We start from the raw sequence: 57,671 nt of genomic DNA, 5'->3' as shown, positions 1-57,671 counted from the left end.
GACGAGGACACGCGCGGCATTGATTCCGACCCGTTGGCCAATCGCTTCGACCTGGGCAGTGATCCGGTCGAGTACGCCAAGGATCGCACGAAGCTGATCGGTGATCTGTGGCCGGGCCTGGTCGATCGCGTCACCGAGAATGGCGATGGCTACGAACGCGCTCGCCAGGCGTTCGGAGTGCTGTTGGGCAATTACGGCCGTGCGGTGTTCTTTGCGTCGCGCTATATCGGCGGCGTCGGAGTGAATCGTGATCACAAGGGGGACCCCAATTCCCGTCCGCCGTATGTGATCGTGCCGGTCGCGAAGCAACGCGAGGCGTTGGCCCTGCTAGAACAGCAGGTGTTCAGCGACAAACCGTTCAATTTTCCGCCCGAGTTGTATAACCATCTGGCTTCGACGCATTGGAATCATTGGGGAAGCGACGTCGCGCTGCGTAGCGACTATGCCGTACACGAAGTCATCAGCATGTGGCAGGACCGCGTTCTGTCGCAATTGACGGGTTCGCTGACGCTGCACCGCTTGCACGATGCCGAACTTAAGATTCCCGCCGATCAGGACGCCTTCACGGCGGCCGAGCTGCTGACCCGGCTGACATCGACGATCTTTTCCGAGGTCGATTCCTTGCCGCAGGGGGATTTCAGCAATCGCAAGCCGGCCATCACCAGCCTGCGCCGCAATTTGCAGCGTATCTACTTGAAGCGGTTGGGGAGCATGGCGCTCGGTCAGCGCGGCGCGCCTGAGGATTGCCAGACCGTGGCCTACGCCGAGCTATCGGGCTTGAACGCCAAGATCAAAAAGGCGCTCGAAAACAATCCGAAGCTCGATACCTACACCCGCGCCCATCTGACCGAATCGAGTGAACGCATTCAGAAGGTGCTCGAGGCTCGCCTGGTTTCGTCGACGCCGTAAAACGTTTGTGCCGCGTCGTCTACAATCCACACGATTATTGCCTTCTTCGCGCCTGCGGTTGGTGTGTGTGATGCTGCGCGGGGCTGTTCTTTCGCCCCCAGGCTCGTTATTTTGAAAGCAGAGGTTCCTGCCCCTTTCGCGGTCTTGGGGGCATTCGATCGCTGCGCTGCCCGGAGGTTCGACGGAACGCGTGAAGCTTATCATCGCTATCATCCAGCCGACGAAGCTCGATCCGCTGCGCGAGGCGCTCAATAAAATCGGCGTCACGCGGATGACTGTGTGTGATGCACAGGGCTACGGCCAGCAGCGAGGCCGGACCGCCATGTACCGCGGCCACGAATACAAAACGAACCTGCTGCGCAAGATCGAGCTCGAAATTCTGGTGAACGATGATTTCGTCGAGCGGACGCTCGATTGCATCGCCAGCGTCGCCCGGACCGGTCCAGAAGGAAGCATCGGCGACGGTAAAATCTGGGTTCTGCCGGCCGAGCAAGTTGTGCGCATCAGCGACGTGCTCGAAGGGCCCGAGGCGGTTTAGATCACGGACCGTAACGTGCTAATAGGGGCGTGCGTCCTGCCGCCATCGACGCATGCCTGAAACTTCCACACCGCTGGTACTACTCCTTACGGCCGACCTGGCGACGTCGTCGAAAGTCGCGGGAGCCGCGGCGCGGCAGAACGTGATTTTAGACGTGGCGTACGACGTCGCTTCACTCGCCGAGAAGGCTGCTGCTGGGCGGCCGGCGATTGTGATGGTCGATCTCAGCGTTCCGAGGCTCGATGTCGTGGCCCTGGTCACAAGCTTGAAGCAGAATGCCACGGCGTCACGGATGATTCTTGCCTTCGGACCGCACGTACACGAGGGGTTATTGCAAGCCGCGCGTGACGCCGGCTGCGATGCGGTCCTGTCACGCGGCCAATTTCATGCGCGCGTGGACGAGTTCATGGAATCGGCCAGAGGCAGCGTCTAGAGCTACTGGAATCGCGTCGAGAGAACGTCACTCCGGCTACGGCGCGACATCTGCCCCATTGTCGGCCATTTCGTCCTCGGGTGCGGCGTCAGCGATCGTGGCCACGCCCGCGGCATCGGTCGTAACCGGCGGCAGACCGAACTTTTCCGATTGCTCTTCGACGAAGACTTCGTCCGATTCGGTGCCATCGACGTCGTATCGCAGCAGAAAGTAAACGATTGTCGCGGCGCTAAAGAAGAACGTGTAGATGAAGCCCACCGTGATGACCTGCACCAAGCCCGTCCAGAAGGCCAGGATGTTTGCCGCCAGCGGCGCGTTCTCGGTCATGTCCTCCAGGACCGCGTTCCCGGCTCCCCAACTCACGGCCCAGGCCGTGAGATACAGCACGGCTGCGGCGAAGTATTGCACGACCAACGCACCGAGGACGCCCAGCACGCTTGCCACGATCGCGTACCAGAGGTAGTGCAAAGGTCGCTGATAGACATAGGAGTACGAACGCGACAGGGCATCGAAGCTGTCGGTTCCTTCGGAACTGATGGTGGGCCACATCAGCGGCCAGCCGAACAGCAGCCCGATCAAGAAAATCACGATCACTAATCCCGCTACCAAGAACACCGGCCATAGGGCGGTCACGATCGTCAGTCCGGGGCTGCCCGCGTGCCCGATAAGGCTCACCAGCGCCACGGGCAGCACAAACAGCAGCACGCCAAACAAAGGGAATAACGGAGCCGTGACATAGGCCAGATAGCGGGCCATCACGTATCGCACGGCACCCCGCAAGCTACCACGTTCGCTGCGCGTGACCTGCAACGCCACTAAGCGCGTGATCACGCCGCCGAAAAAGGCCCACACCAGGTCCACCCACAGCGCGCAAACCAGAGCAAAGGCTAGTCCCACAACGGTTAATTGTGGGGCAAAGAGCAGGCGGAATGGACCACTCAGATTTAGCCAGGCCGCCAACAGCGGGTTTTCGCCCGCTGCCAAATTCGCGGGACCCAGAATCACTTCGCGTGGCCCCAGCACTCCCGGCGGTGTGCGCTTCATTTCCGCGATCGTTGGTTCCGCAGCGCCGATCCACGGGCCCTGACTGTACTGCGCGATCGTCCCCTGCAGCGGCGCATCGGGATCGCCACCGCCGAACATCTTGCCCGCCACCCACCAGCCGGCGAACGTCAACAGTACGCCGACGACCGCCAACAAAAGCAGCCGCGCCTGGATCGCCAGGCGAAACGTGCGTAGTAGTTCCAGCCAGGGAAATAGCTCGGTCCAGGCTACCTGGCGGATAGTGCCACGATCATCGGGCATGCTTTCGACTCCACGGTCAGCGGCAAACTTTGCCGAAAGGGGTTTCTAGGGGGTGTAGGTTTCCTATGGTAACGGTAGCCCAGAAAATCGACCAGCCGGAACGGCCGGCGAAGTGAAAACCCTAGCGAACCGGGCCGCTCGCACCACGGTTGAGGGACGCGCCTGTCCGAGTCTAGCGGCGCAGGCACCACGACGAGCTAATAGCGCTCAATCGTTGCTCGAGTCGTCGTCCGGCGTATCTTTCTCGGACGGCTCGAACGGGAGTCCGTAATCTTCGTTCAGCCAGCGTCCCAGATCGACACGGCGGCAGCGCTCGCTGCAGAACGGCATGGCCGGCGATTGCTCGGAATCGAACTGCCGACGACAGGTAGGACAGCGGGTGAGAGCCATGGACAGGACGCTGCGCGTAAGTGCCAAGGGCCGAGGATTCAAATGTCGAAGGAGAGACGCTCGACTTCGGCGACAAATCGATTACGGCACGCTAATCGGACTTCGACTTCTTGTCGGACTTCGAGGAAGATCCCTTCGAGTCGGACGAGCTTTTGCTGTCCGAACTTTTCGATTCGCTGCTCGGCTTGTCGGCCGCGGCCCGCTTTTTATACGCATCACTGCGGTAATCGGTCTGGTAGAAACCCGACCCCTTAAAGACGATCGCAGCGCCGGTGCCGAACAGTCGGCGCAGCTTCGATTTGCCGCACTCGGGGCACTTCTTCTTCGGCGATTCCGTTATCGGCTGGAACAGCTCGAAGGCGTGATTGCAGTTGTCGCAAACGTAATCGTACGTGGGCACGTAACGTCCTTTCGCAAACTCGCTCGTGCGGTGGTCGCACGTAGTACTCACTCTACAAGTATTTTAGCACGCCGTCTTAATTGTTGGGCGCGGGGGCCGAAGCGACAATCACCTGCGCCGGACGAATCACCCGGTCGTGCAGCATGAAACCATCCCGCACCACGTGCATCACCGTGTTTGGCGCCACCTCGGTCGAAGGTTGCTGCATTATGGCCTCGTGCATGTGCGGGTCGAACGGGTGGTTCAAAGCTTCGATTCGCTGGCAGTGATGCTGGGCCAGCACGTTCTCCATCTGTTGCTTGACCAATTTGAACCCTTCGAGCAGTCCGCCGCCGTCGGCCGATTTCGTGGCGGCCTCGATCGCGCGTTGCATATTATCGAGCACGGGGAGCAAATCGCCGAGCAGCCGTAGATCCGCGTAGCGGCGCTCTTCCTCGATATCGCGACGGGCCCGCTTGCGAAAATTCTCCCACTCGGCCTGCAATCGCAATGCCCGTTCCTTGGCCTCGTCCAACTGGGTACGCAGTTCGGCGACTTCGTTCGAAATCGGCGCGTCTCCTTCAGCGGGGTCCTGCGCGCCGGCCGAGGACGAATACCGCGACGCTTCACTTTCGTTGCCACGATTATGGTCTGTCATAAGTCATACCTTTGCCGCTGGATGAATCGACGCTTTCGCGCCCTGCATGTCGCGGCGAATATCTATTCGCCCACCTGGGTGCTGTCTTCCGGTACGAAATAGTCTCGCAACTTCTCAAAGAAATTCTTGCGATGCGGTGTCACGTTGGCCCGTTCTTCCTCGGCCAGCTCGCGCAGCAATTCTTCTTGCTTCGGCGTCAACGTCTTCGGCACTTCCACGTGTACCTGCACGAGCAAGTCCCCCTTGCCGCGCGCGTGCGGGTCGGGCATGCCGCGACCCCGCAGGCGAAATACCTCGCCCGTGGCCGTGCCGGCCGGCACGTCTAAATCCTCTTTGCCTTCGATCGTCGGCACCTCGATCGAGGCCCCCAACGCCGCTTGCGTATACGTGATGGGGATCTGACACACCAGATCGCGCCCTTGCCGTCGAAACAGCGAGTGCTCGCTGACGTGCAAAAAGCAGTAGCAATCGCCCCGCGGTCCGCCATGCGGATCCGGATCGCCTTCACCCGACAGACGCAGACGCACGTCATTGTCAACGCCGGCCGGAATGCTCACTTCGCGCTTCACGCGCTTGCGTAAGTAACCTTCGCCCCGACAGCCATCGCACGGGTCGTTAATCATCGTGCCGGCGCCGTGGCAGGAGGGACATGTCGTCTGCATGCGGAAGATGCCCGCACTTTGCACGACCTGGCCACGTCCGCCGCAATACTTGCACTTCTCCGGCTTGGTGCCGGCACGCGCACCGCTTCCATGGCATTTGGTGCATTCCTCGTGCCGCTCGAAATGCACGACCTTCGTAACGCCACGGGCCGCTTCGAGCAGATCGAGCGTTACATCGCAGCGAACGTCGGATCCTTTGGTTGAGCGACGCCCCCCTCGGCCGCGCCCGCCGCCGAAGATGTCGCCGAACGCCCCCTCGCCGAAGATGTTGCCGAAGGCCTCGAAGATGTCGTTAACGTCGTTGAAATGGGGCGCGCCGCCACCGGGACCGTCGATACCGGCGTGGCCAAATCGATCGTAGCGCGAGCGCTTGTCGGTATCGCTCAAGACCTCGAACGCTTCGGCCGCTTCCTTAAAGTACTGCGCCGCACCGTCGTCCCCCGGATTCTTGTCCGGGTGAAACTTGACCGCGAGCTTGCGGAAAGCCGTGGAAATCTCGGTGCCCGAGCAAGTGCGCTCGACGCCGAGAACTTCGTAGTAATCGCGCTTCTTGGCCATAGTTACCATGGCACTTTCGCCGATGGGGAAAGCGTATCGCAAAACGGGCCGCCCCGGCAATCGAGGCGGCCCGTGATGGTTGATTCACATCGAACGCTGCCGGTACACGCCACGTGACGGGTTAAGCGAACCTTTCGGTCTGCCGCGCCCCCACGTCATTCTACGCACCGTCGCGATTCTTAACGCACGCTTCCCTCGACCCGCTTGCCCTTGTCATCCTTGTCGAGGTTAGTAACGAGCGCTTCGGTGGTCAACATCAGCGCCGCGATGCTGGCGGCGTTCTGCAGCGCACTGCGTACGACCTTCAACGGGTCGATGACGCCGGCCTTGAACATATCGACGTAGACGGCCTTGTTCGCATCGTAACCGACGCTGGCCGGCTTTTGACCGACTTCGTCAACCACGACCGAGCCGTCGATGCCGCAATTGTCCACGATCTGACGCATCGGTGCTTCGAGCGAATGCAGCACGATGTCGACGCCGATCTTCTCGTCGCCGCGAGCCGAACCGCGCACCTTTTCGACCGCGTCACGGCAACGCAGCAGGGCAACGCCGCCGCCCGGCAGGATGCCTTCTTCGACCGCGGCACGCGTGGCATGCAGCGCGTCTTCGACGCGGGCCTTGGTCTGCTTCATGTCGGCTTCGCTGCTGGCACCGACGGAAATGATCGCCACGCCGCCGGTCAGCTTCGCCAGACGCTCTTGGAACTTCTCGCGATCGTACTCGCTTTCCGTGGCTTCGATCTGATTGCGGATCTGCTGGATGCGAGTCTTGATCTCTTCGGGCTTGCCGCCGCCTTGCACGATCGTGGTATCGTTCTTGTTGACCTTGATCTGCTTGGCACGACCCAAATGCTCGAGGCCCAGATTTTCGAGCTTCAGGCCCAGGTCCTCGCTGACCAGCGTGCCGCCGGTCAGCACGGCAATATCGCCCAACATGGCCTTACGGCGATCGCCGAAGCCCGGCGCCTTCACGGCACAGATGTTCAGCACGCCACGCAGTTTGTTCACGACCAACGTCGCCAGGGCCTCGCCCTCGACGTCCTCGGCAATGATCAAAAGCGGCTTGCCCGACTGGCTGCTCTTCTCCAACAGCGGAATCAGTTCGCGGAGATTGCCGATCTTCTTTTCGAAAATCAGGATCAAGGCGTTTTCGAGCAGGCATTCCATCTCGGCCGGACGATTGATGAAATACGGCGAGATAAAGCCCTTGTCGAACTGCATGCCCTCGACCAACTCCAGCGTGGTCTCGGTTCCCTTGCCTTCTTCGACCGTGATCACGCCGTCCTTGCCGACCTTTTCCATCGCGTCAGCCAGCAGGTCGCCAATCGCGCGATCGTTGTTGGCGCTGATCGAGCCAACCTGGGCGATCTCTTCCTTGCTCGACACCGGCTTGGCCAGCGACTTGAGGTGCTCGATCGCGGCTTCAACCGCCTTCTCGATACCGCGGCGAACCGCCATCGGGTTGCTGCCCGCGGCGATGTTGCGGGTGCCTTCCTTGAAGATCGCACGGGCCAGCACGGTGGCCGTCGTGGTGCCGTCGCCGGCAATATCCGAGGTCTTCGACGCGACTTCGTTCACGAGCTTTGCGCCCATGTTCTCGAAGTGGTCTTCCAGCTCGACCTCTTTGCTGACCGTGACGCCGTCCTTGGTGACGGTGGGTCCGCCGAACGACTTGTTGATGATCACGTTCCGGCCGGTCGGACCCATCGTAATGGCGACGGCGTTCGCTAGTTTCTCGACCCCTTTGAGCATCTTGGCCCGGGCCTGATCTTCGAACAGCAATTGCTTGGGCACGGTTGACGTTTCCTTGAATATCTTGATGTGCTTACCGCAGTATTGGCTGGTAAGCCGAAGGCAATTTTTTTGAGAGCGTTTGCGCTTAGCTCACTACTTTGGCCAGTTAGTTCACCACTTTGGCCAGAATGTCGGTCTCGCGCAGGATCTTCACGTCACGGCCGTCGAGCTCAATCTCGGTGCCCGAGTACTTGCCGTAGATCACTTCGTCGCCGACCGAAACCGAAAGTTGACCGCGGTTGCCGCTATCCAGCAGCTTGCCGGGGCCGACCGAAACGACCTTGCCGCGTTGCGGCTTTTCCTTGGCCGAGTCCGGCAGCACGATTCCGCCGGCGGTCCGTTCCTCGGCTTCACGCGGCTCGACTACGACACGATCGTCCAGAGGGCGCAATTTGACGTTCTTCATGGCAGTTATCCGTTCTTATCTATGAATGTGTTTGCTGATGATTTTATTGGTAGGTGAGGGTCGCTTGGGCTGGCGCGGGACGATTTACATCATGCCGCCCATACCACCCATATCCATGCCCCCCATGCCACCCATACCTCCCATGCCTCCACCCATTCCGCCCATACCACCCATGCCGTGGTCGTGTGCGTGATGGTCGCCCCCTTCTTCCTCTTCCTTGGGAATCTCGGTGACGAGCGCCTCCGTGGTCAGCAGCAACGCGGCCACGCTGGCCGCATTCTGCAAAGCGGTGCGAACCACCTTGGCCGGATCGATGATACCCGCCGCCACCAGGTCGCAGTATTGCGCCTTGTCGGCGTCGTAGCCTTCGTTCTTCCCCTTCAGGTGGCGAACACGATTTACGACCACGGCGCCGTCGACGCCGGCGTTAGTGGCGATCGCACGTAGCGGATAGTCGAGCACATTGCGGATGATCTTCGCGCCCAGTGCCTCGTCTCCCTTGAGATCGAGCTTGTCGAGAGCCTTTTCACTGCGGATCAGGGCCACGCCACCGCCGGGAACGATGCCTTCTTCGAGCGCGGCTTGCGTCGCGGCCTTTGCATCTTCCAACAGCGCCTTGCGCTCCTTCATCTCGGTCTCGGTCGCGGCACCGCAATTGATCTGGGCCACACCGCCGGCCAGCTTGGCCAGACGCTCTTGCAGCTTCTCGCGATCGTAATCGCTTTCCGTGACCTCGATTTCGCGGCGAATCTGCTCGGCGCGGCCGTCGATGTCCGGCTTTTTGCCGGCGCCGCCGACCAGCGTCGTGTTTTCAGAGTCGATGATGATCTTCTTCGCACGTCCCAAGTCCGTCAGCTTGACTGCGTCGAGCTGAATGCCCAGGTCTTTGAAGATCGCCGTGCCGCCGGTCAGCACGGCCAGGTCACCCAGCATCGCCTTGCGACGATCGCCGTAGCCCGGGGCCTTTACCGCGGCGACATTCAGAATGCCTCGCATCTTGTTGACGACCAGCGTGGCCAGAGCCTCGCCTTCGACGTCCTCGGCAATGATCAACAGCGGCTTGGCCGACTTACTGATGGCTTCGAGCAACGGCACCAGGCTCTTGGCACTCGAGATCTTTTCTTCGTAAATCAGCAGGTAGCAGTTTTCCAACTCGACGGTCTGGCTGTCCTGATTCGTGACGAAGTGTGGCGAGAGATAGCCGCGATCGAACTGCATGCCTTCGACCACTTCGACGGTCGTTTCGGCCTGCTTGCCTTCTTCGACGGTGATGACGCCGTCTTTGCCGACTTTCAAGAACGCGTCCGACAGCACTTCGCCGATGCTGGCGTCGCCGTTGCCGGCGATCGTGGCGACCTGCTTGATCTCGGTCTTGTTCTTTTCGTTGATCGGCGTGGCTAGCTTCTTGATCGCCTCGACGAGCGCATCGGTGGCCTTATGGATACCGCGCTGCAGGGCCATCGGATCGGCGCCGGCCGAGATCATTTTTAGCCCTTCGCGGAAGATCGCTTCGGCCAGTACGGTGGCAGTCGTGGTGCCGTCGCCCGCGACGTCATTCGTCTTGCTGGCGGCTTCCTTGACGAGTTGCGCGCCCAGGTTCTCGAAGGCATCCTCAAGCTCGATGTCTTCGGCAACGGTCACGCCGTCCTTGGTGACCTTCGGCGAGCCCCAGCCCTTGTCCAGCACGGCGTTACGGCCACGCGGCCCGAGGGTACTGCGAACGGCCCGGGCCAGCTTTGAGACGCCTGCCAAGAGCGGCTGACGAGCCTCGTCATCGAACACCATCTGTTTTGCCACAGCGGATTCCTCCTGTTGGGCGAGTGAAATTTGGGACAGCCGTCCGCCGTTGCGTGCGCAGCCGCGTTAGCGTGGCCAGTGCGGCGACAAGTCCCACAGTTGTATTAGTCTGGTGGTTTGGCGAAAGGGTGCCGCGACCTCTAGCAATATTGGCAGAGACCGCTCCGTGGGCCGTCTAAAAGCAATGCGTGTGCCACGCCCTCGGGCTAAATGGCAAACCACTACGCAGCAAGGCGTTGCAGAAAATGGCTTGGCGCCCATTCGCGTGCGCCGCGTGAGAAGCTGACCTGAGGTGCCATTTTGGCAGCGAGGGGGCGACGCCGGGCTGCAGGAGGTCACGATCTCGGACTTCGGGAGCATAGTTCCGTAAGCCCAGGGCATCGTCGCCCCGGGGGGTTAACCGTCGAGGTCCTGGCTGCGGGGGAGACCGGTGTGCCGTACCTTGCCGTCGGGGCGAAGAACGTCGTCCTTGGCCGGCGTGTCGATAAGCGAATTCCGCACCGTGGATAGGTCGCGCAGCGAGGCTGGTTTCACGATCTCAGCCATCGTGACGATAAGGCGATCTCGATCAAAGCCTCTAGATAGCCGGGCACGTTCCGCGCGTCAGGCCCGCGTCGGCTCACGTATGCTATGCTCGCAAAGCCGCTACCGTTCTCCTCACTTCATAAACCGCGACTTGGAAAACGCGCATGAAATGGATCTTCATCGCCTGCGGCGGGGCGTTCGGATCGCTGGCCCGTTACTGGATGCAAGGCACCGTCTACAGTCTCACCGGCTGGGCGTTCCCCTTGGGCACCGTTTCGGTGAATCTTCTCGGCTGCCTGTTGATCGGCATTCTGTACGCGATGTTCAGCGGCCCGTTTCCGGTGCGTGATGAAATCCGCCTCGGACTGATCGTAGGTGTGCTGGGGGGCTTCACCACGTTTTCTGCGTTCAGCCTCGAAACATTTCTCATGGCCCAAGAAGGAAAGATGGCGCTCGCCCTCTTAAACGTGGTGCTCAGTTGCGTCTTGGGGCTGGTGGCCGTGTGGTGCGGATTCCGCCTGGCCGGCTACTACTTTGGCGTGCCGACGATGACGCAGTAGCTGGTAGTCAGTAGTTGGTAATCAGCAATTCGAGGCTGCGTGCCCCTCTTCACTGACTACTAGCTACCGCCTACCGACTACTATCTCAGCACTCCCGCGTTGCGGGCCGCTCGTTTGAGCGATTCCAAGGCTTGGCGCAGTTGCTCGATCGTGTGATTCGCCGTCAGGCTGATGCGCAATCGTTCGCTGCCGAGCGGCACGGCTGGGAATGGGACCGAGTTCACGCAGATATTGTCGCGATGCAACGCTAAGGTCATTTCGCGCAGCGCTTTCATCTCGCCGATGATCACCGGGATCACGGGGCTAGCGGCCTGGCTCGTGCGCAATCCGATTCGCAGTAGCCCTTCGTGCATGAAGCGGCAGTTTTCCCACAGCCGTTCGCGGCGTTCCGGCTCGTCGTGGATCACATCGATCGCGGCGCTCGCCGCGGCCAGCACCATCGGCGATGGTGCGGTCGAAAACATGCCGCTCCGTGCGAAATAGCGAATGTACGTCACGAGATCACTTTTGCCGGCTACGAATCCGCCGCACGCGCCGAGTGCCTTGCTCAAGGTGCCAACGTGCAAGTCGATCTCGCCTTCCAGTCCGAAGTAGGCCGCTGCCCCGCGCCCGCCCGGCCCGAGCACCCCGGTCGAATGCGCCTCGTCCACCAACAACAGCGCATTGTGCCGGCGCGCGACCTGCCAGATCTGATCCAAGGGCGCGATGTCGCCGTCCATGCTGTAGATGCCTTCGACGGCCACGACCTTGGTCCGCGCCGATCGATTTCGCTCGAGCACTCGATCCAGGTGAGCCGCGTCGTTGTGATGGAATACCTTGACCTGTGCGCCGGATAGCTTCGCACCGTCGACCATGCTGGCGTGCGCCAAGCGATCGAGGATCACGACGTCGTCCTTGCCAGCCACGGCCGAGATCACGCCAACGTTCGCCGAGTAGCCTGTCGCGAAGACGCAAGCTTCTTCCGCCCCTTTGAAGGTCGCCAGCTTCGCTTCCAACTCGCGAGTAATGGGAAACGTGCCGACCAGCAAGGGCGAGCTGCCCGATCCGGTTCCGTATTGCGCTGCCGCTTGTTGTGCGGCGCGCACGATGCGTGGATGATTGGTCAGTCCCAGATAGTTGTTCGAGGCCAGGATAATCATGTCGCGCCGGTCGGCGTCGAACGGGTATTCCACCGTGGCCGCGGCGTCGCTGGGTGCCAGAAGAACTCGGCCGTAGAGGTTTTGCCCAACGGACTGAAAGTGATGTACCGCCTGCTTGAAAATCGGGGCCAGCTCGCGGATTCCCATGCCCGCCTCGCGTGCTCGCAGCAGGTTCGCCAACGAGAATTGCTCGTCGATCTCGATCGTGGTCGTGGGCGCCGTGGTGAAAGGGAGTGAAACGTCGGCAATCGTCGGTTCGGCGTGGGCAATCTCGGGGGGCATGGCAAAGGCTCCTGGCTTGACCCCAACCTTTGGGGCGAATAATGGGGCTGAAAAGTGGGCAACGTTATGCCCCTATCAGCAGCGCAAATAATTCGCAGTTGTTACCTCGCTGGCGCGGTAAACTTACGGAAGCCGAATCCGTCGTGACGTCGGAGAAATTCGCCGAAACAAAACGCCGTGGATTGCGCTTCTGCTGGTATCAGGATCACTCCTCTCACCAGCCACCGAGCAAGGCGCTCCCATGAACACCGACACCGTACGCTTTATCGGAACTACCGTGCGCATTCAGCCCCCAGGATTTCCCGCGACACCCATCGACGCCCGGCTGGTTCCCCAGCCGTCGGAAGTCATCGCTCCGCCCGAGCCCCGCGTGCCGATCGCGGACCAACGGACTCGACCAGTGGAGCGCATCGTACCGTCAATGGCCGCGCCCGTGACTTCGGTAGCGCGCCGGCCGCAGGGCGACATCGTGGTTCGCGAAGTGAAGACGCGCCGTGATCGCGACGCCTTTATCAAATTCCCGTGGCGCATCTACGAGGGGGACAAGAATTGGTCCCCCCCGTTGTTGCTCGAAGTGAAAGCGTTCCTCGATCCGCGCAAGCATCCGTTCTATTTGCATGGTGCGGCGACGCAGTTTCTGGCCTATGACCAGGGGCAACTGGTTGGCCGTGTCCTGGTAAGCGACGATCCCAACTACAACGAGCAGCACGAGACCAACACCGGCTGCTTCGGCATGTTCGAATGCATCGACGATCAGGACGTCGCCTCGGCGCTGCTCGACGCCGCGGCGAATTGGTTGCGCCGCCGCGGCCGCACTCAGATGCTGGGACCGATCGACTACTCGACCAACAATCCTTGTGGGCTGTTGATCGAAGGATTCGATACACCGCAGCGCGTGATGATGAACCACAACCCGCCGTACTACGCGCGGCTGCTCGAAGGTTGGCAACTTACCAAGGCCAAGGACTTGTACGCGTGGTGGTTCGACGATTCGTGCGACATGCTGCACAAATGGGCCAAGCGTGCCGAGCGATTTGCCGGGCGCGGCGGTGCCGTCGTGCGTCCTCTTTCGCACGCGAATTTCGACGCTGAAGTTGCCCGCTGCCACGATGCCTACAATCGTTCGTGGGAAAAGAGCTGGGGCTTCGTCAAAATGACCGATGCCGAATTCCATCACATGGCATTCGAGCTGAAGAAATACGCCGCCCCGGAATTGATCCTGCTGGCCGAGGTTGATGGCGAGCCGGCCGGCCTGTGCATTACGCTGCCCGATTTCAACGAGGCCACGCGTCCCTTGAATGGCCGCTTGACGACGCTCGGTATCCCGATCGGCCTGGCGCGGCTGTTGTACAACATGCGGCACATCAAAAGCGGACGGATGGCCGTGCTGGGCGTCGTGGAAAAATTCCGCCGCCGCGGCGTGGTCGAGATGTTCATCCTGCGATCGCTCGCCGCCGGCCTGGCTTTGGGGTACACCGGCGCCGAGCTGAGCTGGACTCTGGAAGACAACGATCTAATCAATCGCACGATTGAAAAAGTCGGCGGACGCCGCTACAAAACGTTCCGCCTCTTTCACACCGATCTGTAGTCGCGTTCCGGCCGCGAGTCCGGGACGGCAAGCAACGTCGAGCGGTTTGCGATTCGATGCAGGATGAAGCCAGTTACATTTGCGACGCCTGCGGCGAAGAGATCGTCATTCCGCTCGACCTATCGGCCGGCGAGAGCCAGCAATACGTCGAAGACTGCCCCGTCTGTTGCCGTCCGAACGTGATCCACGTCGAGGTTGAGGACGGTGGCGAAGTGCGCATCTGGGCCGAGGCGGAATAGCTGGCACCCTTTGACTAGCCAACTTCGCGACCGGCCGAATGCTATTTCGTTCCGGCCCGTTCGGCTTCTTGCGGGTCGATGAATCCGTCGTGGTTCGTGTCGAACTCGGCGAAGCGTTCGACGGTCCCGAGGAATTCTCGCGGCGAAAGGTCCCCATCGCCGTTGGTGTCCATCCGCTCGAACCACACAGGCCCGCGAAGCGTCCGCCTGGGCCGCATGTCCGAAGATTCGTTTTGCATCGCGCGATCGGCCAGGACGCCGTGACGCACCTGCACCACGGTGCGATCGGGAACTTCGTCCGGCGTAATTCGGCCATCGGCGTTCGTATCGCAGGTCAACAATTGCGCCGTGGCCGCGGCGATTTCTCGCGCGCCCAGCCGGCCGTCATGGTTGACATCGAGAGCGGCGAATAGCGAGTCGCCACCGCGGTCGACGCGGACGGAAAATCGCGATCGCTCGATGGCGCGGCGTCGCGCGTAGAACGTTTCCAGTTCTGACGGCAGAATCTTGTCATCTCCGTCGAGGTCCACCGTATCGAACGCTTTCAGCGGCTCGTCGGCTTGCTCGACTTCGCTACGATCGAGCGATCCGTTGCCGTCTTTGTCGTACTGCCGCACTTGTTCGGCGGCCATGACGGATAGGTCCCGATCGTCGGTCTCGGCTTGCTCGAGCGACCATGCGAGCATTGTGCCAGGGCTCATCAACTGAGCCTCGCCCGTGGCGGGCTCGCTATGGATCGTCGTCCATAGGTTCGCCGTACCTGTGGGCTCGATTGCCAAGATGGGCCTGCCGTCCGCTTCGCCCGGCGCTTCGAAGTGCATAATCACGTTCAAGTCTGCCGGAACCTTTAGGAGCCCCGCCAGTTCCTCGGCCGAGATCGAGGTGCTTTGATTCTCGTCGAGCACGTCGAGCAGTTCTTTTGCTCGCAGGCCGCCGCCACTCTTCGCCTGGCGAAACCTCGGATACGCTGCCCGGATCATGCGCCATAGCTGCTCCCAGTTGGCTCGTGGCGACAGTGCCACGGCCATCGGGTTAATCGAAGGCGCCGTTCGCTGCGGGCTAGCGGATGATGAAGCACTCGCCGACAGTTCAGCGAGCGAGACACTGTCGTCTCCGCGCGAATCGCGTGACCTCAGTCGATCGGGAGCGACGTTCCGTTCCGCCGCAGAAATAACACCGTCACGATCAGTATCGAGCAGTTGCCATGTCGGAGTCGCGGTGGGGCTAGCCCCGGCTGACGTATCGTTTGAGCTGAGCGAAAGCCAGTCATCCCCTTGCTCGCCGGCCACTAACATGCGCCGTAATTCGTCACGGTCGACCTTGCCGTCGCGATTGCGGTCGAATCGCCGGATCGCTGCCTTTTGGTCCGCATCGCTTGTCAGTGCTGGGTTACCAAACTGCCCGGAACGGAACGGCCGGCTTTCGACCAGCGACTGCCACGTCAGTTGCGCGTCGGCGCTCTCTGTCGCGTCAGTTGAACCTTTGTCAGCGAGTATCTCGTCGACCAACCGATCGACAGCGCTGTACGGCGACTGGCCGTCGAGCGTCAAGTACAGGTCGCAAATCAACGGTCCGGCAGGCGTCAGCAGAATCAGGCGCTCGGGCGTAACATCGGGGAGCTTAATCGCTGCGTTCACCGCGGACGTATTTTCTGGGGAAGTTTCTTCTGCAGTGCGGACGTCGATGTCCGCAGGGGCGTCTTGATCGACGGTGGGCGACTCGGCCGGCCGCTCGTCGACGGCAACAACCGTTTCTTTGTCAACGGTCGATGTCGACGGAGCGTCCTTCGCCTCTCCGCAACCGGTCGCAGCCGCCATGAGGACCGCCAGTAACCCACAACGAAGACCTCTCACGCCAGCACGCCCTGGATAGGCTCGCCTTCGGCAATCGCGATCGGTCGGCCCATTTCGGAAATGTTTTGTTGCTTCGGATCGATCCCGAGCGCCACGCACAACGTGGTCAGCACGTCGCCAACGGCGACTTTGCCATCTTCGACCGTCATGCCGTCATCGCTCGTGCGACCGTAAACTTGCCCGCCACGAATGCCGCCGCCGGCCAGCACACAACTCCAGGCGTTGGGGAAATGGTCACGTCCCCCCATCGCATTGATTGTGGGAGTGCGGCCGAATTCTCCCATCCAAAGAATCGTCGTGGATTCCAACAGGCCGCGCTCGGCCAAGTCCTCTAGCAGTGCGCTCCATCCGGCGTCGAGCCGGGCCGATAGGTCCTTCACGGTCGTGAAATTATTCTGATGCGTGTCCCAGTTGCTCGTCGGCCCGATGAAATCACCGAGATTTACTTCGACGGTCGACACTCCCTGTTCGATCAAGCGCCGGGCGAGCAGACATCCCTGGCCGAAGACGCCCGGTCCGTATCGATCACGTACTTTGGTCGGTTCGCTGGCCAGGTCGAAGGCGCCCGCGGCCGAGCTATTCATCATGCGCAGGGTGCGCTGGTAGATGGTTTCATGTGCCTGGGCCACCGCCGCGCGATGGGCCGTCAGGAAGCCTCCTTCGAATTCACGCCACAACGCCACGCGATCAGCCACTTGCCCGTTGGTGCCGCCGGCAGGAACAAGATTCCCAAATCGCAGGTCGGCGTACGCCTCGGCCTCGCCTGGGTTCGCCCGGCGTTGTTCATCGACAACGGCCGGCGCGTATCGTGGGCCTAGAAAGCCTGCGCCGAACGCGGCCTGATTGAATTGTTGATAGGGGGCCACGCTGATGTATTGCGGCAGATCGGCGTCATCGCTGCCAAGCTCCTTGGCCACGGCGGCGCCGATCGCCGGATAACGCACTGGGCCACCCGGCACATGCCCGGTCCGCATCAGGTACGTTCCACGGCCGTGATCCCCTTCCTTCGTGCTGAGCCCACGCAGGATCGCCAGTTGACTGGCTTGCGCCGCCAGGCGCGGCATGTGTTCGCTGAACCGCAGGCCGGAAACACTGGTATCGATTTCCTTGAATTCGCCACCATTGGCATGGCCGGGCTTTAGGTCGAACGTATCGAGCTGGCTGGGACCGCCGCTCATCCACAACACGATGCAGTGCCGCCGCCGCTTGGGATCCGCGGTCAGGGCGTGCGCCAGTTGCGGCACCCAGCCACTGGCGCTGTACCCGAGCGCCGCCATCCCGGCGGCCTGTAAGAATTGCCGCCGATGCGGTTGGGCATTAAACACTTCGGCGATGTCACGTTGCATAGCGGACCTCGCTCAATGGTTCAGGCTGAACTCAGCACTGTTATAGAGGGCCCATAAAATGTCACCGAGCGCAGTCGAGCGTTCGATGTTGTCGGCCGCGGCTCGCGTCAACCGTGCTAACGATTGCAACAGCTCTTGCTCGCGCGGCTCGCGCGCCAACGTGGCCAGAAAAAGAATCTCGACCCGCTCTCGATCCGATAGTACCGGTGCATCGAGCGCCGCGAGCAAACCGCTGGTCGGACGGCTCGTGGCGCTAGTGACCTCGGGACCATTTAGCAGCAGCAAAACCTGTGCGACCCCAGCGTCGTAATCCAAGCGTGAAGCGCTGGGGGATTGCATTTTGGCCACGAAAGTTTGCCGGGCCACGTCAAAGCTGCCCAGGTTCTGCCGCGTCGGCGCGTTCGAAATTCCCGTAGCGGATAAACTCGATCGCATCAGCGAATCATAAAACTGCTCGGGCGTCAGCGTTTTGACCAGCATCCAGGCAAAGGCATCGGCCGGCGGATCGTCTTCCCCCGTGACGCTCGCCGCCTGGTAAGCCTGCGTGTTCGCTAGCGTCCGTACCAGGTTACGCAGATCGAAGCTGGTCTCGATGAAGTAGGCGGACAGTTCGCGAAAAACTTCTGGATGGCTGGGAGGATTGCGCTCGCTCAGATCGTCGACCGGCTCAACCAGTCCGCGGCCGAACAGGTGCGCCCAGGCTCGATTCACGGCCGCCGGCGCGACAAAAGGATTGTCGCGTGACACCATCCAGATGCCCAACTGCTCGCGGCGGGTGCCGGTATCGTCGCGCGATGGAGTGTCGCCGCGTGGATATCGCGGGCCGACCACCGTGCCCGTGCCTGGCAGCATGACCTCACCCGTCTCCTTATCAACCAGTCGCGCCCCGCGCCCCATTTGCATATCGCCCCCGCGGCCGATGCGGGCGAAGAAGGCCGCATAGCTCCAAAAATCGCCTTGCGTCCAGCGATCGAATGGATGGTCGTGGCATTGCGCACATTCCATTTGCACGCCCAAGAAAATCCGCGAGGTGTTCGCCGCCAACTCCTCGGGCTTCAAATCGAATGCCGTGTAGAACAGTCCAGGCCCTTCTTGCGAACCGCCGCTGGCGACCATCAGGTCGGCAACCAATTGATCGTAGCGCTGGTTCTTGGCGAATTGCGCCTGCAACCAGTTTTGTAAACCGGCTTGCGCGTCGAATTCGTCGACACCAGCGCCGCGCGGCACCATCATGTTGCGCCACGTCGTTGCCAAATGGTCAGGATGCAGATGCGAAGCGAGCAGGCGATCGATCAGTCGTGCGCGCTTTTGCGGATCCCGATCGGCGAGAAAGGCCCGCACTTCACCGACCGTCGGCACCACGCCGACCAGGTCCAACGAGACGCGACGCAGAAACGTCGCATCATCGGCCGCCGCTGGCGGCTTGATTGCGGCGGCAGCCCAATCGGCGGCCAGCAACTGGTCGATTCGCGCCGTCATCTGACGCGAATCGCGCGGCCGGGCCGGCGCAACGGGATCGCACGATGCGGCCTCGCCGGCGGCAGTTGCTGCGTTCTCTTCCGCCAAGGCGAGCTGCGAATGCGTGGCCCCCACGCCTGCGAACGGCGCGAGACAAAGTACCAGCGCAATAAACTTCTGAATCGTGCGCGACATGCCTGACCCCTTCTCAGCCGTGCCGTCTCGCGAGCAGCCCCGCCCACGGTCGGCTGCCATAGTTCGCCGGTCATTGTACCGCGCGGCGTTGTGAAAATCGCCAGCGCTTTTAAATAACTTCCATCGCCAGCAGTGTGACATCATCGTGAACGAGCGCCCCGCCCGTATGGGCGTGCAGGGCCTGCAGAATCGCGGTCCGCAGCTCCATCAGCGACGATTCGCGGTGCCGTTCGGCCACGGCAATCAGTCCTGGCAGGCCGAACAGTACCTGTTTGGCGTCGGGTGCCTCGATGACCCCGTCGGTATACAGCAGGATACGATCACCACTGGCCAGCGGCATCGAATGCTGGGCGTAGTGCGTTTCATCGCTGACGCCGATTGGTAAGTTCGACAGTCCCGGGCCGTCAGGCACTTCTGCCGGGCGCCACGCGCCGACACTTTGCCGGTACACAAGCGCTGGCGGATGCCCTGCGTACGAAACGTACAACTGCGACTTGCGGCGATAGAATTGCACGACGGCCAGTGTGCTGACCGTCGCAATGCCATGGTGATCAGCCAATGCATTCAATTCCGCCAGCACGCGATCACCGCGCAAGGAATTCATCCGCGCCGCGAGTGCATCGTAAAGCCACTCGCCCACCTGACTCACCGTCTGCCCATGGCCAGGCACATCCGCTAGCGCAACGCGAGTCAGCGAGTCCGCGCCGCACACGCTGAAATAATAAACATCTCCGCCTGCGCCCCCTTCGCACGAGCTACTGAAGAGGCTTGCCCGAACGCCGCTCGTAACGGCCTCGAGTTCGGCGTTGCGAATTCCACCCCAAACCTCGGCGCAGCGTATGTGATGTGCTTGCGCTTTAGAGCCGGCAGCGTCAACAATTGGCGCCGGCGGACGTGTCAAATGTCGGCGCGGCCAATAGATCAGTTGACGCAAGCGACTCATGCAGGCGCGATACCCACGGCGCAGCGCGTACCAAAGCGATCGAAGCATCGTGAGCTGTGTGGCGGAAGTTTTGGTTATTTCGCCGACGGATCCTGTCCTTCGCGGTTTACGTACACCCGATATAGGCTCTTGCCGGCCGTGATGTATAGCGTCTTTGCGTCACGGCCGCGGCCGAAGCCGATGTTGGTCGGGACCTCGGTCTTGATGTAGCCAAGTTCTTTTCCTTCGGGCGAGTAAATATAGATGCCGGGCCGGTTCTCGGCACGGACCGCCACCCACAGATTGCCATCCTTATCGCAGACCAGGCCGTCCGGCCCGTCGTAGGTACCGTAGTCGACTAGCGTTTTGCGGTATTTTGCCGAACCATCAGGCGCCAGGTCATAGGCCAAGAGCGCCATCAGACCCTTGCGCAGAGGCGCGGCTACTTTGTCGGCCTGTCCGGTCGATGAACCCAGGCGGTCGATGCTCGTGGCGCCGTTTTCGTTGCTGACGACGTACAACGTCTTTTGATCGGGCGAGACGGCGACGCCGTTGGCTTTGCCGGCGTCCGTAATGATGCGATTGATCGAGCCGTCCGGGTCGATGCGGTACACGCCCACCAGCGGCTGGTCGATCCCCTCGTATCCCATGTAGCGTGGGTCGCTGAAATAGATGCGTCCCTTCTTGTCGATCGAAATATCATTCGGCGAGTTGAACGGTTTTCCTTCGTACAGTCCGGCGATGATGTAGCTCTTGCCGGTCTTCATGTCGGTGCGTGTTACGCGTCGTCCGCCAAAATCGGCCCCCTCGGCCACGATCATGTCGCCGTTGGCGTCGAACTTAATGCCGTTGGACATGCCGCTGGGCGAGCGGAAGATCGTGGTCTTGCCGGTCGTGGGGTCGTAATGCCAGATATGACCGGCTTCGATAACCCCCTTCGGGTCGCGCGAGACGTGCGAGAACGTAATGTCGCTGAAGTACACCTGCCCGTCCGGCGCGACGGCAACCCCTTCGGTCAAAACGCTTCCCTCGAACAGTTTTTCGACCTTGGCATCGGGCGCGACGACAGGCTCGTCGGCGCGTGCCAACCCGTGCAAGCAGGCCGCCACAGCCGCGACGAGTAAAAGCCGGCTGACCGACAGGGAATTCTCGAACATTGTTCTCTCCTGGGCTGTGCGTGCGTGAGGGGTTGCCATGCGTGCTGCGAGCGGCGGGGGCGGCTTTCTAACCGATTCGCGTCCCCCCTCGCGGGCGATCGGCGTATTTTGCCGCCGCGATCGCGGCGAACCGCGTGGCCAGAACGTTGCGATTCTGGTCGCGGGCTCGTAGATTAGTAATGGTCTATTTGGCCGTATGCGCGCCGTCAAGTGACGGTCCCGCCAGAACTGCAAGCGCTGTCCTTTTCCCAACCCACCGCCCGGACAGCGAGGAGAACCCGCCATGCGTCCTGCCGCGCTCCTGCTGAGCATGTTGGTCGCGCTATGGGCGGCCGCCGGCGCAGCACAGGCAGGGGACGCCGGTATCGAGCACTTCGAAGCGAAGATTCGGCCCGTGTTGGTGGCGCAATGCTACGAGTGCCATTCGGCCCAGGCCAAGAAGCTGGGCGGCAGTCTACTGCTTGATAGCCGCGAAGGCGTTCTTAAAGGGGGCGATTCCGGAGCGAGCATCGTTCCCGGCCAGCCTGACGAGAGCCCGTTGATCGCGGCCGTGCGTTATGACGCCGACTCGGTACACATGCCCCCGAAGGGGAAACTGCCCGCGCCGGTGATCGCGGACTTCGAAGCCTGGGTGAAAATGGGCGCCCCTGACCCGCGCGATGCGGCGCCCGTAGCCGCCGCCGCGGAATCTTGGAAACAGACGCTGAGCGAGCGACGCGACTGGTGGAGCATGCGTCCGGTGGTGAAACCGACGGTGCCTGCGGTGCGCGACGCGAGCTGGTCCGCGCGCCCGGTCGACCGGTTCATTCTGGCAGCTCTCGAAGCCCAAGGTTTAACACCTGCGGCGCTGGCCGATCCGCGCACGCTCGTGCGCCGCTTGACGATCGTATTGACCGGCTTGCCGCCGACGGCCGAGCAAGTCGCAGAGTTCTTGCAGGCCTGGGAGGCGGCGCCGACCTCGTCGGCGTCCCGGCAAGTGGCGCTCGAGCGATTTGTCGAATCGCTGCTGGCTTCGCCGCACTTTGGCGAGCGCTTCGCCCGGCACTGGATGGACGTGGTGCGATTTTCGGAGACGCACGGCAATGAATGGAACTACGAGGTGCATCATGCCTGGCGATATCGCGATTACCTGATTCGCGCGCTGAACGATGATGTGCCGTACGATCAGTTGGTGCGCGAGCACATCGCTGGTGACCTGTTATCGACGCCGCGCATTAACCAGCGCGAGCAATTCAACGAGTCTGTCATCGGTACGGCGTTCTATCGCTTTGGCGAGGCGAATCACGACGATTGCATCAGCCTGCCGCAGATCGGCTATGACTTGGCGGACAATCAGATCGACACGCTGAGCAAGGCGTTTCAAGCGACGACCGTGGCTTGCGCCCGCTGTCATAATCACAAGCTCGACGCCGTCTCGACCGAGGACTATTACGCCCTGCTCGGCATCCTGCGCAGCAGCCGGGAAGTGGCGCACACGATCGATACGCCGGCGGTAAATGCCGAACCGATCGCCCGGCTGCGCGAGATCAAAATCACGTTGCGACGCGAACTGGCCGATGCCTGGCAGCGCGACGCCGCGCAAGTGGCCAGCTACATGCAAGCGGCCCAGGCCAAACGCCTGAATCAACCGGCTAGCCCGGACGCGGCATCGCTTGATCTGCAGCGACTGGAGAAATGGTCGGCCGTGCTGGCGGTCGAAAAAGCGCCGCGCGAAGAGGTCTTCGAGCCGTGGCGCGCGATGATCAACGCCAAGGTCGCTCCGGCAGCGGCGCCAGCCGACGCTTCGCCTGCGGCTGGCACGGTAGCGCCGCCTGTGGCAGCGACGCCCACCAGTTGGTCCGATCTGGCCGCCTGGTATACGAAGGAAGACGCCGAGCGCGGTGCAGCCAATGCGTCGCAATTCACGACCTACGCCGACTTTCGGGCGGATCGCCCTGACAAGGGAAATGCGAGCGACTGGCAAATCGGTGGGCACGCGTTGCGCGATGCCGGAAGTCGCAGCGGCGACTTTTCGCTGCAACCTGAAGGCGAAACAATTGTGCGAGCCGTGTTACCGGCCGGACTGTATACGAACACACTTTCCGACAAGCTGAACGGGACGTTGCGTTCGCCAGTTCTCGCGGGGCAGCGCAAACAGATCAGTTTTCAAGTCCTCGGCCAGCGCAGCAGTGCCCTCAGGCTGGTCTCGAACAACTGTCAACTCAATTACAAGAATTACAAAGCGCTCACCAGCGGCGAATTGTACTGGATCACGTTTTCGCCCCCCGAGAATTACGACAGCCTGCGGACGTATGCCGAACTGATGACGATGTTCGACAACCCGAAGTTTCCCGATCAACTGAGCGCGCTGGGGGGGGACAAGGAGAACTACAAGTTTCCGTGGGAGAAGGCGGCCGAAAACCCTCGCTCGTATTTCGGCCTTACGCGCGTCGTCATGCATGACTGCGACGATCCGCCCAAGGCGGAACTGTCACACATGCGTCCGCTGTTTGCCGCGACCTCTGACGCGAAGGACATAGTCGTTGAAGTTGGCGCTTTGCCGGCGCGCTATGCGGCGGTGATCGGCGCCGCGATTCGCAATTGGAGCGACGACGGTGCCACGGACGACGATGTGCGTTGGCTCGATGCCCTGGTTCGCGCGGGCCTGTTGACGAACTCCGTGGCCGGCAGCGAGCGATTGGCCGCGCTGGTGGCCGAATATCGCCAGGCCGAGGCGTCGCTCGCACTGCCACGAGTCGTGCCTGGGTTGGCCGATTGTGGGCCGGGCTTTTCACAACCGGTGCTGGTCCGCGGCGACTGCACACGACCCGGTACGCCCGTCACGCGGCATTATCTCGAAGCGATTTCGTCGCCGGACGAGCCATTCGTCACCGAGGGGAGTGGCCGGATGCAGGTGGCCGAGCGAATTGCCAGTCCCACCAACCCGCTGACGGCACGCGTGATTGTGAATCGCGTGTGGCATCATCTGTTTGGCGCCGGCATCGTTCGTACGGTCGATGACTTTGGCCATGTCGGCGACTTGCCTTCGCATCCCGAACTGCTCGATTACCTGGCGTCCCAGTTCGTCGAAGAGGGCTGGTCGCTGAAACGGCTGATCCGCGAGCTGGTGTTGTCGCGCACTTTTTGCTCCGCCGATCAACCGGCTGCGGCCGCGGAGGAGATCGACCCGCAGAATCGTTTGCTGGGTCATTACCCCGCGCGGCGGATGCAGGCCGAATCCATCCGCGATGCGATTCTGGCGACCAGTGGCCGGCTGGACCGCACACTGTTCGGCATGAGCATTCAGCCCTACCGTGAAAAAGAAAATGCCGACCGGCGTCTATTCCCTGGTCCGCTCGACGGCCATGGCCGACGCAGCGTCTACATTAAGAACAATCTGATGGAATCGCCCAAATTCCTGAGTGCGTTTGACTTTCCCGGTGGCAAGGTCGCACTCGGCCGCCGCGACGTGACGAACGTCCCGGCCCAGGCGCTCGCCTTGCTGAACGATCCCTTCGTGCTGGGGCAGGCGGACGAATGGGCGGCGCGCTTGATTGCGCGTTCCGATGCATCGATCGCCGCACGAATCGACGCCGCGTTCGAAACCGCGTTGAGCCGTCCACCACGGGACGACGAGCGACAGCGGTTCGAACAGGCCGTCGCGCAGTTTGCGGCGCTCTACCAGGTGCCAGCCGCGGAAGTGCTGCAAAGCCGCGTCGTATGGCGCGACGTGGCACACACGATTTTCAACTTGCAAGAGTTCATCTACATCCCATGACGCGCCGCGAGCGAAAAATAAATCACGACTCCAGTGCCTGCCCCGGCCGGCAACCCGCGCGCCTCAATCGGCGCGAGATGCTAACAACGTCGGCTAATGGCTTTGGCCTACTGGCGCTGTCAGGCCTGGCCGCGGGCACGAACCTCGTTCGTCCGCAGCAGGCTAAGGCCGCGACACATTTCCGGCCGCGTGCGAAGAACGTGATTTTCTGCTTCATGGACGGCGGGGTATCACATGTCGATTCGTTCGACCCGAAGCCCAAGCTTACCGAGCTTGACGGTCAGCCCTTCACGACGTCGACCAATGTTACGGCGAATGGGAATCGGCAATGGTTGAAAAGCCCGTGGGCATTCAAGCAGCACGGCCAGTGCGGCATGCCGGTGAGCGAGTTGTTTCCGCACATTGCCGAGTGTGTTGACGATCTGGCGGTGGTTCGCTCGATGAAGGCGGATCTGCCGCTGCATTCGACAGGCGTATTGCACCTGCACACCGGCGTGAACAATGCCGGCCGGCCGAGTCTTGGCTCGTGGGTGACTTACGGACTCGGCAGTGAGAACGAAAATCTGCCAGGCTTTGTTGTACTGAGCTTTGGCGTTGTGCCGTGCGGTGGGCTCGAGACATTCTCCGGTGGTTTTCTGCCAGCCAACTATCAAGCCACGTTGTTCGCCGCCGACGGCACGCCGATCGATAACATTCATCCGGCCGACGCCGATGCACGCGTGCAGGCGGCCAAGCTCGCGCTATTAAAGGCCCAGGACGATTCGTTCGCCCGTTCGCTCGGCGGCGATGACGCTGTGGAAAGCGCGATCAAGAATTACGAGATGGCTGCGCGGATGCAGCTCTTGGTTCCGGACGTGCTGGATCTGGCGCGCGAAACCTCGACCACGGAAAAACTGTACGGCATCGACTCGGACATACCGTCGAAACGGCTCTACGGCATCCAATGCTTGCGGGCCCGCCGACTGGTCGAGGCGGGCGTGCGGTTCGTCGAGATCACCTGCCCGCCCGGTGCGTCTAACGGCACCTGGGACCAGCATGGCGCGCTCAAGCAAGGGCATGAAAAGAACGCGCTCGATACGGACCAGGCCGTGGCTGGTCTGATTCGCGACCTGAAGCAACGTGGGCTGTTCGACGAAACGCTGATCGTTTGGGCTGGCGAGTTCGGCCGAACGCCCCACTCGGCCGGCCGCGATGGCCGGGATCATCACCCGGAAGGCTTTTCGGTTTTTCTGGCCGGCGGCGGCATCCGCGGCGGTACCATTCACGGCGCCACTGACGAAGTCGGCATTCAAGCAGTGGAAAATGTCTGCGACATTCACGATCTGCATGCCACGATCCTGCACCTGCTGGGACTGAACCACGAGCGGCTCACCTATCGCTTCGGCGGCCGCGATTTCCGCCTGACCGATGTCCACGGCCACGTGATCCGCGAAATCGTCGCCTAGAATCATTTTCTAATTTCGCGGATTCGATAGAGCGGTAATGCGCGCCTATGAATCCCCTCTCCCCGGCGGGGGAGAGGGTAGGGTGAGGGGGCAGGCTGCAATACGAACGCAGCTCAATAGCAGCCGCAGAAGGCAAAAAATCTGAAATGCATGTCGCATTTCGCGCTCCGCTCCTCTCCTTCTTACAGCGGACGTGTGCAGCAGTCACGAGAGCCGAGCATGCGATCGACCGAAGAATTGGTGCAAGCCGTCTTGGCGGGCGAAACCCCGGCCTTTGAGGCGCTTGTGCGCCTTTATGAACGCGCTGCGACGCTCACGGCCTTTGCGATCTTGCACGACTTCCACGCGGCACAGGACGTAGCGCAAGAGGCATTCCTCATCGCTTACGAAAAGCTGCCCCAGCTTCGCGATCTTTCGTCCTTTGGCGGCTGGGTGCTGCAAATCACGCGGAGGCAGGCGTCGGCCGCGGGCCGCAAGACGGGATCAAACCTTCCCACCACGGAGTTGACGGACGCCATTCCCGCGCACGCCGCCGAGTGGATCGAACCGTACCGGGCGCTGGTCGAGCATTTGGGACGTCTGCCTGAACAGGAACACGTCGTGATGGTCTTACGTCATGTCGAAGGACGATCGGTTCAGGAAATCGCTACCACACTTGGTCGGCCCGTGGGAACGGTCACCAAGCAGCTTTCGCGCGCCGTCGAACGATTGCGATCCTGGCTGGTTGAGGTGGAATCATGAACAACGAATCGCGCATCGAGCAGGCCTTGCAGTCGTTGGGCAATGCCTGGCCCGCCGAGAGGTCGATTGCCACCGACGTCATGCGGCGGATCAACGGACGGGCTGGTCATTCAGTAGCTCCACGCAGACGCCGCGGCCTGTCGCGCTTCTGGATGGCCGCGGCCGCCGTGATAGCGCTAGTGGCCGGACTGTGGTGGGCGTTGCGAATGGATAATTTGCTGCACGCGCACACGATCGCTTTCGATAAGTTGACCGCGCTCGATAATGCCGTCTATCGCGAAGATCACATGGGAATCACGTACGCCATTCATCGCGCCGAGCGCTTCGAAGGAGGAGGAATTGCTTTGTTGGCGTCCGTGCGCGGCACGCCCACGACCCTCGAAAGATTTCCCATCAAACGGCAAATGTTCAGTTTCGGTCGCCAACGCGTCGAGGGGCCTGCACTGCTCTTACGAGGATCACCCCAAGGGACCGGATGCTTCACCATCGATCTCGCTTCTGTAGATTGCGAGGGGATAGACGTTCGCTGGTTTATGCTGGTCCCGCGTGGAACGCCACCGGGTTTCTTCGATGCCGCACCGGACAAAGTCAGGATACCGGTTGGCTTCACACCGCAAGGCGATTTTGGCAAAGCCGAGTTCACCGACCAACGCGGAGTAACGCATCATGCGACTTGGGATATCGAGATCCCGCTTGCTCAGCCCGAGACGTTGCCCGATCTCGATGCAGTAGCGAGGCATGTTTACTCGGATATGGCTTCACTCGATGGCGTGCCGTATCGACAACTCGATATGGGAGTCAGCCCCGGTAATCGCAAGCTATTTGGTGACCCTGGCAAAACGACCGCAGCAGACTTCGCGCAGGCTGTGGCCAGTCATCTCCGCTTTTGGCAGCAGGGGGATGTCGACTTTCAACTGGAAGGACAATTCACAACTGAGTCGCGCAAGCAACTGGCCGCAATGGCGCCGGGGTTGCCGCCGATGCCTGAGACGATCGGACTTCCGTATCAACCGCTGGTTGATGACGCGCTGCTCGAAAGAGTTGCCGAGCACAAATCACTCAAGCGGCTCTACCTGAATGGCACAAAGATTACCGACGCGGGACTTGAAAGGCTCGGCGGTCTCGGGGAGTTGGAAGAGCTATCGCTGGAAGATACCGCGATCAGCGACGCGGGGCTGGTGCATCTGGCCACGCTTGCAAGCTTGAAGGAGCTTTCGCTGGGTCATACCCGAGTTACGCCCGAGGGGGTGGCGCGTCTGAAGCAGGCGATTCCCACGCTGGCCGTCAAGACCGACCCGTCGCCGCGCTGGTGGTACGGCCTCAGCCGCGAGCTTACGGCTCCTCGCTCTCCTTGATCAACGTCTCGGCCGGCACCGATTTGATCGTCACCTGCGTCATGTCGTCTTCGCCATGGGTGAGTTTCAACTCTAGCGGCGCCGCTCCGTCGCGTACGTAGTAGGCCGTGGCCGTCCCATCTTTCACTCGCGTGGCGCCCGGCTTGGGGAGCCAGACCGACCAACCCAAGCGCGCGAGTTCGACATCGAAATGCTCGAGCGACTTTTCCACCGGCTGCGCCGTCAGACAGGACAACTGGGGGCGATTGGGATCGTATTCGATGTTGGTTCCGTCCGGCGGAAACGGCAGATCAAACGGCAGCTTCACCGCGGCGTATTGCACGCTGGCCTGGCGCCGTTGCGCGGGTGCCACGGTTATGAAGACCGTTACGGCCTGCGATTGCCTTTTGTACGAGGCAATGCGCATGTTGACCTTATCGGCCTGGGCGGCCACGGGCGAGGCATATGGCTGCCAGCCGGCCTCGGCAAATTTCTGCCCAACTTGGGCAATGGTCTTTTCCACCGATTCGCGCGCCAAATAAATCGTGCTGGCCGGACTGGCAAAAACCTCCCGGACTTCCTCGGCCCGCGGCAAACGACGCGTGTCGAGCGCGCCGTCGTTATCGCCAGTCTCTTTCGAGCCCGAGCAGCCACCTGCCGTCGCACTCACGCAGCTATAAATCAACAGCGCGAGGCAGAAAAAACGAAACGTCATAGCAGCGTCGGTATTCGATGAGCGACCCAGGAGCAAACACGATCGTCGACCGGGCGGTAATTCTGGCCGGATTCGGCTTGTCGCACAAGGCAGGATTCACCGCGCCGGGCGTTGATAAGTTGCTCGGCGACCAGTTCATGCGATACGATTCTGAGGTGCTTTGCACACCGTCCGCGCAAGCGCAAACAAAATCCCGGCGCGCTTCGTTCCGAAATGCCGACCTATTGATATCACGTCTCAAGAATACTTAAGGAGCCGGCTATGTCCGACGTTACGCGACGCGGTTTTCTCGGTACGGCTGCCGCTGCGGGCGTGCTCGCTGTTAATGCGGCTGACGCGCAGGGTAGCTTTCCTTTCAAGAATAACGTGCCGGATCCGTTGCTCTCAGGCAAGGATTTGCCGACCTTCAAATTCGCGCTCGAAAAATCGGCCGGGCGGACGCTGGATGGCAGTTTTGGCAAGGAAGCGACCGTTTTGCAGTTGCCGATCTCGAAGGGGATTGCCGGCGTCTCGATGCGGCTCGAGCCGGGCGTCATGCGCGAACTGCACTGGCACGCGACGGCTGCGGAATGGGCCTTCGTCGTCGAGGGGCGCTGCCGTACCACGGTCGTCGATCCGCAAGGCAATTCGCAAACCAACGACTTCGATCCCGGTGACATCTGGTACTTCCCACGCGGCCACGGCCATTCGATTCAATGCCTGGGCAAGCAGCCTTGCCATTTCATATTGATCTTCGACAACGGTTACTTCTCCGAATTCGGCACGTTCAGCATCAGCGATTGGGTGGCGCATACGCCCAAGGCGCTTCTGGCGAAAAACTTCGGTGTGCCCGAATCGGCGTTCGAGGGCTTCCCGAAGGATGAAGTCTATTTCGCACGTGGCCCGGTCCCACCCGATGCACCGCAACCACCGCTGCAAGGCGGTTTGAAATCATCGCCGGACTCGCACCGCTTTCGCATGCTGGCGCAGGAGCCGCACTCGATTTACAAAGGGGGGCGTGAATGGCGCGTCGGAGCGGATCGCTTTCCGATTTCGCAAACCATGACTGGCGTAATTCTGGATCTCGAGCCCGGCGGCCTGCGCGAGCTGCATTGGCACCCCACGGCCGACGAGTGGCAATACATCATTGACGGGCAGGTAAGCGTCGCGATGTTCGGCTCGCACGGCCGCTACCGCGCCGAAACACTTGACCAAGGGGACGTCGGTTACATCCCGCAGGGCTACGGCCATTCGATCGAGAATACCGGCACTAAAACAGCTCGCATACTTATCGCCTTCAACACGGGCCACTACCAGGCGATCGACCTGTCGCAATGGGTCGCCAGCAATCCGAAGTACGTGCTGGCTGCGAATTTCAACAAGCCCGAGGCGCTGTTCGACAAATTCCCGAAAGATCGGGTGTTCATCGGCCCGCCGGGCCCACCGAAGCAGAGCGAGCGCGAGATCAAGTAGGCGACGGGATGTTCGGCCGTGGCGGTCTTACCACCAGCGCCAAACCCATCGCCACCAGGCACGCGGCGGCGGCCGGCAGGTAGGCCCAGCGATACGAGCCGAGCACGTCCCACACGCTTCCGGCCAGCATCGGTCCGGCGACTCCGCCCAGGCCGTAACCGGTGAACATCATCCCGTAGTTGGCTCCCAAATGCCGCGTGCCGAAATATTCGGCCGTCAGCAGCGGGAATAGCGCCAGGTTGCCGCCGAAATGAAAGCCAACCCAACAGGCGGCCACTTCGAGCGTCCAGACCTTCGAGCCCATTTCGACGAGCGCCAACACCATCGCGGCCTGCAGCAGCGAAATCAGTACCAGCGTGCGCCGTGCTCCCAAACGCTGTGAAACCCAACCCCAGGTGATGCGCCCCAGCGCGTTGAACACGGCCAGCAGTCCCAGCGCTCCTTCGGCTTCGAAATCAGAGAGCCTTCCCTCGCGTATGCCAAAATCTTTCAGCGAGCCGATGACCATTAGCCCGCAACTCGAAGCCAGCATGAACGCCAGCCACAGCATCCAGAACGCGCTCGTGCGCACAGTTTCGGCCTGGCCGAAATCGGGCGTTCCGATTGATGTTGAGGATGCGCGGGAACTATCCGCGGGAACCGCAGGCAACCATCCTGCCGGCAGCCAGCCGGGCGGTGGATTCTTCAGAAGCGATGCGCCCAATGTGACGAACAGTGCGAAGATCACGGCATAAGTCAGGAAGGTGCCGGCGACGCCCTGGGCCGGGAGCAGTCCGCCCCAATTTCCGGCCAGCTTGATGAACAGAAACGCGCCACCACCGAAGCCCGCCACGGCCAGGCCGGTGATCAAACCTTTCAGATCGGGAAACCATTTGACGCAAGCCGCGATCGGACAAACGTAGCCCAGCCCGATGCCTGCGCCGCCGATGACGCCAACCCCCACGAGCACGGCCGGAAAGCCAGGTCCGGCGAGCGCCGCAAAGGAATAACCGGCGGCCAGCACGAGCCCGCCGGTCGTCGCGACGACACGTGGACCGACGCGGTCTTGCCAGCGGCCTGCCAGGATCATCACCAGTGCGAAGACTAGGATGCCGGTCGAAAAGATGGCCTGCGCCTGCTTTCCGCTGTAACCGTAAAACCGCTTCGCCCACACGCTATCCGAGACGTGCAGGCGCGCCGGCACGTCGTCGTTCAAGAATCGATCGAGCGCGGCCTTGGCTTGGGCTCGATCATCTTCGTGCGCTGCGGCCAGTTGCTTCTTCAGCGCCTTGTATTCGCCAACTAGAATGGAATGCTCGGCCGGATCCACTTCCAGAATCTGCGGCGAGAGAGTGACCGTTAGTTCCGAGCGGCTGGCTTTCAGGGCCGGCACGAACACGCCCCATCCGTAGATCGCGCCCAGACAGGGCTGCATCAATAGTGCGCCCAGCAGCACCAGCCAGCGTCGATATTGCATCCGGATCCCTCTCGTTGGCGCATCAAAGCGGCAAAGATGACGCCCGGGCCGAGTCGCCGAGAGTCTGCCACGAACTGAAGCTGGACAAGGCGGGTAGTCTAGCATTCGGCGCGCGCCGATGCGCGACATGCCGAGAAATGTGCCTGCCACCTGACAGAAAAACGAAGCGCGTGGCGTGCCGATGACACGACACGGCGGATCAAGAAGATCGGCGCGCTTGCCGGTCTAAGACGCGGCCTTATTCGCCCCGTCGTAGCGGCCGAAGATCATGCGGCCAGCGCTGGTTTGCAGCACGCTGGTCACGGCGATCTTGACCGTCTTATTCAGGTGCTCGCGCCCTCCCTCGACGACGATCATGGTGCCATCGTCAAGGTAGCCGACACCTTGTCCCGGCTCTTCTCCCGGTTTCACGATCCGCACGTCCAACGATTCGCCCGGCAGAAACACGGGCTTGAGCGCGTTGGCCAGGTCGTTCAAGTTGATGACGTCAACGCCTTGCACCTGCGCAACCTTATTCAAGTTGTAATCATTCGTGACGATCTTGCCGTCCAAGTGCTTGGCCAACATCACGAGCTTCAGATCGACCGGGTGCCCGGCGAACTCGGGCAACTCGCGGTCGTACATTTGCAGATCGACCTTGTCGCTCGAGCGTAGCTTGTGCAGCACGTCCAGTCCGCGGCGCCCGCGGCTGCGGCGGGATCGATCCGCGCTATCGGCGATATTCTGCAACTCGGCCAGGACGAATCGCGGCATGATCAACTGGCTGTCGAAGATCTTGGTCTCGACCACATCGGCGATTCGCCCGTCGATCACGACGCTGGTGTCCAGGATAAACGGCTTCAAGCCCTTCACTTCCTTGGCGAACTCGACGTAGGGGATGATAAAGCGGAAGTCCTTGCGAGTTTGCATCAACAGACTGATGCAGATGTAGCACAGGACCATGCCCAGGGTCAGGTTGATCGTCGCCCGATAGACTTGCCAAATCGGCAGCGGTGCCAGGGCCAGGCCCACGACGTAAGCCAGAAACAGGCCGACGATGGTGCCGAAATAGACGCTCGAGATGACGTCCAACTGCTTTTCGCGTACGAGCACGTCGGCCGCGATCACGATCAAGGCCAGCCCGACTACCCCGATCAGCACGCCCCAGGGGAGGAACGGGTGTGGGTCTTTGGGAAACCAGTCAGCGCTGATGACCGAGGCTCCCACCCCCACCGCGACCATGATGAAAAAGGCACGCAGCACCAGCAGACTGATGCCGTTGTCCCCTTTTTGCGAGACACTTGTTGGAGATTTCGAGCTCATGCGCTTCTATCGTTATCGTGGCATTGTCGAGCCGGAGCAGGCCACGCGCACACACCGGTCGAACGTGTACATTTTACCAGCCCTACTTTCGGGCACTACGCGGGAGGACCTGGAATTTAACCGTCTGTACCCCGTTCTGTTCCGAAAATGCGCCCTGTAGCGGTCTACCGGCCACGAATGCCTACGACTTGGGCGTAATCTGCCCGGGGTCATGCCTTCTTGAACAGCCGTGTAAACTCCTGCTGGGCGTATCGATCGGTCATGCCGGCCAGATAATCTCCTACGGTGCGAGGCCAGCCAACCTGGGCGGCGCGAATCTGATAACTGGCCGGCAATAGTTCCGTCCGCGCCAAGTATCCAGCGAACATCGCGGAGAGCATTTCTTGCGCCGCGCGGCGCACCGAAAGCAATTGCGGATGACGATAAACGCGTTCGGCCAGGAATTTTTCCAATTCCAGTTTTTGCGTCGCCAATTCCTGGCTCGGCTCGATCACGAGCGGCGCCTGACGCACGGCCGCGACCGAATCGATTCCGCCCGCCTGCAATCGCGCTTGAGCTTGCTGGAGCAGGTCCCCCACTTGCCAGTCAACGAGCTCGTGCAGGATGGCTCGCCGCAATTGACTTTCGTCAAGCGCTTGGTAGCGAGAACGCACGCGACGCTCAGCCTGTTGCCAGAGCGGGAGCGTCATTAATTCCCCCATCGACAGCAGCCGATGCTCAAGCGCGTCATCCACGTCGTGCGTGTCATAGGCGACGCTGTCTGCCGCGTCGACCACTTGTGCTTCCAAGAGTGGGCGCTCGGTCGCGGCGACTCCTTTTGTCGCCCGGGCCGACTGTCCTTCGAGAACTTCGATCGATAGGTTCAGGCCTGGGAATTCGCGATAGCGCTGCTCGAGCTCGGTGACGATCCGCAGGCCGTGCCGGTTGTGATTGAATCCGCCATGATCGGCCAGGCAGCGATCGAGCGCGCTTTCTCCGGCATGCCCGAACGGTGGATGGCCCAGGTCATGGGCCAGTGCCAGCGCTTCGACCAGATCCTCGTTCAAGCGCAAGGCCCGCCCGATGGTGCGGGCAACCGACGCGACTTCGATCGTGTGGGTAAGCCGCGTGCGATGGTAATCCCCCAGGTCGCCGGTGAAGACTTGCGTCTTCGCGCTCAGTCGACGGTAGGCCGCGCTGTGGACGATACGATCCCTGTCGCGCTGGAAAGGCCCGCGATACGGATGCGGTCGCTCCGTGTGATGGCGGCCTTGGCTGGCGGCACTATGCATCGCGTAGCCGGCCAATAGCAGGCGATCGCGCTCGGCGACACTGGCGACCTGCGCCGGCTCTGTGATGTCGGCTTCCGAGGCTCGCAACTCGTCACGTTTCATGACGGCCCCAGTTTTTCCGACAGCAATTCCCACAATGCATCCAGAGACTGCGAAATCACATCCACGCCCGATAGCACCGGCATGAAATTCGTGTCGCCACTCCAGCGCGGCACGATGTGCCAATGCAAATGCCCCGGCAAGCCGGCGCCCGCAACGCGTCCCATGTTCAAACCGACGTTGAACCCTTCGGCGTTGAGCAATTCGGAGAGAAGCCCGACCAGGCGCGTGATCGATTGCATGGTCTCGGACTGTTCGTCGGTGTCGAGCTCGTCGAGCCGCCCCTTGTGCAGCCGCGGAGCCACGAGCAGGTGCCCGTTGTTGTACGGATACCGGTTCAGTACGGTCACAATCTTCTGACCGCGATGGACCAGCAGGTTTTGCCGATCGTTGGTATCGGCCACGGCCCGGCAGATAAAGCATTGCGGGTCGGCTCCGGGCAGCAGAGAGAGTTCGGCCTGTTGCGGCTTCGGCTTGTCGATTTCGCCAGTGATGTAGGCCAACCGCCAGGGGGCCCAGAGCTGTTCGTGTTTCAAGCGAGCGATCTCCCGCAAACGGCGCTCTGCCGCGCCCTATTTTCAAAAACTCGCCGGCACCACCACGTGACCCTGCCAGCGTGCCGACTGCTTAGTAAGACTAAAGCGGACAGGATGTTGTGGCAAGGCGGGTAAGCGAGGCCAGGCCCAGCACGGCCGATTTGACCTGCACGCGATCGGTGTCCCGCAGTTACGATAGGTGATCGTAGAGCGGCACGTGTCGCAACCGGTCGATCGAGAGAATCAGGAATCGAGGCTATGAGCTTTCGCGTTGACTTAGAAATCTTTCGCGGGCCGCTCGATCTGCTCCTCTACCTGGTGCGCAAGCACGAGCTCGAGGTCGTCGATATCCCGATCGCGCCGATCACGGATCAATTCCTCGAATACCTGGCGCTCTTGGAACAGCTTGACGTCAACGCGGTCGGCGATTTCCTGGAAATGGCCAGTACGCTGTTGGAATTGAAAAGCCGCATGATTCTTCCCCAAGGGGACGAAGTCGAGGAACCGCTGGACGATCCTCGCCAGGAACTCGTCCGCCGGCTGCTCGAATACAAGCAATTCAAAGATGCCGCCAGCATGCTCGACGAGCGAGCCCGCGATTGGCAAGAACGCTTCCCGCGTCTCGCCAATGATCTGGCAGGGCACAAGCGCGACGTGGCCGAAGAGCCGATTCGCGAGCTCGAACTTTGGGACCTGGTCAGCGCGTTTGGCCGCCTCATCGAGCAGCATCAATCGAATCAGCCCTCGAATATCGTTTATGACGACACGCCGATCCACGTCTACATGGAACGGATTGGTCACCTGCTGGACGATCAGCCGCGCGTGGCCTTCACCGAACTGTTCCAGCCGGGCATGCACAAGTCGACCCTGATCGGCATGTTCCTGGCCATTCTCGAGCTTGTTCGCCATCATGGCATGCGGGCCGAGCAGAACGACATGTTCGGTGAAATCTGGTTGCTGCGCGATCAGATTGAAAAGGCCCAGGCCGAAGCTAGTTCTTGACGCCCCCTTGAGGGACCTGTGCCTTGCCCCGGCATCGATCTCGTCTAAACTGGGCGTTTCGTTTCAAGCCGGTTCGCCGGCATAGTGCGTCGTGCCGCCCCTCGCCACACGCTTTCCAGGGTGAACCGTATCGGTCCCCGCCGTGACCAGTTGATATGGTTCATAACGCCCCTGTCAAAACGTTGATTCATCGCGGCCTGACGGTCGAAGGCTATTCGCGCGCCGCCGTGCAAACTTATTGGCGGATCCCCGAGTTCAAGCTCGGCTTCGACCTGGGCGCGCATCCCTGGGACTTCATGACCACGGCGAATTGGTTCATCTCGCACACGCACTTGGACCATGTAGCGGCGCTGCCGGTTTACGTTGCGCGGCGCCGCATGATGAAGATGGAACCGCCGACGATCTACTTGCCTGAGCAGGCCGTCGAGAGCGTCGATCGCATCCTGAAGCTCTTCACGCGGCTCGATCGCGGCCGGCTTCCTTGCCAGTTGATCGGCATCAAGCCGGGGGACGAGATCGAGATGTCGCGCGAGCACGTCGTCACCGTCTCGGCCACGGAGCATCGCGTCCCGTCGCTCGGGTTTGTCGTGTGGGAGCGCCGTCGCAAACTACGGCCCGAGTTCGCCGATCTGCCCGGCGACAAGATTCGCGACCTGCGCCTGGCGGGTACCGACGTCACCGAAGAGCGCCGCATGGCCCGGCTAGCCTACGTTGGCGACAGCGCTCCCGACGGACTGGATAGCTGTCCTGCCATGTTCGAAGCGCAAATCCTGATCACCGAGATGACGTTCGTCGCCGCGCGACACCGCAAAGAGAAGATCCACAAGTTCGGGCACATGCACCTGGACGATATCGTGGCGCGCCGCGACCGCTTCAAGAACGAGATCATCATCGCCTCGCACTTCAGCACGCGCTACCACTCGAAGCAAATCCGGCAAATGGTCGAAGCAGCCCTGCCCGACATGCTCGAAGGGCGTTTGCATCTCTGGCTGTAAGCGCGAGTAGCATGACTTCGCTGCAAAACCCCTCTCCCTCTGGGAGAGGTCAGGGTGAGGGGAATTAGGTGGCGAGTTGACATTTGGCCTCCGTTCCGCGCCACTCTACACCAGCCCCCACTTCTTCCGCAGCCACCACTCGACACCCAAGAGTGCAATTAAGAGCAGAAAGAATGGCCAGGTATCCCACAGCGTCCGTTTGACCATCGTCTCGACTTCGAGTTGCTCCAACTGCTTCTGGATCGTGGCGAACAATTCTCCTAGTTGATCGGCCGCCACGGTCCGCCCGTTGGTCATCGCGGCCAGGCTGTCCATCATGCCGCGATCGGCCGCGGGGTTGTCCAGTTCCAGGTCTTGATCGTAAACCAGGAATCGCGCCTGGGCCGAGCCGATCAGCGCCCCTTTTACGGAGGCCTTCACGATCAACGTGTAGTCTCCGGCCACTTGCGCATCGGGATAAGTGCCGGCCATTTCGCCGGCCGTGTGCCTCATACGCGGCGACGCCTTGCTGCCGTCAGGCCGTAAGATCTCGACGTCGTAAGTGGCGTCGGCAATCGGTTCGCCGTGCGCGTCGCGCGCCCCGGCCGTGAATTCGACGCGCGCGCCCGGGCTGTAGCGACGATCGTCGAGGTTGACCCACACCGAATTTTCCGTCGATTGGTCCTTGCGCGCCAGCCACAGCACGACCTGCCGCCAGAAGCGCTTGTGCGCCGCCTCGAAGCCGCCCAGGCACCAGCGCCACGTCGAATCGCCACCGAAGGCCAATACCCGGCCTCGCCCGAAATCGCGCGCGATCAACAGCGGGTGATTGTCGGGAGTCTCGGCCAGCACCGTGGCTCCGCGCTGCACGCGATCCAGTTTGTTGGCGCCGTCGAGCGCCGGCAATTCCTCCCAGGCTTTCCCGTTCTCGGCCGCCGGCGCCAATTGCATGATGCTATGCGTTTGACCGATGCGCGTGGGCCGCATGGTTAATTTCGAGCCTTCCGGCAGGTGTAAATCTGCGCGAATTGCCTCGCCAAAATTTTGCCGCTCGAGGCGATCCATATCGACCGGCAGCACTTTTGACAGCGGCGTAGCCGCGTAGCCGCCAGGCCCGAAGCTGTGAAATCCGCCGACCATGATCAAGCCGGCGCCGCGATCGACCGCCTGTGCGAGCGCCGACAGTTGACGCTCAGTAAAAGCGACCGAATCCAAATCGCCGATGAAGTAGACGTCGTACCGGCCGGGCTCAAAAAGCTCGTCGAGATCCTTGGGCCGGGTCTCCGGCTTGCGAGCGTCCATCGTGCGAAAATCGACATTCATGTCCGGCGAAGCGTCGAGCGAGCGGCGCAGAAATTTGATGTCCGGCTGTAAAGCGCCGTTCAAGTACAACACCTTCAGGCCGCCGTCGAGCACTGTGACGAACGTACTGACTTCGTTGTTCGTGGTAACCAACTCGCCCGTTTGAGGCGCCGCTTTGAGCGTGACTTTTTTCTCGCCTGCCGAATCCGGCATGTACTTCATTTTGATCGGCAAGCGGTCGCCGTTCTTTTCGGCGCGAATGCGCTGCGAATCGACGACCTCCATCTTGCCGGGCGTCGTCTCGACGGAAAGCTGCACGACGACGTCCTGTCCGACGAAGCCCTCCAGTTGGGCGACGGCCTCGATGGCCATTTCGTTCTTGACGAACACGACTTGCGGCGCGCGCATGTCGGAAAGTGCCACATCGCGGGCTTGATCCAGCGCCCGGGCCTGACCGAACGGAACCGCGTACAGCGGGAAGCCCAGGTCCGCCAGCCGTCGGGCCGGTGTCTGCGGGGGCACGTCCTTGGCCGGCACCGCGCGCTGGGCGCCATCCGAAAGAAGCACTACGCCGGCCAACCGCTTCCCCGTCTCGCGCCGCAAGGTATCGTCAAGAACCCAACCGATCGCGGTTTGCGAACCGTCGGCCTTCTCCGGCCACTGGGTTGGGCTGTCCACGACGTCGATCGCATGTTCCTCGGCATCAAAGGTGTAAACCTTCACCTCGATCTCGTTGGCCAGGTTCGTAAGCTCTGGCTGCGCGGCTTCGAGGCTCGCCCGCAACGATTCCCAACGTGTCTTGTCCCCGGCCGCGTCGGCAATCTGCATGCTGCGCGATTGGTCGGCCAGAATTACGACCGTGGTCGGCTTGCGGCTGATCGTGGTCCACACCAGCGTCGGGCGCAGCATGGCCAGAACGATCAACAGCACGATCACCAAACGGAGCGCTACCAGTCCGCGCCGGCGCTTCTGCGAGACGCGTGACTGCCCCGGCCCCAGTGCCAACAGTCCGAGCAGCACCGCGGCCGCAAGCGCGACCAACAGGTAACCGCCGACAGGACTGAGAACTAAACGGAGCATTGAGGGGAAGGCTTAAACAAAGGCAGGATGACGATTGCAAAATGATGAACGGGGTAACTTCAAGTTCGCGACTCTGCTCTCCGATTCGTCAATCTGCATTCATCATTCATCATTTCGTATCACTCTTTCACCGGTTGCGCTTCGCGATAGAAACGGTTGGCCAAAACATGCTCGGCCCCTAGTACGATCGCTACAATGGCAATCAACAACGGGAATAGTTCGCGGCCGACGCGATCGAGACTGACGTGACGGTCGATCTGCTCCTGGCTGCGCGCGACATGAAATGTCTGCTCGCCGAACAGTCGCTTCAACTCGTCCTCGTCGATACGCGTCAATCGACTCGCCTCGGGCGTCAGATTCACGCTGAAGCCCCGGTTCACACCGTCCTTGTCGCCGCCAGCCCGGATTCGGTAGTTGCCAGGCTGTTGCGTCGCCGCCACGACCACGGCATTCTGCTGATTGGGGGCCTGGCGAATGCTTTCGCCGCTGGGGGTCGAGATCAGAAACGTGGGAAACCGCTTCTCGGGCTCGATCGGCACGACCACCGTCTGTCCTGCCGCGTAATTCATGAGCTCGTCGTTACCGCCAACCAGGTACAGCATTATCTCGTTCGAGAGCATGAAGAAGGGCCACGCTCCGGCCCCCCACAATTGATTCCAGCGATCGTCTTCGGCCAGTTCGGCCAATTCCGAGACCGGCGTCACGAACGTCAGCACGCGCCCTTTTCCCAGCGGTTTTTCCAGTAGCGCCGGCTGTCCTCCGGCGAGCGCCATGACGGTGCCGATACCCTGCTGCAGACTTTCAAATTGCCAGAAGCGATAGACCGGAAAATCTTCCCACGGCACTGAGCCGCGCCGAGAACGGAACTTGGCCAGGATCGGGTGCTGATCGTTCCGCGTGCTTAAATAGTTCGTCCCCTCGGGAAAACGCGCGACGAAATCCAGGGGGCCAGGCAATATTTCCTGCGCCGCTTCGGCATTGAAGCTGGCGAATTGCCGTTCGACATTACTGCCCAGGAAAATGCCGACCCCGCCGCCGGCCCGCGCGTAATCGGCGAGAATTCGCCATGTATTGTCCGGCTGTGGTGGCGGGTCGAGCAGACAGACGGCCGCATAGCTTTCCAGCGGACGACGCCCAAGCTCGGCGAAATCGACCACTTCGCACTCGTAGCGAGCGTGTCCGGTGCGACGAAAATCAGCCGGAGCAAGCGCTTCGACCAGATTCGCCGCGTGATAATCGGCCGGCTGCGTGGCCGCCACCAGCACGCGCCACGGCGGCTTGACCTCGACCGTGAAGTAACGCTCGTTGTCGATCGGCAGACTGTCCTGCTGCACGATACGCACATAGCCCTGATGCGTGCCGATATCCAGTCCGGCGGCCGAGAAGTCGAGCGTCTGAGCGCCGCCGGGCACATAATTGACGGTCTGCTCACTGCGCTTCTGCATCTGACCGTCATTATCGGCCAGGTACATTTCGACCACGGCATCGCCGGTCATGCCCAGCGAATCGAGCTCACCGACCACGTGCAAAGGGCTGTTGCGCGCCAGCACCTGACTCGATAGCTGTAATTCGCCCAGCGACAGGTCACGCGGATCGAGCACGCCCACGTCGATGACATAGACCGCCAAGCCCGGTAACTCGAGCAGGGCGCGCGTCATACGATCAGGCGTGTCGGTGTTCCAGGCCGTGGCAGCCAGGTCGGTAAAGACGTAAATTTCCTTGCGCTCGAGCTCGCTCTTTTTCAGAAGCGCGACTGCTCCCTCGATTAATTCTGGAAGGGTTCGCCCCAGCCCGGTCGTTTCCATGCGACCAATGCGTTGGCGGGCCGTGCTCATATCGATCTGAAACGTGGGCTCGCCGGGCGTGGCGTCGACGATCGCCACCTGGCTGTCGGACGGCAACCGGGGGAGCAGCCACTCGGAGATTTCTTGCGCCGCTTCCAGACGGGTCTTGTTTTCGTGCCGGTAGCTCATCCGCGGCGCGGTGTCGAAAACCAGGGCCGCCGCGGTCGGCGCCTCTTGATCGCCGATTACGCCCGAGGCGTGAATGCTGGGGCGTGCGAGCGCCAGGGCCAACAAGCAGATGGCCGCCGCGCGCAGCGCCAACAACAGCAGGTGCCGCAGCCGCATGCTGCGCCGATTCGACTGCTGTCGTGCCTGCAAAAAGCGCAGCGCAGGGAATTCCAACAGCCGCGGTTGCTGCCGCATGATCAAATGCAGCACCACCGGAACGGCCGCCAGACCGGCGCCAGCCAAAAAGGCAGGATTAAGGAAGTCCATGAGCTGCGTCGCAGCGGTGGTCGGTATTCAGTAATCAGTACCTGGTAATCAGTGGTCGGTGCGTGGTCGTTGTTAGCACAAGGGGGCACCTATATGCGTGTCACTGACTACTAGCAACCGACTACTGACGACTAGTTTCTCAGCACCTCGCCCGGCGGCTGAGTAGATATCCGGTCAGGGCGCGGTCGAAGCGCATGCTGGTATCAAGCGGCACGTAGTCGATGCCGCTTTGAAAACATTCGCGTTTATAACGCTCGCGGAAGCGATTCATTTCGGCGATGTAGTCCGCCTTGAACCCATCGGCGTCGAGCGTAACCCGCTCGTCCGATTCCGGCTCGTGGAACTCGACCAGCCCATCGAAAGGGAAGCGCACTTCGGCCTCGTCCAGAATGTGAAACAGAATCACGTCATGCCCGCCGTGTCGCAGCCGGTGCAGGGCGTGAATGATCGGGTCGGGATCGGCCAGCAGGTCCGAGAAGAGCATGACCAGGCTTCGGTGCCGCATCATGGCCGCCAGTTGGATCAGGCTCTTGGCGATCTCGGTCTTGCCGGACGGCTTTAGATTCGCGAGTAGCGACAAGATGTTTCCCAACTGCGTCCGCTTCGAGCGCGGCGGCAAGCTTTGGCGAATCTTCTCATCGAACGTAATCAGCCCGACCGGGTCTTGCTGGTGTACCATCAGGTAGCACAGCGCCGCGGCCACGCAGATCGAGTAATCGAACTTGGTCAGCTCTTGCCGATACGTGTAAGCCATCGACCGGCTCAGATCCATCACCAGATAACCGGTGATGTTGGTCTCGGCTTCGAATTTCTTGATGTAGTACTTGTCCGTCTTGGCAAAGACCAGCCAGTCAATGTCGTGCGGATCGTCGCCGGCGGTGTATTTGCGATGTTCGCTGAATTCGACCGAGAAGCCTTGAAACGGGCTGGAATGCAAGCCTTGCAGGAAGCCTTTCACGATGAACTGCGCGCGCAGGTCCAGCCGCGAAATCTCGCGCACCACCTCGGGCTTCAAATATTTTTCAGCTACCGACATGACAATCTAACAGTTAGCAACGGAGCCAAAGATTACTTAGCCACAGAGGCCACCGAGATCACAGAGAGAATCGTTTGATGCCGGCAATCATCCGAGCGCCGTCGGAGTTCAGCAGCGAGTCGCGATCCTTTGATTCCATTGCGATCTTGTATCTCCGTCCTCGGTGCCCTCTGTGGCAAAAACATCTCTTCAACCTTGGAATTTCGGAATCTCGGGCGTGGGAATCAGTTCCAACAGACGCTTGATCACGTCTTCGGTATTCATCCCTTCGGCCTGGGCCTGGAAGTTTGTGCTGACGCGGTGCCGTAGCACGGCGACGGCCACTCGTTTGACGTCATCGATCGCGACCGAGAATCGTCCTTCCATCGCGGCCAGCGCCTTGCCGCCGTTGATCAGGAATTGCCCGGCACGCGGACCGGCCCCCCAATCGACGAGTTCTTTGACGAAGTCCGGCGCCGATTCGTCCTTCGGCCGGGTCGCGCGCACCAGTCGTGCGACATATTTAATGATGTATTCGCTGACGGCCACCGAGCGGACCAGTTTTTGCAGATTCACGATCGCTCGACCTGAAAGGACGCGTCGCACCTCGGGCTTTTCGCCGCGCGTCGTCGAAGCCAGGATCTGTTCCTCTTCGGCCAAACTGGGATAGTTGACCTTGATATTGAACATGAACCTGTCCAACTGCGCTTCGGGCAGCGGATAGGTTCCTTCCTGCTCGATCGGGTTTTGTGTTGCGATCGTGAAAAATGGCTCCGGCAAGTTGTACGTCTGCTGCCCGACCGACACTTCGCGCTCCTGCATTGCTTGCAGCAGCGCGGCCTGCGTCTTCGGTGGTGTACGGTTGATTTCGTCGGCCAGCAGGATGTTCGTGAAGATCGGGCCCTCGACGAAGCGGAAGTTTCGCCGCCCCTGGTCATCTTCTTCCAAGACATTCGTGCCCGTGATATCCGAGGGCATCAAGTCCGGCGTGAACTGAATGCGTTTGAAAGTGACGTCCAGGATTTTGGCCAGCGTGCTGACCATCAACGTTTTGGCCAGGCCGGGCACGCCTTCCAATAGGCAATGCCCACCGGTGAATATGGCGGCGAACATCTGCTCGATGACTTCGTCCTGGCCGACGATGACCTTCTGCAATTCCTCCTGCATCAATCGCCGATGCTGGCTGAACTCCTGAAGAACCTCGCCCAGATTGCGATGGGTAGATTTGGTGCTCAACGCGTGTCCTTAGTGATGTGCTCGGGACTCTTGCCGGCCGGCGACGGGATATAGCGTCCGCGCTCGCACCCCTTATATCAGGATGAGAGGCGGATAAAACGCGACATATTTTCATTCTAGCTGGCAAACGTCCAGACGAGCAACGCGGGGGTGTTGCAGGCCGCAAAGTCAGCTTTATGCCCACAGTTTGCCGACGCCCCCTCAGCGGGACATGTCAGAACATGCATTAGGCGCGCGGTGTATTACGAAGGACAATGGCCGCGAGTTCGACATTTCGGCGCTGATTGCCGTCGAGTGTCAGCAGAACTGCGAAGTCTGTAGCCGGGGTCTGCGACCCCGGAGCGCCACGATGAGGTCCCGCCCTCGAAGAGGCCCGCCACAGAAGACAAGCAGATTCTCAACTTTGCAGTTCTCCTGCGAGAACTGCCCGCTGCGTTGCTGGGGCAACGATGCAAAAGTAGAATGCAAAGACGGCTGCCGCTCGCGGCTGTCCGTGGGGCAGCGGACGCGTTGCAGCGACGGCGTGGAACCCTTCGCTTTGAACCTGGTGGACCGCGGACGACTTGCCAACCCTCCACCGCGTGACGCATTTCACGGCGGGATGGCGACGTCCTTAGTTTCTCGTCAGTTCGAATTTCGATTCTCGAAGAGGCCACGGATGCGGCAGCGGATCGTACTTTGTCTTCTCGTGGCCAGCATCGCGGCGGGCGTGTTGACGCAGGCGGCCCGTGCGGAGGTCACGGCCGAGCAGGTTCGCCAGTCGATCGACCGGGGCGTGAAGTATCTGAAGCGCGAGCAGCGCCGCGATGGCTCGTGGCAAGAGCATCCGACTTTGGCCGGTGGTGTTACGGCACTGGCGACGCTGGCACTGCTGAATTCTGGCGTGCCGGCGGATGATCCGCAGATTCGCGACGCGCTTGCCTACCTGCGCAAGATTCCGCCGAAATTCAATTACGTCGTTTGCCTTCAGACGATGGTCTTCAGCATCGCCGAGCCCACGGCCGACGCCCTGTTAATTCGACGCAACGTCAAATGGCTCGAAGAGCAGCAAAAGCGGGACAAGGCGAACGAGAAATTCCGCGGCGCCTGGGGCTATCCCGAAGGGTATGGTGATAACTCGAATTCGCAGTTCGCCGTGCTCGCGTTGTACGAAGCGCATCGCGCCGGCGTGCCGGCCAGCATGCAGACGTGGCGCCTTGCGCAGCAGTACTGGCAGCGTGCCCAACGCCCTGGTGATGGTTCGTGGAGCTACAAGCCCAACGATCCAGGCAGCGGCAGCGGCAGCATGACCTGCGCCGGGATCGGGGCCATGATCATGGCCCGCGACGTTCTCGACGAAGGGGACGCGCGCGTTGACGGCGACCAGGTGAAGTGTTGCCAGCCGCACGAGGAGGACGAATCGATCGATCGCGCCATGAACTGGCTGGGCCGGCACTTTTCTGTGCGCGTCAATCCGGGCGACGATCCTCGCGCCTTTCTCCTCTATTATCTTTACGGCCTGGAACGAACTGGCCGGTTGACGAACCAGCGCTTCATCGGCAAACACGATTGGTATCGTGAAGGGGCCGATTGGTTGATCAATCTGCAGGAAGACATCTCGGGCTTCTGGCGCGGCACGGGCCTGGGCGAAAACGATTCGCATATTGGCACCAGCCTGGCGCTGTTGTTTCTGGCGAAAGGGCGCCGCCCGATCGTGGCCGCCAAGATTCGCCACGGGCCGCAGGAAGACTGGAACCATCATCGGCGGGATCTGGCGAACCTGGTGGCGTATACGGAAAAGCGCTGGCAGCGCGATCTCACCTGGCAAGTGATCGACGTCGATGCCGCCACGAGCGACGACCTGATCGAGTCGCCTGTCCTGTACTTGGGAGGCACGCAAGCGCCCGAGCTATCGGACGACGACATCGCGAAACTGCGCGAGTACGTTAACCGCGGCGGGTTTATCTTTGCCGATGCGGTTTGCGAGGGAGCAGAGTTCGATCGTGGCTTTCGCGTATTGATCGATCGCATGTTCCCCGAGCCTGACCACCGCCTGCACTTGCTACCGCCGGAGCACGCCGTCTGGTCGTCCGAAGAGCCGGTCGACCCGCGATTCGTGCGACCTCTGTGGGGTGTCGACGTCGGTTGCCGCACAAGCGTCATGTACTGTCCGGAGAACCTTTCGTGTTATTGGGAGTTGGCGCGACCCGGGCGCGAGTTGGTGAACGAGAAGAAATACCCGGCCGAGATCGAACGCCGGATCGCGGCGGCCCGCGCCATCGGCGTGAATGTGTTGTCGTACGCCACGAATCGCGAGCCGAAATACAAGCTCGATCTGCCGCAACTGGCCGACAGCGCGCCTGAGGACTCGGTCGGCCGGGCCAAGCTTTACATCGCTACGGTGAAGCACGCCGGCGGCTGGAACGCCGCGCCGATGGCGCTGCCGAATCTGTTGCGATATGTCTCGGGGGAGTTGGGGCTGCGTGCCAACACCGACGCTCGCGAGATAACACTGTCCGAGGAGCGCATTTTCGACTTCCCGGTCATCTTTATGCACGGTCGTAACGCGTTCCGGCTGAACGATGCGGAGCGGAAGCGGTTGAAGACGTACCTCGAACGTGGCGGCGTGCTGGTCGCCGACGCGATCTGCTCGAGCGAGGAATTCGCCAATTCCGTACGGCAAGAAGTCGCGGCCATCTTCCCCGACCATCCGCTGGAACGAGTGCCCGGTACGGACGACATTTTTAGCGATAAGTACGGTGGCTTCGAGCTCAAGACGCTCGAACGACGCGAGCCTGAACGCCAGGCGCCCGGTGGACCGCTGAAAGCCAATGTACGGCAAGTTGAGCCTGAGTTGGAAGCGCTCAAGCTGGGCGATCATTACGCGGTACTGTTCTCGAAATACGATTTGAGCTGCGCGCTCGAGCGACACGACTCGCTGGAATGCCCCGGCTATACCCGCGACGACGCCGCACGACTGGGTTTGAATGTCGTGCTGTATGCGCTGCATCAGTAGGACGTCCCGGCTGCCGCGATCGTAGGGTGCCCTCTGGGCACCATTTGTGCATTAACGGTGAATGCGGCTCGCGCTCTGTTCGCGTCAAGAATGGTACGCAAAGCGTACCCTACAAGAGGCACTGGACTCTCGCGAAAGAACGGTTAAATCGCTTATACTACGTGCCGATTTTTCTGGGGCGATTTTTGCGGACTCAAGCTCGGCAGCTACGCCGGAGGTGATTGCTATGAGTGAATGGATTGTCAAACTGCTAGGGGCTGACGGTACGAAATTGCTCGAGCATCGGTGCGGTACGATCGCCAAGGAGCGGCTGCACCTGCCAGGCCCCGACTTCGTCGACCGGATCTTCGTTCCCAGCGATCGTAATCAACGCGTCATCGGCAACCTGGCCTGGATGTACAACCACGGCCGGCTGGCTGGCACCGGCTATATGTCGATCCTGCCGGTCGATCAAGGAATCGAACACTCGGCCGGCGCTTCGTTCGCCCCGAATCCGGACTACTTCGACCCCGAGAATATCGTCCGCCTGGCGATCGACGGTGGCTGCAACGCCGTGGCGTCGACGTTCGGCGTGCTGGGAAGCGTGGCCCGCAAGTATGCTCATCGCATTCCGTTCCTGGTGAAGATCAATCACAACGAGCTCGTGACCTACCCCAACAAATTCGAGCAGATCATGTTCGGCACCGTGCAGCGTGCCTACGACATGGGAGCCGCCGCGATCGGTGCCACGATCTACTTCGGCTCGGAAGACGGCGACCGCCAGTTGGTCGAGGTCGCCCAGGCATTCGACCGCGCTCACGAGCTAGGCATGGCCACCGTTCTGTGGTGCTATCTGCGCAACAAGGCCTTTAAGAAGGACAAGGATTATCACGTCTCGGCCGACCTGACCGGCCAGGCCAATCATCTGGGCGTCACGATTCAGGCTGACATCATCAAGCAGAAGCTGCCTGAGAATAACGGCGGTTACAAAGCCCTGAACACGGGGGGCGAAAGCTACGGCAAGTACGACGAGCGGATGTACACCGAGCTATCGAGCGACAACCCCATCGATCTGACGCGCTACCAGGTCGCCAATTGCTACATGGGCCGGGCTGGCCTGATCAATTCGGGCGGAGCCTCGGGCAAGCAAGACCTGGTCGACGCGGTGCGCACGGCCGTCATCAACAAACGCGCCGGCGGCACCGGCCTGATCAGTGGCCGCAAAGCGTTCCAACGCCCGATGAAGGACGGCGTCGAGCTGTTGAACAAGATCCAGGACGTCTACCTGGATAAGGGTGTCACCGTCGCCTGAGAAGAGTCGGCAGTGGGCCTTAGGCGGAGGGCAGTAGGGTGCCCTGCAGCGCCCGCGGGATCACGCCTACCGATGCCTGAGTGGTTTCGCTATCAGCACATTATACTAGCGCAAAAACAGAGGCCGTGTGGCGAAATCCGCCACCGGCCTCTGTGTGTTTCATTGCTGCGATTAGTTTTCGGTTTGATCAATCACAAAACGTTTTAGATGATCACCGAACGGCGGCGCACCACACGGCGATAGCGGCGTGCCAGGTCGTCGTTCGACGCCTTCTTCGCGGCGCCAACTGCCGGGCTGCTGTTGACGACCGACGACGCCGGTGCGGCGGTCGATGTAGCACTACCGCGTTCGGCGCTCATCATCAAGGCCACGGCGCACGCACAAGCGCCCAACGCACCGACAGCGAGCATCGCACGAAACTTGGTCATTGCTTGTTCCTCGTTATGCAAATCGAATCATCAGGGGACGCATAGGCAATGCTACGCAGCTGTTGTGGACTGTCAAACAGATGGCCAAAATGTCAGCTTCCAGGTTTCCGCCAGTTGAATAGGTCGCCCATTTTATCGCGAGGGTCCCTGTAAACACCCCAGGGCATTCTCCGAGCGGGGCAAGCGTGGAGAAAACCGTCACGGCGACAAAGTCGAATTCCGTGTTACGCGCGACAGCAACCCGCCGACGATATCGCGACCTACGCTGACCAGATTTACCAGAATCAACACGGCCAGCACCGTGTGATAGACGTCGGGTGTTGTATGCGCTGCACGATCGGAGAGCAGATGCCAATGCCTGCCGAAAGCTCGCCCGTACCAGGCCAGCTTCTGAGGACCGGCTGCAAAGAAATAGCTGGACCAGTGCGTCTGCCATTGCAGGAACGCCCAAACGCTCAAGGCGATCGCATTCGGGAAGGCCACATAGGAAATCCGCCACAACCCGCCCGCGATAAACAGCAGCATCAGCAAGAGCATGAGGCCGGCCAGCGATACGAGCGGCTCGCGCTCGACCAAGCCCGACCAGCCGATGAAATCGAGCGCGAACCATGCGCACAGAAGGATCGCCAACCAGACAGTCGAGGTTCCGAGCCGTGCAAAGCCGGTTGCAGGATGGTGCTGCATCTTCTCCTCGATAATGTGCCAGGCATTGAGCGGCTATGTCGAAAGCCGCGGGATGCGCGCGAACGCAATTCGCACATTATTCGTTCGTGCGGTACGAATCTTGGAAGCTAAGCATTTGTTGATTTACGACGGCCGTGCTTTTTTGACGCCGTAATCACGATTAAGATCCACTCATGCGATTGCGACTGACCGGTCCGCTGTTTGGACTGACACTACGAGGCATGCTCGTCATTACCACGCTGTTGGCTGTCGGTATGGCATTCATAGGTACCAAGGTCAAGCAAGCTCGTGACGAGAAGGCTATTGCCGCTGAAATCCTTCGCGCCGGCGGCAGGGTCCGTTACGAACATTATGGAATCGATAGTTCGACAGCGCAGAATTCGCGCACCTGGTTCGAACAATGGATCGATCTTGACCTGGAATCGCACGTCATCAATGCGACCCTCTCGGGCCCGACGGTCACGGATGACACCATCGCCCACCTGGCGGGCCTGCCGCAATTGCGATATTTGCTCCTCAACAATACCAATGTATCAGGGACCGGTCTTGCCAAACTCGCGCAATTGCAGTCGCTACGTACTCTTTGGATTTCAGGCAACACGACTGATCCCTTGACGGACGAGGCCTTGGCCGCGATTGCACGGTTGCCCGCGCTCACCGTTTTAAGTATGCAAAAGCATGACGCACAATCAACGCGCCAGCCCGGGGCCGTTTTGGGTCCTGATGCTTTGACACCGCTGGCACGCATGCCCGCGCTCACGCAATTAGAACTCTCGGGGCCTGGCTTTAGGGACGAACATTTTCGGCAGCTTCCGCAGCATAAAAGGCTGTTTACGCTGAGCCTGACAGGGACCGGCGTCTCGGACGCGGGACTGGCTGGCATCGCCGTTGCCATGCCGGAGTTGCGGTCACTACGAATTACATCTTGCCCGCTGACCGGAGTTAACTTCGCGTGTTTACGCAGTTGCCAGAATCTGAATTCTTTGTCGCTTTATCAATGCGCGATTACGGACGATGATGTTGCCGGCATCGCGCAACTTGACGAGTTGCGCTTTCTCACGATGTCGCGAGACTTTCAGTTGACGGACGAGGCTCTGCGACACATTGGCGTGATGACAAATCTGACGTGGCTCGATGTGCAAGGCGCATGGTTTACTGATAACGGGGCTCAGCACCTGGTGGGTCTGACTTCGCTCACCCAGCTATCGTTGAACTCAAAGACCGGTAAGTTCACCGACGCCGGACCGTTTATTGCGATTAAGAACTTGACGAACCTGGCATTGGGGCCGCAGGGTCTGCCGGCGTCTACCGCTCAACAGTTGCAAGCGAATATGCCCCGCACCGTGTACAGCAGCCTGCGGGCACCTCGGTGAATCACCGGGAAAGAAGTGCTTCGCTTTCGGGCGCTCGACAACAGTGCGCGGCGCCTACCCCAAAAACGCCTGTCTCATTTCCGCGATGTATCGCGGACATTCGACGAGCGGATCGGTCGGTTCTTCGAACTCGAGCACGATGTAGCCGCGGTAGCCACTGTCGCGAAGAATTTGCGCCAGCCGTTTCAGATCCGCAGGTTGGCGTTTACCGCCGGCCGGATGCATTGAGATCTTCACTTGCACGTTCACCGCATAGGGAGCGATGCGTGCCAGGTCACCATAGGGGTCGGGCGTGTTGAAATTGCCCGTGTCCAGGTTCACGCCGAACCAGGGGCTCTTCACATCGTTGACGAGCTCTAACAATCCGTCGGCCGTGGCGGTCAGCCCGCCGTGATTTTCGAGGGCCAGATACACGCCGTGTTCGCCGGCGTACTGACAGGTTTCCTCGATACCGGCCACGGCCAGCTTGTGCGCCTCGTCGACGCTCAACCCGCCGCCGGCATTACCCGAGAAAATGCGGATCACCGGCGCGCCCAGTACTTCGGCCCGCTCGATCCAGCGTTTCACGTCCGCGATCTGTTCGTCGCGCTTCGGTCCGGGGGGCAGGCAAAAATTATTTCCCACCGCGGTTCCGGAAACGTCCAAGCCCAAGTCAAACGCCAATTGCTTCAGATGGCGCAGATATTCGTCCGTGGGATCCTTCGGAAAATAGTACGAGGTGAGTTCGGTTCCCTCTAACTGCATCTTCGCACAGTCGGTGATGAAATCGTCAAGCGACAATTTCGGCGGCTTCGCGTTGAGCAAATCGCGGTAGCTGTAGGCCGCCAGGCTGAATTTGAATTTCGGACCGCCCACGCGACGAATCGGCTCGATGGCCTGTGCGACTCGCGAGCCGAGGTTGACTGAGCCGAGCCCTAGTCCGGCCATGCCGAAGGCCGCGGTGGTTCGCGCAGCAGCGCACAGAAAGTCACGCCGATCGTGCCGGTCGTTCATCGCACGGAAGCTCCTGGATTGTTGTCGCCGGCGGCTATTTTAGAAGCCCTGACAGACGACAACAACCAAGCAGCGTGCGTAGCGAATCCGGGGTTAGAAAGCTCAGCCCTGCCACGATCATGATCGCGGCCAAGGGGGCCAAACCGGTCGCCACCGACATCAGGCCCCAGGCGAGCACGCTCGCGGCGACCAATAGCGGCGCCGCCAGGCGATTCCAGGCTAGCACGATGAACAGGCCCTCGAACAGCACGAACGAATGCGTCCAGGCATTCACCAGCCAAGGGTGTACGTAAAGCCAGGTCAGATCGGACATGGCCGATTCGCGGCGCCCCAGCAGCCACCACACCGCCGTCCCGTCCCACCAGGGCGTTTCGTTTAGCTGGGCGAGCAGCATCATCACGTAGACCAGCGTCAGATGAACCTGGATCAACCGCGTTGGCACAGTCGCCGTCCAAGTGGCGCGAGGAAGATTGTCGTCGGCGCTTTTTTCGGAGGATTCTTTACGTCGGGCGAGCCAGCGATCGAGCGACAGGTACGCACCGGCCGGCGCCAGGCACAAGTAGAACATCACGAAGGCCAGAATCGGCTCGACTTCGCTCGTTACGACGAACGAACGATGAAAGTACGACAGCACGACGATCAATGACAGGATCGACGTCACGCGCGTAAACAGGCCCACGGTAAATAGCGCGAGCACCGCGAGCCCTGCCAGGTGTGCCGCCCATAATTGGCCCGGCGTCTCGAGCAGGTAGAAATACGACAGGCTATAGAAGTTGCTACGCAACTGCGTCACGCTCTCTTGCGCGAGCAGCCCGTCAGGGCTCAGCAACAATTCCAGATCCGGCGTGTAGGTCAGAATTGTGTAGAACGCGATCACTCCCGCCAGTACGCGAATCGTGGATAACACGAGCGGGTCGGTGGGCGTGAACCAGAAACGATTCCAAGCCGCGCCAAAGCTCTCGGTGATCGCGCGAAAATAGTCGCTGATCGTTTCGACCAGGGCGCGGTTGCCGGGCGCATTCGCCGGCGAAGACGGTTGGCCGCCTGGCGCGCTACCGGTGCGTGTTTGATTGCGTCGCTCGTCTTGCACGATCGTGGTGCTCTTCAGGCTCATGGCGCTTTCGGCGGCGGCGCGGTATCGCGCGCCGACTCTTTCTTCAGCAGTTCCACCTGACCATCCACTAGAAACGCTCGTCCGTCGTAGGCCGAGCGGAAGTTCTCGCGCGTATCCTGCTCAGGCTGGTAATCGGCCATCGTGGGGGGCGTCAGTTGCCCGCGGCAGCGCAGCTCGACAGACGATGCGTCATAAGCTCGCATCAGGCCGCCCGCAATCGCTTGCACCAGCAACTCCAGGTTTTGCGGCTCGGGGGCATCTTCGCTGCTGAACGTGGCCACTTGCCGGGCCAGCGTCTGGTAGCGATGGAAACGCTGATGGGGCCACATACCGGGGCTGGGAAACTCGACGCTCTCAGTGGTGCCATCCGGGCGTTTCAGCGTGGCGGAGAGCGTATAGTCGATGTCCATTTCTCCGCCCGGGTCGTTGCCGCGCGTGAAATAAAACGAGTACGGCAGATCGATGCCAAGGACCTGGCGATATTGCTGCAGAATAGGCAAGCGCGCCAGCGCCACTTCCAACTGCGAAGGAACCTCGTTCGAGACGACCCCAATCACCAACGCAAACAAATGCACGAACACCAGAAAGCTGACCAGCGTTCGCGTGCCTTCGCTGGGCAATGCGGCGTCTGTTGGGGCGGGGTTCGTGGAAGCGGAAGCCATCATGTCCAGATGCCAGGTTCGTGTCACGAAAGACGGTGCAGCAGGCGGGAATATTGCCCCGCGGCTGCCGGGGGCGCGGCGCCTTCAGCTAGCATACAAAATGATCGGCTGGCCATTGCCGCCGCTGGAATAAATCCCCAGGTTTCTCTCGTTTAACGCGCCTGCGGATATCGACTCTCGCATCAATGCGGCGCAGAGCGAGAGGGCGCGCATAAAAAAAGCCGGGCCTCTCCCGAGGGAAAGGCCCAGCTTAATTTGTTCGATCCGTCGCACCCCGAGGATCTTTCGATCTTCGCGGGTGCCTACCTTCGGTGCCGTCTACCTATCCCTAGAGTCCGATTGGAATCAATTCCCACGCGGACGGCATTCCCAGCGAACTAGGTCGCGGCGGGAGCCGGAGGAGGGGTCTCAGCCGGGGCAGCGGGGGCAGCCGGAGCCGCACCGTCGCAACCAGCGCTACCGCTGCAGCCACCGCCATTGCAGGCCGGAGCCGAGCAGCCACCGTTGCAGCTGCTTCCGCTGCAACCATGGCAACGGTTCTTCAGGCGGTGCAACAGACCACAGCAGTGATGACGACGACCATGGCAACCGCTGCAAGCCGAACCACTGCACTCAGGGGCAGCAGCCGCCGAGCAATCACCGCCGCCGCAGCTGCCACCATCACAGGAGCAACCACCGCAGCCACGATGACGGAAACCGGCCGAAGCCTTGTTGTCGGCGCCTACGAGGGCAATGCCGACCATCGCGAAGAACATCGCGATGCCGAAAAACAATGCACGATTCATTCTGACTCCTCCCACTAAACAGGTACCGTACCGAAAGGGTTTTGACCCAAACCAATTGACCGTCAAACTCGTGTATCCATCCCCAGTCGTGACGGTCGACAATTGGGGGGACCTTCGGACTTCGTTTCCTTGTACCTTCCACGCCGGCTAGCTAGCTGAACGATTGATCCTTCAACGATCCGACTTTAACGGTCGCCCCGTTCAAACTGGGCGTAGCAGGCTAGGCCGGTTAAGTTAACACTGACGATTTCGTTGTCAAGGACCAAAACGGAAGGATAGAAAGAGGCGGGGCTTTGGGGCGATCGGTGAAGATCGTTTGCTGAACTATAGAATCCCTTTTTGTGGCATGCAGGGATAGATGGGTAAAATTTAGCGACATTTGGCTTAAATGCCACATGCCCAACCTGCCCAAAGCCAAAAAGGCTTGCAGTCAAAGAGATTATGGGCCTGGTCGTCGCGCAGCCAGAAGCGAGGCGCGCGTAGAGAGATACGGGAAATTCGTCCCGTTTTTTTGGCTTTTATCGACCGCGACTACTGCCGCAGGACGTTGCCGTCGTTCGGACGAGCTGCTCGCTGAGCAGGCGCTTTCACACCGGGTTGCATCGGCGCGGGCGCCGCGCCAGTGGTCCCTTGTGGCACCGTCGCTTGCGTCGCCGGGGGAACGGCCCCCTGTTTTGTCGGAGGCATCGTTTGTGCCGGCGCCTGCGTCGTTTGACCGGGGGCTTGCGTCGTTTGCACGGGGCCCTGGCCGCCGCTTGCGCGTCGTTGAATCTCGGCTTCGGCCATTTTCTGCTGCTGCATCATCTCATCGGGCTTCTCGAAGTCCAGCAACAATGGTGGCTCATTCGGGAAGATCCTCGTCGCCATGCCAGCAATGCGCCAGCCCTGCTGATCCAAGCGCAGCGCCCAGATGATTTCGTCGGTGTGTGGCTGACCATCATCACCTACGTCGGTCCATTTGCTGTCGACGTGCGCCAGCTCGTCCTTCACGACGTATTCGACTGCCCCCACTTCGAAGCGAGCCGTCTCACTCCCGGGAGGGGCGACGACCAACTCGTGCTTCTGTGTCTCGGTGCGGGCGAGCTCGGTCAACATTTGCGAGGCCTGACCATCGTTACCGGTGCGGATCGCTTCGAGGAACGTGCGAACCACTTCGTCCGGTTTCGCACTTTGGGCGGCCGTGGACCCGGCGGATGTGCTCGAAGTTGGTGTGCCGGGTTCGCTGCCTCCACAACCGATGGTGGCGAGCATTGCCGTGGCCACTACTCCTGCAAACACGCAACGACATACCATGTCGAGAATCTCCGTCCTTGGGTCTCTCGTGATTGCCGGCCTCGGGCGCCGGCCGCGCGGGGCAGAGTTTGCCACGAACATTAAGATGGGTCAATACGAGCCGGCGAATCGCTTTTGATGAGGATGCCATCTCGCTTCGATAGCGATCGGCTATCCGGCCGGCCCTGCTGCAGCGCGCGCCATGCTTTTTCCGCCAACGGCGAAACGAGCCTATTAGACACAATGATCGACCGTGGGTCGCTCTCTGCTAGCGGGGAGGTGACAGCGTCACCTCGCTGCGCACTTCCTCGCTGCCACGCTTCACGACGACCGGCACCTTGTCGCCCCCTTTGAATTTCCGCAGGGCGTTGTCGAAGTCTTCCAGGTTACCGATCTTGCTGTCACCCAGCTTGATAATGATGTCACCGCCTTTCAGCCCTGCCTTGTCCGCCGGACTGTCCTTCGTCGCGCCGCTGATGGCGTAGCCCGGCTGCTCTTGGCCGAAGTCGGGAATGCTGCCGAAGTACGGCCGGTCGCCGTCTCCGCCGCTCCGCTCGGTGCTCTTGGTTTCGACGTACGTCGGGCGCGCGTCGGCCTCGGCAATGGCCACGGCGGTTCCGGCCACGATCTCGGCCACGCGCCGCATGCCGGCTACGTTGATCTTGTCGAAGTCGTCGCTGGGGCGGTGATAATCGCTGTGCAAACCCGTGAAGTAGTGCATCACGGGGATCTTCCGCGCATAGAACGATGAGTGGTCGCTGGGGCCGGTCCCTCCCTCTTTCTCCGTCAAATCGAAACCCAATGTTTCGTTCAATCGCTCCAGGATCGGTCCGAATTCCGGCGACGTGTTCACCCCTTGGATGATTAGTTTGTCGTCTTTTAGCCGGCCGACCATGTCCATGTTCAACATGGCTACGGTGTTGTCCAACGGAAACAGGGGCTCCTTGCAGTAGCGGGCGCTGCCGATCAGGCCCCGTTCTTCCCCAGTAAAGGCGATGAAGACGATGCGCCGCGGCAGTTTCTTCTCGCGCGTCGCCAGCAGGCGGGCCACTTCGAGCAATGTCGCCGTGCCCGACCCGTTGTCATCCGCGCCGTTGTGAATTTCCTTTTCGCCTTTGACGAATGATCCCTCGCCGCCGAATCCCAGATGATCGTAATGCGCGCCGATCACGATCGTTTCGTCGGCATGCGGACCTTCTCCTTCGAGCACCGCGACCACGTTTTTTACCTCGGCTTCGCGACGCGTGACGTTGATCTCGCCCGTCAGACGCCAGTCGGGCAACTCCCGGCTGTGCGGGGTCGGCCCCTTGTCGATCTCTTTTTCCAGCTTGGCCAGGTCGGTGCCCAGCGATTCTTTCAGCATTCGATCGACAACCGAGCGCCGGCAATGCACCACCGGGATTTGCGATGGCTCGCCCCCGCCCGGGCTGCGAAAAGACAACAGCGGATCGAGAACTTCGGCCAAGTTCTTGTTTTGCGTCTGGATGCTATCCACAAGCTCGCTGACGCGCTCGTGATGCGCGCTGGCTTGCGCTAGCGTCGGTTTTTCGAATTTCTGAAATTCGGCCTGCGCCTCGGTCAGCGCCGCGATGGCGTTACGCAATTGCGCGCGCCGATCGTCGATCGCTTTCTCCAGCGCCGGAGTGCTGCTGCACAGAATTACGGCCGCCGCACCGTGCTCGTACGCGTTTGACACCTTGCGCGACATGGGGGCGAAGTGCGAATGCTCCGAATTCCCCAAGGCCGGGTGGGGGCTGCCATCCTGCGGCAAACGGCGCAGGATAATGACCGCCTTTCCTTCGACGTCGATGCCCGCGTAATCGTCGTACCCTTTATCTTTCGCGGTCACGCCGTACCCGACGAATACCAGTGGCACGTCCAGCACCGCCGATCCACCGAGCGCCAGCGGCGTGAAGTCCTCGCCGAGCTTCAACGAGATCGACTTCTCCTTGCTGCCAGTTGGCGCGGTGAACGCCAGTACAT

Annotated in this window: 48 protein-coding genes (2 of these 48 running past the window's edge); 17 read left to right on the top strand and 31 right to left on the bottom strand. The window is 61.0% G+C overall.

Translation table 11 applies throughout. The annotated features are described in order from the left end of the window. The 3 genes from VGN12_02265 to VGN12_02255 all read left to right on the top strand — a co-directional run. Positions 1–909, top strand: the final stretch of a protein-coding gene (locus VGN12_02265) for a zinc-dependent metalloprotease (protein ID HEY4308251.1). It extends 1,785 nt beyond the left edge of the window; only the last 909 of its 2,694 coding nucleotides appear in the window; its start codon lies off the left edge, out of view; its stop codon occupies positions 907–909. A 190-nt stretch (positions 910–1,099) separates the two neighbouring features. After that, complete coding sequence (locus tag VGN12_02260; protein ID HEY4308250.1) at positions 1,100–1,447, top strand: P-II family nitrogen regulator; 348 nt, start codon at positions 1,100–1,102, stop codon at positions 1,445–1,447. 52 nt (positions 1,448–1,499) lie between these two features. After that, positions 1,500–1,880, top strand: a complete 381-nt coding sequence (locus VGN12_02255; protein ID HEY4308249.1) for a hypothetical protein — start codon at positions 1,500–1,502, stop codon at positions 1,878–1,880. Positions 1,881–1,916: 36 nt separating this feature from the next. Here VGN12_02255 and VGN12_02250 read toward each other — a convergent pair whose 3' ends face one another. From VGN12_02250 to VGN12_02210, 9 genes are all read right to left on the bottom strand, one after another. Further along, on the bottom strand, positions 1,917–3,185 hold the full coding sequence (locus VGN12_02250) for a hypothetical protein (GenBank protein ID HEY4308248.1): 1,269 nt from the start codon (positions 3,183–3,185) through the stop codon (positions 1,917–1,919). Between the two features lie 207 nt (positions 3,186–3,392). Next, the gene (gene yacG / locus VGN12_02245; GenBank protein HEY4308247.1) at positions 3,393–3,575 is read right to left on the bottom strand and encodes a DNA gyrase inhibitor YacG; all 183 of its coding nucleotides are present in this window, start codon (positions 3,573–3,575) and stop codon (positions 3,393–3,395) included. A gap of 91 nt (positions 3,576–3,666) precedes the next feature. After that, on the bottom strand, positions 3,667–3,975 hold the full coding sequence (locus VGN12_02240; GenBank protein HEY4308246.1) for an FmdB family zinc ribbon protein: 309 nt from the start codon (positions 3,973–3,975) through the stop codon (positions 3,667–3,669). 76 nt (positions 3,976–4,051) lie between these two features. Continuing rightward, on the bottom strand, positions 4,052–4,612 hold the full coding sequence (gene grpE / locus VGN12_02235; GenBank protein HEY4308245.1) for a nucleotide exchange factor GrpE: 561 nt from the start codon (positions 4,610–4,612) through the stop codon (positions 4,052–4,054). Between the two features lie 62 nt (positions 4,613–4,674). After that, positions 4,675–5,832: a molecular chaperone DnaJ gene (gene dnaJ / locus VGN12_02230; GenBank protein HEY4308244.1), complete on the bottom strand. Its 1,158-nt coding sequence runs from the start codon at positions 5,830–5,832 to the stop codon at positions 4,675–4,677. A gap of 179 nt (positions 5,833–6,011) precedes the next feature. Then, a complete protein-coding gene (groL, locus tag VGN12_02225) occupies positions 6,012–7,628 on the bottom strand; it encodes a chaperonin GroEL (GenBank protein HEY4308243.1) in 1,617 nt (538 codons plus the stop codon). A 106-nt stretch (positions 7,629–7,734) separates the two neighbouring features. Next, entirely contained in the window at positions 7,735–8,034 is a 300-nt protein-coding gene (groES, locus tag VGN12_02220; GenBank protein HEY4308242.1) for a co-chaperone GroES, read from the bottom strand. Positions 8,035–8,118: 84 nt separating this feature from the next. Continuing rightward, the gene (gene groL / locus VGN12_02215) at positions 8,119–9,819 is read right to left on the bottom strand and encodes a chaperonin GroEL (protein ID HEY4308241.1); all 1,701 of its coding nucleotides are present in this window, start codon (positions 9,817–9,819) and stop codon (positions 8,119–8,121) included. A 408-nt stretch (positions 9,820–10,227) separates the two neighbouring features. Next, positions 10,228–10,365, bottom strand: a complete 138-nt coding sequence (locus VGN12_02210; GenBank protein ID HEY4308240.1) for a hypothetical protein — start codon at positions 10,363–10,365, stop codon at positions 10,228–10,230. A 155-nt stretch (positions 10,366–10,520) separates the two neighbouring features. Here VGN12_02210 and crcB point away from each other — a divergent pair, with 155 nt between their 5' ends. Continuing rightward, complete coding sequence (crcB, locus tag VGN12_02205; GenBank protein HEY4308239.1) at positions 10,521–10,916, top strand: fluoride efflux transporter CrcB; 396 nt, start codon at positions 10,521–10,523, stop codon at positions 10,914–10,916. An 80-nt stretch (positions 10,917–10,996) separates the two neighbouring features. On the opposite strand, the gene VGN12_02200 is transcribed toward crcB, so the two are convergent. Then, on the bottom strand, positions 10,997–12,337 hold the full coding sequence (locus tag VGN12_02200; protein HEY4308238.1) for an aminotransferase class I/II-fold pyridoxal phosphate-dependent enzyme: 1,341 nt from the start codon (positions 12,335–12,337) through the stop codon (positions 10,997–10,999). A gap of 241 nt (positions 12,338–12,578) precedes the next feature. Between VGN12_02200 and VGN12_02195 the strand changes: the two genes are divergently transcribed. Further along, positions 12,579–13,925 (top strand): hypothetical protein, encoded by a 1,347-nt coding sequence (locus VGN12_02195; protein HEY4308237.1) that lies wholly within the window; start codon positions 12,579–12,581, stop codon positions 13,923–13,925. 56 nt (positions 13,926–13,981) lie between these two features. Beyond that, complete coding sequence (locus VGN12_02190; protein HEY4308236.1) at positions 13,982–14,164, top strand: CPXCG motif-containing cysteine-rich protein; 183 nt, start codon at positions 13,982–13,984, stop codon at positions 14,162–14,164. Between the two features lie 41 nt (positions 14,165–14,205). Here VGN12_02190 and VGN12_02185 read toward each other — a convergent pair whose 3' ends face one another. The 5 genes from VGN12_02185 to VGN12_02165 form a co-directional block, all read right to left on the bottom strand. Then, positions 14,206–15,981, bottom strand: a complete 1,776-nt coding sequence (locus VGN12_02185; protein ID HEY4308235.1) for a hypothetical protein — start codon at positions 15,979–15,981, stop codon at positions 14,206–14,208. A gap of 32 nt (positions 15,982–16,013) precedes the next feature. Next, positions 16,014–17,363: a DUF1501 domain-containing protein gene (locus VGN12_02180; GenBank protein HEY4308234.1), complete on the bottom strand. Its 1,350-nt coding sequence runs from the start codon at positions 17,361–17,363 to the stop codon at positions 16,014–16,016. Between the two features lie 12 nt (positions 17,364–17,375). Continuing rightward, positions 17,376–19,016, bottom strand: coding sequence for a DUF1549 domain-containing protein (locus VGN12_02175; protein ID HEY4308233.1), 1,641 nt, complete (start codon positions 19,014–19,016; stop codon positions 17,376–17,378). 109 nt (positions 19,017–19,125) lie between these two features. Then, on the bottom strand, positions 19,126–20,007 hold the full coding sequence (locus tag VGN12_02170; GenBank protein HEY4308232.1) for a PP2C family protein-serine/threonine phosphatase: 882 nt from the start codon (positions 20,005–20,007) through the stop codon (positions 19,126–19,128). Between the two features lie 26 nt (positions 20,008–20,033). Beyond that, positions 20,034–21,095: an SMP-30/gluconolactonase/LRE family protein gene (locus VGN12_02165; protein ID HEY4308231.1), complete on the bottom strand. Its 1,062-nt coding sequence runs from the start codon at positions 21,093–21,095 to the stop codon at positions 20,034–20,036. Between the two features lie 283 nt (positions 21,096–21,378). Between VGN12_02165 and VGN12_02160 the strand changes: the two genes are divergently transcribed. From VGN12_02160 to VGN12_02145, 4 genes are all read left to right on the top strand, one after another. Beyond that, positions 21,379–24,852: a PSD1 and planctomycete cytochrome C domain-containing protein gene (locus tag VGN12_02160; protein HEY4308230.1), complete on the top strand. Its 3,474-nt coding sequence runs from the start codon at positions 21,379–21,381 to the stop codon at positions 24,850–24,852. Between the two features lie 77 nt (positions 24,853–24,929). Further along, a complete protein-coding gene (locus tag VGN12_02155) occupies positions 24,930–26,297 on the top strand; it encodes a DUF1501 domain-containing protein (GenBank protein ID HEY4308229.1) in 1,368 nt (455 codons plus the stop codon). 219 nt (positions 26,298–26,516) lie between these two features. After that, complete coding sequence (locus VGN12_02150) at positions 26,517–27,038, top strand: sigma-70 family RNA polymerase sigma factor (protein ID HEY4308228.1); 522 nt, start codon at positions 26,517–26,519, stop codon at positions 27,036–27,038. Further along, entirely contained in the window at positions 27,035–28,393 is a 1,359-nt protein-coding gene (locus tag VGN12_02145; protein ID HEY4308227.1) for a hypothetical protein, read from the top strand. Before VGN12_02150 ends, VGN12_02145 begins: the two co-directional genes overlap by 4 nt. Here VGN12_02145 and VGN12_02140 read toward each other — a convergent pair. Then, the gene (locus tag VGN12_02140) at positions 28,371–29,087 is read right to left on the bottom strand and encodes a hypothetical protein (protein HEY4308226.1); all 717 of its coding nucleotides are present in this window, start codon (positions 29,085–29,087) and stop codon (positions 28,371–28,373) included. The two genes, VGN12_02145 and VGN12_02140, sit on opposite strands and share 23 nt — an antisense overlap. A 261-nt stretch (positions 29,088–29,348) precedes the next feature. On the opposite strand from VGN12_02140, the gene VGN12_02135 reads away from it, so the two are divergent. Then, positions 29,349–30,539 (top strand): cupin domain-containing protein, encoded by a 1,191-nt coding sequence (locus tag VGN12_02135; GenBank protein HEY4308225.1) that lies wholly within the window; start codon positions 29,349–29,351, stop codon positions 30,537–30,539. On the opposite strand, the gene VGN12_02130 is transcribed toward VGN12_02135, so the two are convergent. The 4 genes from VGN12_02130 to VGN12_02115 form a co-directional block, all read right to left on the bottom strand. Beyond that, positions 30,532–31,995 carry an OFA family MFS transporter gene (locus tag VGN12_02130; protein HEY4308224.1) on the bottom strand — a complete coding sequence of 488 codons (1,464 nt, stop codon included), beginning with the start codon at positions 31,993–31,995 and terminating at the stop codon, positions 30,532–30,534. The two genes, VGN12_02135 and VGN12_02130, sit on opposite strands and share 8 nt — an antisense overlap. Before the next feature lie 225 nt (positions 31,996–32,220). Continuing rightward, positions 32,221–33,297 (bottom strand): PIN domain-containing protein, encoded by a 1,077-nt coding sequence (locus tag VGN12_02125; protein ID HEY4308223.1) that lies wholly within the window; start codon positions 33,295–33,297, stop codon positions 32,221–32,223. A gap of 209 nt (positions 33,298–33,506) precedes the next feature. After that, on the bottom strand, positions 33,507–34,670 hold the full coding sequence (locus tag VGN12_02120) for a deoxyguanosinetriphosphate triphosphohydrolase (GenBank protein ID HEY4308222.1): 1,164 nt from the start codon (positions 34,668–34,670) through the stop codon (positions 33,507–33,509). Continuing rightward, complete coding sequence (locus tag VGN12_02115) at positions 34,667–35,203, bottom strand: HIT domain-containing protein (GenBank protein HEY4308221.1); 537 nt, start codon at positions 35,201–35,203, stop codon at positions 34,667–34,669. The genes VGN12_02120 and VGN12_02115 overlap by 4 nt, the downstream gene beginning before the upstream one ends. Positions 35,204–35,461: 258 nt before the next feature. Between VGN12_02115 and VGN12_02110 the strand changes: the two genes are divergently transcribed. Then, on the top strand, positions 35,462–36,205 hold the full coding sequence (locus VGN12_02110) for a segregation/condensation protein A (protein ID HEY4308220.1): 744 nt from the start codon (positions 35,462–35,464) through the stop codon (positions 36,203–36,205). A 155-nt stretch (positions 36,206–36,360) separates the two neighbouring features. Continuing rightward, complete coding sequence (locus VGN12_02105) at positions 36,361–37,200, top strand: MBL fold metallo-hydrolase (protein ID HEY4308219.1); 840 nt, start codon at positions 36,361–36,363, stop codon at positions 37,198–37,200. Between the two features lie 105 nt (positions 37,201–37,305). Here the strand turns inward: VGN12_02105 and VGN12_02100 are convergent, their stop codons facing one another. From VGN12_02100 to VGN12_02085, 4 genes are all read right to left on the bottom strand, one after another. Continuing rightward, the gene (locus VGN12_02100) at positions 37,306–39,561 is read right to left on the bottom strand and encodes a glutamine amidotransferase (protein ID HEY4308218.1); all 2,256 of its coding nucleotides are present in this window, start codon (positions 39,559–39,561) and stop codon (positions 37,306–37,308) included. Between the two features lie 119 nt (positions 39,562–39,680). Beyond that, positions 39,681–41,840 (bottom strand): BatA domain-containing protein, encoded by a 2,160-nt coding sequence (locus tag VGN12_02095; protein ID HEY4308217.1) that lies wholly within the window; start codon positions 41,838–41,840, stop codon positions 39,681–39,683. A 139-nt stretch (positions 41,841–41,979) separates the two neighbouring features. Then, positions 41,980–42,876, bottom strand: coding sequence for a DUF58 domain-containing protein (locus tag VGN12_02090; protein HEY4308216.1), 897 nt, complete (start codon positions 42,874–42,876; stop codon positions 41,980–41,982). A 189-nt stretch (positions 42,877–43,065) separates the two neighbouring features. Next, positions 43,066–44,022: a MoxR family ATPase gene (locus tag VGN12_02085; GenBank protein ID HEY4308215.1), complete on the bottom strand. Its 957-nt coding sequence runs from the start codon at positions 44,020–44,022 to the stop codon at positions 43,066–43,068. A gap of 727 nt (positions 44,023–44,749) precedes the next feature. Between VGN12_02085 and VGN12_02080 the strand changes: the two genes are divergently transcribed. Continuing rightward, entirely contained in the window at positions 44,750–47,086 is a 2,337-nt protein-coding gene (locus VGN12_02080; GenBank protein ID HEY4308214.1) for a DUF4159 domain-containing protein, read from the top strand. Between the two features lie 226 nt (positions 47,087–47,312). Next, on the top strand, positions 47,313–48,377 hold the full coding sequence (locus VGN12_02075; protein HEY4308213.1) for a class I fructose-bisphosphate aldolase: 1,065 nt from the start codon (positions 47,313–47,315) through the stop codon (positions 48,375–48,377). 203 nt (positions 48,378–48,580) lie between these two features. Here VGN12_02075 and VGN12_02070 read toward each other — a convergent pair whose 3' ends face one another. Together VGN12_02070 and VGN12_02065 are read right to left on the bottom strand one after the other, a co-directional pair. Then, positions 48,581–48,805, bottom strand: a complete 225-nt coding sequence (locus VGN12_02070) for a hypothetical protein (GenBank protein ID HEY4308212.1) — start codon at positions 48,803–48,805, stop codon at positions 48,581–48,583. 198 nt (positions 48,806–49,003) lie between these two features. Further along, positions 49,004–49,489 carry a hypothetical protein gene (locus VGN12_02065; protein ID HEY4308211.1) on the bottom strand — a complete coding sequence of 162 codons (486 nt, stop codon included), beginning with the start codon at positions 49,487–49,489 and terminating at the stop codon, positions 49,004–49,006. Between the two features lie 173 nt (positions 49,490–49,662). Here VGN12_02065 and VGN12_02060 point away from each other — a divergent pair, with 173 nt between their 5' ends. After that, entirely contained in the window at positions 49,663–50,862 is a 1,200-nt protein-coding gene (locus VGN12_02060) for a hypothetical protein (GenBank protein HEY4308210.1), read from the top strand. 54 nt (positions 50,863–50,916) lie between these two features. On the opposite strand, the gene VGN12_02055 is transcribed toward VGN12_02060, so the two are convergent. The 3 genes from VGN12_02055 to VGN12_02045 are packed head-to-tail and all read right to left on the bottom strand — an operon-like array spanning position 50,917 to position 53,634. Continuing rightward, a complete protein-coding gene (locus VGN12_02055; protein HEY4308209.1) occupies positions 50,917–51,855 on the bottom strand; it encodes a sugar phosphate isomerase/epimerase family protein in 939 nt (312 codons plus the stop codon). A gap of 34 nt (positions 51,856–51,889) precedes the next feature. Continuing rightward, positions 51,890–52,969, bottom strand: coding sequence for a hypothetical protein (locus VGN12_02050; protein ID HEY4308208.1), 1,080 nt, complete (start codon positions 52,967–52,969; stop codon positions 51,890–51,892). Beyond that, positions 52,966–53,634, bottom strand: coding sequence for a hypothetical protein (locus VGN12_02045; GenBank protein HEY4308207.1), 669 nt, complete (start codon positions 53,632–53,634; stop codon positions 52,966–52,968). The genes VGN12_02050 and VGN12_02045 overlap by 4 nt, the downstream gene beginning before the upstream one ends. Positions 53,635–54,158: 524 nt before the next feature. Between VGN12_02045 and VGN12_02040 the strand changes: the two genes are divergently transcribed. Further along, positions 54,159–54,434, top strand: a complete 276-nt coding sequence (locus VGN12_02040; protein ID HEY4308206.1) for a hypothetical protein — start codon at positions 54,159–54,161, stop codon at positions 54,432–54,434. A gap of 513 nt (positions 54,435–54,947) precedes the next feature. Here VGN12_02040 and VGN12_02035 read toward each other — a convergent pair. Both VGN12_02035 and VGN12_02030 read right to left on the bottom strand, forming a co-directional pair. Beyond that, entirely contained in the window at positions 54,948–55,709 is a 762-nt protein-coding gene (locus tag VGN12_02035; protein HEY4308205.1) for a hypothetical protein, read from the bottom strand. A 247-nt stretch (positions 55,710–55,956) separates the two neighbouring features. Next, on the bottom strand, positions 55,957–57,671 hold the 3' portion of the coding sequence (locus VGN12_02030; GenBank protein ID HEY4308204.1) for a M28 family peptidase. The gene runs 376 nt beyond the window's last position; only the last 1,715 of its 2,091 coding nucleotides appear in the window; its start codon lies off the right edge, out of view; the stop codon is at positions 55,957–55,959.

Source organism: Pirellulales bacterium (genome assembly GCA_036499395.1).
GTDB lineage: Bacteria > Planctomycetota > Planctomycetia > Pirellulales > JACPPG01 > JACPPG01.
This window is presented reverse-complemented; position numbering and strand designations above follow the sequence as displayed.

Coding starts and splice junctions, on each gene's coding strand:
- VGN12_02255 (HEY4308249.1), top strand. CDS start 1,500: ATGCCTGAAACTTCCACACCGCTGGTACTACTCCTTACGGCCGACCTG.
- VGN12_02160 (HEY4308230.1), top strand. CDS start 21,379: ATGCGTCCTGCCGCGCTCCTGCTGAGCATGTTGGTCGCGCTATGGGCG.
- crcB (HEY4308239.1), top strand. CDS start 10,521: ATGAAATGGATCTTCATCGCCTGCGGCGGGGCGTTCGGATCGCTGGCC.
- VGN12_02095 (HEY4308217.1), bottom strand. CDS start 41,840: ATGGACTTCCTTAATCCTGCCTTTTTGGCTGGCGCCGGTCTGGCGGCC.
- VGN12_02165 (HEY4308231.1), bottom strand. CDS start 21,095: ATGTTCGAGAATTCCCTGTCGGTCAGCCGGCTTTTACTCGTCGCGGCT.
- VGN12_02090 (HEY4308216.1), bottom strand. CDS start 42,876: ATGTCGGTAGCTGAAAAATATTTGAAGCCCGAGGTGGTGCGCGAGATT.
- VGN12_02050 (HEY4308208.1), bottom strand. CDS start 52,969: ATGAGCCTGAAGAGCACCACGATCGTGCAAGACGAGCGACGCAATCAA.
- grpE (HEY4308245.1), bottom strand. CDS start 4,612: ATGACAGACCATAATCGTGGCAACGAAAGTGAAGCGTCGCGGTATTCG.
- VGN12_02100 (HEY4308218.1), bottom strand. CDS start 39,561: ATGCTCCGTTTAGTTCTCAGTCCTGTCGGCGGTTACCTGTTGGTCGCG.
- yacG (HEY4308247.1), bottom strand. CDS start 3,575: ATGGCTCTCACCCGCTGTCCTACCTGTCGTCGGCAGTTCGATTCCGAG.
- groES (HEY4308242.1), bottom strand. CDS start 8,034: ATGAAGAACGTCAAATTGCGCCCTCTGGACGATCGTGTCGTAGTCGAG.
- VGN12_02040 (HEY4308206.1), top strand. CDS start 54,159: ATGGCAACGGTTCTTCAGGCGGTGCAACAGACCACAGCAGTGATGACG.
- VGN12_02045 (HEY4308207.1), bottom strand. CDS start 53,634: ATGATGGCTTCCGCTTCCACGAACCCCGCCCCAACAGACGCCGCATTG.
- VGN12_02080 (HEY4308214.1), top strand. CDS start 44,750: ATGCGGCAGCGGATCGTACTTTGTCTTCTCGTGGCCAGCATCGCGGCG.
- VGN12_02070 (HEY4308212.1), bottom strand. CDS start 48,805: ATGACCAAGTTTCGTGCGATGCTCGCTGTCGGTGCGTTGGGCGCTTGT.
- VGN12_02195 (HEY4308237.1), top strand. CDS start 12,579: ATGAACACCGACACCGTACGCTTTATCGGAACTACCGTGCGCATTCAG.
- VGN12_02105 (HEY4308219.1), top strand. CDS start 36,361: ATGGTTCATAACGCCCCTGTCAAAACGTTGATTCATCGCGGCCTGACG.
- VGN12_02185 (HEY4308235.1), bottom strand. CDS start 15,981: ATGGCGGCTGCGACCGGTTGCGGAGAGGCGAAGGACGCTCCGTCGACA.
- groL (HEY4308241.1), bottom strand. CDS start 9,819: ATGGTGTTCGATGACGAGGCTCGTCAGCCGCTCTTGGCAGGCGTCTCA.
- VGN12_02150 (HEY4308228.1), top strand. CDS start 26,517: ATGCGATCGACCGAAGAATTGGTGCAAGCCGTCTTGGCGGGCGAAACC.
- VGN12_02155 (HEY4308229.1), top strand. CDS start 24,930: ATGCTAACAACGTCGGCTAATGGCTTTGGCCTACTGGCGCTGTCAGGC.
- VGN12_02145 (HEY4308227.1), top strand. CDS start 27,035: ATGAACAACGAATCGCGCATCGAGCAGGCCTTGCAGTCGTTGGGCAAT.
- VGN12_02135 (HEY4308225.1), top strand. CDS start 29,349: ATGTCCGACGTTACGCGACGCGGTTTTCTCGGTACGGCTGCCGCTGCG.
- VGN12_02110 (HEY4308220.1), top strand. CDS start 35,462: ATGAGCTTTCGCGTTGACTTAGAAATCTTTCGCGGGCCGCTCGATCTG.
- dnaJ (HEY4308244.1), bottom strand. CDS start 5,832: ATGGCCAAGAAGCGCGATTACTACGAAGTTCTCGGCGTCGAGCGCACT.
- VGN12_02200 (HEY4308238.1), bottom strand. CDS start 12,337: ATGCCCCCCGAGATTGCCCACGCCGAACCGACGATTGCCGACGTTTCA.
- VGN12_02140 (HEY4308226.1), bottom strand. CDS start 29,087: ATGACGTTTCGTTTTTTCTGCCTCGCGCTGTTGATTTATAGCTGCGTG.
- VGN12_02060 (HEY4308210.1), top strand. CDS start 49,663: ATGCGATTGCGACTGACCGGTCCGCTGTTTGGACTGACACTACGAGGC.
- VGN12_02170 (HEY4308232.1), bottom strand. CDS start 20,007: ATGCTTCGATCGCTTTGGTACGCGCTGCGCCGTGGGTATCGCGCCTGC.
- VGN12_02085 (HEY4308215.1), bottom strand. CDS start 44,022: ATGCAGGAGGAATTGCAGAAGGTCATCGTCGGCCAGGACGAAGTCATC.
- VGN12_02055 (HEY4308209.1), bottom strand. CDS start 51,855: ATGAACGACCGGCACGATCGGCGTGACTTTCTGTGCGCTGCTGCGCGA.
- VGN12_02180 (HEY4308234.1), bottom strand. CDS start 17,363: ATGCAACGTGACATCGCCGAAGTGTTTAATGCCCAACCGCATCGGCGG.
- VGN12_02250 (HEY4308248.1), bottom strand. CDS start 3,185: ATGCCCGATGATCGTGGCACTATCCGCCAGGTAGCCTGGACCGAGCTA.
- VGN12_02075 (HEY4308213.1), top strand. CDS start 47,313: ATGAGTGAATGGATTGTCAAACTGCTAGGGGCTGACGGTACGAAATTG.
- VGN12_02120 (HEY4308222.1), bottom strand. CDS start 34,670: ATGAAACGTGACGAGTTGCGAGCCTCGGAAGCCGACATCACAGAGCCG.
- VGN12_02190 (HEY4308236.1), top strand. CDS start 13,982: ATGCAGGATGAAGCCAGTTACATTTGCGACGCCTGCGGCGAAGAGATC.
- VGN12_02175 (HEY4308233.1), bottom strand. CDS start 19,016: ATGTCGCGCACGATTCAGAAGTTTATTGCGCTGGTACTTTGTCTCGCG.
- VGN12_02130 (HEY4308224.1), bottom strand. CDS start 31,995: ATGCAATATCGACGCTGGCTGGTGCTGCTGGGCGCACTATTGATGCAG.
- VGN12_02035 (HEY4308205.1), bottom strand. CDS start 55,709: ATGGTATGTCGTTGCGTGTTTGCAGGAGTAGTGGCCACGGCAATGCTC.
- VGN12_02065 (HEY4308211.1), bottom strand. CDS start 49,489: ATGCAGCACCATCCTGCAACCGGCTTTGCACGGCTCGGAACCTCGACT.
- VGN12_02125 (HEY4308223.1), bottom strand. CDS start 33,297: ATGAGCTCGAAATCTCCAACAAGTGTCTCGCAAAAAGGGGACAACGGC.